Annotated in this window: 53 protein-coding genes and 2 tRNA genes (1 of these 55 only partly in view); 28 read left to right on the plus strand and 27 right to left on the minus strand. The window is 68.9% G+C overall.

Features of this window, described 5'->3' with window-relative positions; all coding sequences use genetic code 11:
* Positions 1–199: 199 nt before the first annotated feature.
* Positions 200–1,765, plus strand: a complete 1,566-nt coding sequence (locus ABS64_RS04140; RefSeq protein WP_292681132.1) for an MFS transporter — start codon at positions 200–202, stop codon at positions 1,763–1,765.
* A 25-nt stretch (positions 1,766–1,790) separates the two neighbouring features.
* Positions 1,791–2,960 (plus strand): hypothetical protein, encoded by a 1,170-nt coding sequence (locus ABS64_RS04145; protein WP_292681135.1) that lies wholly within the window; start codon positions 1,791–1,793, stop codon positions 2,958–2,960.
* A 251-nt stretch (positions 2,961–3,211) separates the two neighbouring features.
* Here ABS64_RS04145 and ABS64_RS04150 read toward each other — a convergent pair whose 3' ends face one another.
* The 5 genes from ABS64_RS04150 to ABS64_RS04170 form a co-directional block, all read right to left on the minus strand.
* On the minus strand, positions 3,212–4,873 hold the full coding sequence (locus tag ABS64_RS04150) for an ABC transporter ATP-binding protein (RefSeq protein ID WP_292681138.1): 1,662 nt from the start codon (positions 4,871–4,873) through the stop codon (positions 3,212–3,214).
* Positions 4,873–5,877, minus strand: a complete 1,005-nt coding sequence (locus tag ABS64_RS04155; protein ID WP_292681141.1) for an ABC transporter permease — start codon at positions 5,875–5,877, stop codon at positions 4,873–4,875. Before ABS64_RS04155 ends, ABS64_RS04150 begins: the two co-directional genes overlap by 1 nt.
* 14 nt (positions 5,878–5,891) lie before the next feature.
* Entirely contained in the window at positions 5,892–6,983 is a 1,092-nt protein-coding gene (locus ABS64_RS04160; RefSeq protein ID WP_292681143.1) for an ABC transporter permease, read from the minus strand.
* A 121-nt stretch (positions 6,984–7,104) separates the two neighbouring features.
* Positions 7,105–8,751 carry an ABC transporter substrate-binding protein gene (locus ABS64_RS04165; RefSeq protein WP_292681145.1) on the minus strand — a complete coding sequence of 549 codons (1,647 nt, stop codon included), beginning with the start codon at positions 8,749–8,751 and terminating at the stop codon, positions 7,105–7,107.
* A 177-nt stretch (positions 8,752–8,928) separates the two neighbouring features.
* On the minus strand, positions 8,929–9,339 hold the full coding sequence (locus ABS64_RS04170; RefSeq protein WP_204948098.1) for a response regulator transcription factor: 411 nt from the start codon (positions 9,337–9,339) through the stop codon (positions 8,929–8,931).
* A gap of 151 nt (positions 9,340–9,490) precedes the next feature.
* Between ABS64_RS04170 and ABS64_RS04175 the strand changes: the two genes are divergently transcribed.
* From ABS64_RS04175 to ABS64_RS04190, 4 genes are read left to right on the plus strand one after another with little or no spacing between them, the layout of a single operon-like run.
* A complete protein-coding gene (locus ABS64_RS04175) occupies positions 9,491–10,396 on the plus strand; it encodes an ABC transporter ATP-binding protein (RefSeq protein WP_292681149.1) in 906 nt (301 codons plus the stop codon).
* On the plus strand, positions 10,393–11,226 hold the full coding sequence (locus ABS64_RS04180) for an ABC transporter permease (protein WP_292681152.1): 834 nt from the start codon (positions 10,393–10,395) through the stop codon (positions 11,224–11,226). Before ABS64_RS04175 ends, ABS64_RS04180 begins: the two co-directional genes overlap by 4 nt.
* Positions 11,227–11,251: 25 nt before the next feature.
* On the plus strand, positions 11,252–12,415 hold the full coding sequence (locus ABS64_RS04185; RefSeq protein ID WP_292681155.1) for a sensor histidine kinase: 1,164 nt from the start codon (positions 11,252–11,254) through the stop codon (positions 12,413–12,415).
* Positions 12,412–13,017 carry a response regulator transcription factor gene (locus ABS64_RS04190; RefSeq protein ID WP_036288907.1) on the plus strand — a complete coding sequence of 202 codons (606 nt, stop codon included), beginning with the start codon at positions 12,412–12,414 and terminating at the stop codon, positions 13,015–13,017. The genes ABS64_RS04185 and ABS64_RS04190 overlap by 4 nt, the downstream gene beginning before the upstream one ends.
* Positions 13,018–13,154: 137 nt before the next feature.
* Here the strand turns inward: ABS64_RS04190 and ABS64_RS04195 are convergent, their stop codons facing one another.
* From ABS64_RS04195 to ABS64_RS04205, 3 genes are all read right to left on the minus strand, one after another.
* Positions 13,155–13,538: a DUF779 domain-containing protein gene (locus ABS64_RS04195; protein WP_036319524.1), complete on the minus strand. Its 384-nt coding sequence runs from the start codon at positions 13,536–13,538 to the stop codon at positions 13,155–13,157.
* A gap of 92 nt (positions 13,539–13,630) precedes the next feature.
* A complete protein-coding gene (locus ABS64_RS04200) occupies positions 13,631–15,178 on the minus strand; it encodes an aldehyde dehydrogenase family protein (protein WP_061683316.1) in 1,548 nt (515 codons plus the stop codon).
* A 237-nt stretch (positions 15,179–15,415) separates the two neighbouring features.
* The gene (locus ABS64_RS04205) at positions 15,416–15,571 is read right to left on the minus strand and encodes a hypothetical protein (protein WP_288118841.1); all 156 of its coding nucleotides are present in this window, start codon (positions 15,569–15,571) and stop codon (positions 15,416–15,418) included.
* 19 nt (positions 15,572–15,590) lie between these two features.
* Here ABS64_RS04205 and ABS64_RS04210 point away from each other — a divergent pair, with 19 nt between their 5' ends.
* A complete protein-coding gene (locus ABS64_RS04210) occupies positions 15,591–15,998 on the plus strand; it encodes a DMT family transporter (protein ID WP_288118839.1) in 408 nt (135 codons plus the stop codon).
* Here ABS64_RS04210 and malQ read toward each other — a convergent pair.
* The 4 genes from malQ to ABS64_RS04230 all read right to left on the minus strand — a co-directional run bounded on the left by malQ (position 15,970) and on the right by ABS64_RS04230 (position 22,753).
* Entirely contained in the window at positions 15,970–18,108 is a 2,139-nt protein-coding gene (malQ, locus tag ABS64_RS04215; protein ID WP_292681169.1) for a 4-alpha-glucanotransferase, read from the minus strand. The two genes, ABS64_RS04210 and malQ, sit on opposite strands and share 29 nt — an antisense overlap.
* Before the next feature lie 151 nt (positions 18,109–18,259).
* Positions 18,260–19,588 (minus strand): GAF domain-containing protein, encoded by a 1,329-nt coding sequence (locus tag ABS64_RS04220; RefSeq protein ID WP_036288893.1) that lies wholly within the window; start codon positions 19,586–19,588, stop codon positions 18,260–18,262.
* A gap of 138 nt (positions 19,589–19,726) precedes the next feature.
* Positions 19,727–21,166 (minus strand): CCA tRNA nucleotidyltransferase, encoded by a 1,440-nt coding sequence (locus ABS64_RS04225; protein WP_292681172.1) that lies wholly within the window; start codon positions 21,164–21,166, stop codon positions 19,727–19,729.
* Positions 21,167–21,205: 39 nt separating this feature from the next.
* Positions 21,206–22,753 (minus strand): methyltransferase, encoded by a 1,548-nt coding sequence (locus tag ABS64_RS04230; protein ID WP_292681175.1) that lies wholly within the window; start codon positions 22,751–22,753, stop codon positions 21,206–21,208.
* Positions 22,754–22,909: 156 nt separating this feature from the next.
* Between ABS64_RS04230 and ABS64_RS04235 the strand changes: the two genes are divergently transcribed.
* The 4 genes from ABS64_RS04235 to trxA all read left to right on the plus strand — a co-directional run bounded on the left by ABS64_RS04235 (position 22,910) and on the right by trxA (position 28,224).
* On the plus strand, positions 22,910–25,135 hold the full coding sequence (locus ABS64_RS04235; protein WP_292681178.1) for a DUF6049 family protein: 2,226 nt from the start codon (positions 22,910–22,912) through the stop codon (positions 25,133–25,135).
* The gene (locus tag ABS64_RS04240; protein WP_292681181.1) at positions 25,128–26,738 is read left to right on the plus strand and encodes a lipid II flippase MurJ; all 1,611 of its coding nucleotides are present in this window, start codon (positions 25,128–25,130) and stop codon (positions 26,736–26,738) included. The genes ABS64_RS04235 and ABS64_RS04240 overlap by 8 nt, the downstream gene beginning before the upstream one ends.
* An 83-nt stretch (positions 26,739–26,821) precedes the next feature.
* Positions 26,822–27,802 (plus strand): thioredoxin-disulfide reductase, encoded by a 981-nt coding sequence (gene trxB, locus ABS64_RS04245; RefSeq protein ID WP_288118819.1) that lies wholly within the window; start codon positions 26,822–26,824, stop codon positions 27,800–27,802.
* Positions 27,803–27,900: 98 nt separating this feature from the next.
* The gene (gene trxA / locus ABS64_RS04250) at positions 27,901–28,224 is read left to right on the plus strand and encodes a thioredoxin (protein ID WP_005054661.1); all 324 of its coding nucleotides are present in this window, start codon (positions 27,901–27,903) and stop codon (positions 28,222–28,224) included.
* A 58-nt stretch (positions 28,225–28,282) separates the two neighbouring features.
* On the opposite strand, the gene ABS64_RS04255 is transcribed toward trxA, so the two are convergent.
* The 9 genes from ABS64_RS04255 to rpmH all read right to left on the minus strand — a co-directional run bounded on the left by ABS64_RS04255 (position 28,283) and on the right by rpmH (position 34,799).
* Positions 28,283–28,624, minus strand: a complete 342-nt coding sequence (locus ABS64_RS04255; protein ID WP_036288880.1) for a hypothetical protein — start codon at positions 28,622–28,624, stop codon at positions 28,283–28,285.
* Positions 28,625–28,633: 9 nt separating this feature from the next.
* The gene (locus ABS64_RS04260; protein ID WP_288118812.1) at positions 28,634–29,665 is read right to left on the minus strand and encodes a ParB/RepB/Spo0J family partition protein; all 1,032 of its coding nucleotides are present in this window, start codon (positions 29,663–29,665) and stop codon (positions 28,634–28,636) included.
* Complete coding sequence (locus ABS64_RS04265) at positions 29,665–30,600, minus strand: ParA family protein (protein WP_016463839.1); 936 nt, start codon at positions 30,598–30,600, stop codon at positions 29,665–29,667. The genes ABS64_RS04260 and ABS64_RS04265 overlap by 1 nt, the downstream gene beginning before the upstream one ends.
* 1,004 nt (positions 30,601–31,604) lie before the next feature.
* Positions 31,605–32,258 (minus strand): 16S rRNA (guanine(527)-N(7))-methyltransferase RsmG, encoded by a 654-nt coding sequence (gene rsmG, locus ABS64_RS04270; protein WP_061683305.1) that lies wholly within the window; start codon positions 32,256–32,258, stop codon positions 31,605–31,607.
* Between the two features lie 5 nt (positions 32,259–32,263).
* Positions 32,264–32,770, minus strand: a complete 507-nt coding sequence (locus tag ABS64_RS04275) for a R3H domain-containing nucleic acid-binding protein (protein WP_036288871.1) — start codon at positions 32,768–32,770, stop codon at positions 32,264–32,266.
* A 28-nt stretch (positions 32,771–32,798) separates the two neighbouring features.
* On the minus strand, positions 32,799–33,926 hold the full coding sequence (gene yidC, locus ABS64_RS04280; RefSeq protein WP_288118806.1) for a membrane protein insertase YidC: 1,128 nt from the start codon (positions 33,924–33,926) through the stop codon (positions 32,799–32,801).
* 3 nt (positions 33,927–33,929) lie between these two features.
* Positions 33,930–34,316: a membrane protein insertion efficiency factor YidD gene (gene yidD / locus ABS64_RS04285; RefSeq protein ID WP_232212049.1), complete on the minus strand. Its 387-nt coding sequence runs from the start codon at positions 34,314–34,316 to the stop codon at positions 33,930–33,932.
* Positions 34,313–34,723, minus strand: a complete 411-nt coding sequence (gene rnpA, locus ABS64_RS04290) for a ribonuclease P protein component (RefSeq protein ID WP_363331265.1) — start codon at positions 34,721–34,723, stop codon at positions 34,313–34,315. The genes yidD and rnpA overlap by 4 nt, the downstream gene beginning before the upstream one ends.
* On the minus strand, positions 34,662–34,799 hold the full coding sequence (gene rpmH, locus ABS64_RS04295; RefSeq protein WP_005054680.1) for a 50S ribosomal protein L34: 138 nt from the start codon (positions 34,797–34,799) through the stop codon (positions 34,662–34,664). The genes rnpA and rpmH overlap by 62 nt, the downstream gene beginning before the upstream one ends.
* A gap of 327 nt (positions 34,800–35,126) precedes the next feature.
* On the opposite strand from rpmH, the gene dnaA reads away from it, so the two are divergent.
* The 10 genes from dnaA (at position 35,127) to ABS64_RS04345 (ending at position 45,752) form a co-directional block, all read left to right on the plus strand.
* Complete coding sequence (dnaA, locus tag ABS64_RS04300; protein ID WP_036288864.1) at positions 35,127–36,545, plus strand: chromosomal replication initiator protein DnaA; 1,419 nt, start codon at positions 35,127–35,129, stop codon at positions 36,543–36,545.
* A 466-nt stretch (positions 36,546–37,011) separates the two neighbouring features.
* Positions 37,012–38,154, plus strand: a complete 1,143-nt coding sequence (dnaN, locus tag ABS64_RS04305; RefSeq protein WP_005054684.1) for a DNA polymerase III subunit beta — start codon at positions 37,012–37,014, stop codon at positions 38,152–38,154.
* Between the two features lie 61 nt (positions 38,155–38,215).
* Positions 38,216–39,424, plus strand: coding sequence for a DNA replication/repair protein RecF (recF, locus tag ABS64_RS04310; protein ID WP_288118794.1), 1,209 nt, complete (start codon positions 38,216–38,218; stop codon positions 39,422–39,424).
* On the plus strand, positions 39,417–39,902 hold the full coding sequence (locus tag ABS64_RS04315) for a DciA family protein (RefSeq protein ID WP_005054691.1): 486 nt from the start codon (positions 39,417–39,419) through the stop codon (positions 39,900–39,902). The genes recF and ABS64_RS04315 overlap by 8 nt, the downstream gene beginning before the upstream one ends.
* A 123-nt stretch (positions 39,903–40,025) precedes the next feature.
* A complete protein-coding gene (gene gyrB / locus ABS64_RS04320; protein ID WP_005054695.1) occupies positions 40,026–42,065 on the plus strand; it encodes a DNA topoisomerase (ATP-hydrolyzing) subunit B in 2,040 nt (679 codons plus the stop codon).
* Between the two features lie 54 nt (positions 42,066–42,119).
* On the plus strand, positions 42,120–44,696 hold the full coding sequence (gene gyrA, locus ABS64_RS04325) for a DNA gyrase subunit A (RefSeq protein WP_204948117.1): 2,577 nt from the start codon (positions 42,120–42,122) through the stop codon (positions 44,694–44,696).
* Positions 44,693–45,094, plus strand: a complete 402-nt coding sequence (locus tag ABS64_RS04330; RefSeq protein ID WP_036288844.1) for a DUF3566 domain-containing protein — start codon at positions 44,693–44,695, stop codon at positions 45,092–45,094. Before gyrA ends, ABS64_RS04330 begins: the two co-directional genes overlap by 4 nt.
* Before the next feature lie 69 nt (positions 45,095–45,163).
* Positions 45,164–45,240: transfer RNA gene (locus ABS64_RS04335), tRNA-Ile, on the plus strand.
* An 11-nt stretch (positions 45,241–45,251) separates the two neighbouring features.
* Positions 45,252–45,324 (plus strand) — tRNA-Ala (locus ABS64_RS04340).
* Between the two features lie 137 nt (positions 45,325–45,461).
* On the plus strand, positions 45,462–45,752 hold the full coding sequence (locus ABS64_RS04345) for a YdeI/OmpD-associated family protein (protein WP_036288842.1): 291 nt from the start codon (positions 45,462–45,464) through the stop codon (positions 45,750–45,752).
* Positions 45,753–45,766: 14 nt separating this feature from the next.
* Here ABS64_RS04345 and ABS64_RS04350 read toward each other — a convergent pair whose 3' ends face one another.
* Entirely contained in the window at positions 45,767–46,612 is an 846-nt protein-coding gene (locus ABS64_RS04350; protein ID WP_288119159.1) for a helix-turn-helix transcriptional regulator, read from the minus strand.
* A 76-nt stretch (positions 46,613–46,688) separates the two neighbouring features.
* Between ABS64_RS04350 and ilvD the strand changes: the two genes are divergently transcribed.
* Positions 46,689–48,587: a dihydroxy-acid dehydratase gene (ilvD, locus tag ABS64_RS04355; protein WP_288119161.1), complete on the plus strand. Its 1,899-nt coding sequence runs from the start codon at positions 46,689–46,691 to the stop codon at positions 48,585–48,587.
* Between the two features lie 163 nt (positions 48,588–48,750).
* Positions 48,751–49,188: an NUDIX domain-containing protein gene (locus tag ABS64_RS04360; RefSeq protein ID WP_288119163.1), complete on the plus strand. Its 438-nt coding sequence runs from the start codon at positions 48,751–48,753 to the stop codon at positions 49,186–49,188.
* 18 nt (positions 49,189–49,206) lie between these two features.
* On the opposite strand, the gene ABS64_RS04365 is transcribed toward ABS64_RS04360, so the two are convergent.
* Positions 49,207–49,686, minus strand: coding sequence for a YbaK/EbsC family protein (locus ABS64_RS04365; protein WP_288119165.1), 480 nt, complete (start codon positions 49,684–49,686; stop codon positions 49,207–49,209).
* Positions 49,687–49,752: 66 nt separating this feature from the next.
* Entirely contained in the window at positions 49,753–50,322 is a 570-nt protein-coding gene (locus ABS64_RS04370) for a hypothetical protein (RefSeq protein WP_016463829.1), read from the minus strand.
* 91 nt (positions 50,323–50,413) lie between these two features.
* On the opposite strand from ABS64_RS04370, the gene ABS64_RS04375 reads away from it, so the two are divergent.
* A complete protein-coding gene (locus tag ABS64_RS04375) occupies positions 50,414–50,971 on the plus strand; it encodes a peptidylprolyl isomerase (RefSeq protein ID WP_036282703.1) in 558 nt (185 codons plus the stop codon).
* Positions 50,972–50,991: 20 nt separating this feature from the next.
* On the plus strand, positions 50,992–51,837 hold the full coding sequence (locus ABS64_RS04380; RefSeq protein WP_288119169.1) for a rhomboid family intramembrane serine protease: 846 nt from the start codon (positions 50,992–50,994) through the stop codon (positions 51,835–51,837).
* A gap of 106 nt (positions 51,838–51,943) precedes the next feature.
* On the opposite strand, the gene ABS64_RS04385 is transcribed toward ABS64_RS04380, so the two are convergent.
* Positions 51,944–52,183 (minus strand): cell division protein CrgA, encoded by a 240-nt coding sequence (locus ABS64_RS04385; RefSeq protein WP_005054721.1) that lies wholly within the window; start codon positions 52,181–52,183, stop codon positions 51,944–51,946.
* A 55-nt stretch (positions 52,184–52,238) separates the two neighbouring features.
* On the opposite strand from ABS64_RS04385, the gene ABS64_RS04390 reads away from it, so the two are divergent.
* The 3 genes from ABS64_RS04390 to ABS64_RS04400 are packed head-to-tail and all read left to right on the plus strand — an operon-like array spanning position 52,239 to position 54,011.
* On the plus strand, positions 52,239–53,162 hold the full coding sequence (locus ABS64_RS04390) for a class E sortase (protein WP_288119170.1): 924 nt from the start codon (positions 52,239–52,241) through the stop codon (positions 53,160–53,162).
* The gene (locus ABS64_RS04395) at positions 53,162–53,320 is read left to right on the plus strand and encodes a hypothetical protein (protein ID WP_005054725.1); all 159 of its coding nucleotides are present in this window, start codon (positions 53,162–53,164) and stop codon (positions 53,318–53,320) included. The genes ABS64_RS04390 and ABS64_RS04395 overlap by 1 nt, the downstream gene beginning before the upstream one ends.
* Positions 53,301–54,011 (plus strand): gamma-glutamyl-gamma-aminobutyrate hydrolase family protein, encoded by a 711-nt coding sequence (locus ABS64_RS04400; protein ID WP_288119172.1) that lies wholly within the window; start codon positions 53,301–53,303, stop codon positions 54,009–54,011. Before ABS64_RS04395 ends, ABS64_RS04400 begins: the two co-directional genes overlap by 20 nt.
* Here the strand turns inward: ABS64_RS04400 and pknB are convergent.
* Complete coding sequence (gene pknB, locus ABS64_RS04405) at positions 53,946–55,649, minus strand: Stk1 family PASTA domain-containing Ser/Thr kinase (protein ID WP_292681218.1); 1,704 nt, start codon at positions 55,647–55,649, stop codon at positions 53,946–53,948. The genes ABS64_RS04400 and pknB overlap by 66 nt on opposite strands.
* A gap of 104 nt (positions 55,650–55,753) precedes the next feature.
* Positions 55,754–57,087: the 3' portion of a protein kinase gene (locus ABS64_RS04410; protein ID WP_292681221.1), read on the minus strand. Its footprint extends 400 nt past the window's final position; 1,334 of the gene's 1,734 nt are visible here — the last part of the coding sequence; its start codon lies beyond the right edge, outside the window; the stop codon is at positions 55,754–55,756.

A 57,087-nucleotide genomic window follows, 5' to 3' on the forward strand; every position in this document is an offset into this window, starting at 1 on the left:
CCATGAGCTCGTACTGGTGTGAGTGCGTCACTAACCCACCTCCTTCGGACTAGAACGGATGCCGGGCATTTCCCGGCATCAGGAGGGTTGATGCACGTGCCCGAACTCTGTTCCGCGACGGAACGCAGACGGGCAACCACAACAGTCTACCCGACGACCACTACGCTCATGGACGACGGGGGCGACGGAAGGACGGTGGATGCCGGGCACGCACGTTCCCGCGCGCACGGGCGCGGTGCTGACCGCTCTGCTGATGGCGGCCGCGGTCTGCAATCTGACCACCGGCGGCGCCAGCGTCGCCCTGCCCGACATCGCCGGCACCTTCGACGCCCCGCAGACGACGCTCAACCTCGTCGCCCTCGGCACGGGCCTGGGGCTCGCGATGACCGTGCTGTACACCGGCGCCCTCGGCGACCGCTACGGCCGGGTGCGCCTGCTGTGCATCGGACTGATCGGTCTGCTGATCGCCGGCACCGCGGCGAGCCTCGCCCCGACGATCGAGTTCCTCATGGGCGCGCGCGTGCTCACGGGCATCGCTGCGGGCTGCGCCTTTCCGACGACGCTCGCCCTGATCACCGCCCTCTGGGCGGAGGGCCCGGCACGCGTGCGCGCAATCGCCCTGTGGACGGCCACCGGGGCGGTGGCGACGGTCGCCGGCTCGGTGATCTCGGGCGCACTCGTCGTCGCCTTCGGCTGGCGCATCGCCCTGCTGCTGCCCGTACCGGTCGCCGTCGTGGCGCTGCTCATCGCCGCACGGTCGATTCCGCGGGGCGTGGCGGAGTCCGACGAGCCGGTCGATCACCTCGGCGGCATCCTGTCGGTCGTCGCCGTGGCCGCACTGGTGCTCGGTCTCGGCGTCGTCTTCGCCCCGGGGGAGACGGGTGCGGGGGTGGGCCTGCTCGTCGCGGCGGCGGTGCTGATCGCCGCCTTCGCGGCGCGCCAGCTGCGGGTCGCCGCGCCCCTCTACGATCTGTCCATCGCGCGGCGGCGCCTGTTCTGGGTGCCGGCCGTCGCAGGCGCCCTCGCCTTCGGCGCGCTCGTGGGGGCGATGTTCGTCGGTCAGCAGTACCTGCAGAACATCCTCGGCTACGACGCGCTGCAGGCGGGCATCGCACTCATCCCGGCCGCGATCGCGCTGCTCGTGTGCGCCCCGCTGGCGGCGATCCTCGTCGAACGCGGCACGCGGATGGCGATGATCGTCGGCTACGTCGTGCTCATCGCCGCCTTCGGCACGATGCTCGCGTGGAACGAGACCACACCGCCGGTGATCGTCGCGCTCGCGTTCGCCCTGGTCGGCGGGGGTGCGTCGTTCGTGATGACCGCGGCATCCCGCTCCCTGACCAGCAGCACCCCGGTGCGCCGCGCGGGCATGGCCTCGGCGACCAGCGATCTGCAGACCGACCTCGGCGGCGCCGTGATGCAGGCACTGCTCGGTGCCGTGCTCGCCGGCGGGTTCTCGCACGTGTTCGCCGGGCTCATCGCCGCCTCTCCCGAAGCCGCATCGCTCTCCGACGACATCACCCGCGCCTTGCAGGCGTCGTACGCGTCGGCCGCCCACGTGGCCGCCAACAACCCCGCCTACGCGGCGCAGATCCTCGAGGCGGCGCGGTTGAGCTTCGTCGACGGCGCCTGGGCGGCGTACCTCGTCGGCGCCGTCGCGCTCGTGCTGGGACTGATCGTGGTGACCGTGGGCCTTCCGGGGGTCGCCGTCGAGAAAGAGTTGCGAGGCCGTTATCGCGACGAGGACGCCCTGACGGCGCCCTGAAAGCTCGCCCGGGTAGCGTGGCGATATGAGCACGCCCGCGGCATCCTCAGCCTTCGACGCGCGACCGCTCATCGAGCCCGCCGATCGGGCGACCGTGCGCGCCTACGTCCGCGACCTGCGCGCGAGCGGACGGGCACCGGCGCCGAACATCGCGTCGCGGGCCGTCTTCGCCGTGCTCGCCGTCGTGGCCGTGCTCTTCGTCTTCGGGTCGACGGTGATCGGTGTCGTGGGCGGCATGATGACGGCATCCGGGGGCGGGTTCTCGCCCTTCCTGATCGCGCCGATCCTCGTGGTCGTCGGTGTGGTCGCGGTGCTCGCGACCGCGCTGGTGCGCATGTTCGGCGCCCGCACGGGGGAGCGGTGGTGGCGCCTCGACCGCTTCGCGCGGGCCAACGCGATGACCTGGTACCCGTCGGTGTCGAACCCACCGCTGCCGGGAATGGTGTTCGGCATCGGACACGGGCGCATCGCGAGCGACGTGGTCCGCGGCGAGAGGCCGCGCTTCGTCGAGTTCGGCAACTATGTGTACCGCACGGGCTCGGGCAAGAACGAGTCGACGCATCGGTGGGGCTACGTCGCCGTCAAGCTGTCGACCCCGCTGCCCAACATCGTGCTGGATGCCGTCGGCAACAACAGACTGTTCGGCTCCAACCTGCCGGCCGCACTCGAGGGGTCCCAACGGCTGAGCCTGGAGGGCGACTTCGACCGTTTCTTCACCCTGTACTGCCCGTCCGGCTACGAGGCCGACGCGCTCTACCTCTTCACGCCCGACATCATGGCGCGATTCGTCGACCACGCTGCCGCCCTCGACGTCGAGATCGTCGATGACTGGCTCTTCCTCTACACGCCGCGCGAGGCGTCCACGCTCGACCCGGCCACCTGGGCCTGGCTGTTCTCCGTGGTGGCGGCGCTGCTCGACAAGCTCGCACAGTGGGAGCGCTGGCGCGACGAGCGCCTCGCCGCACCGGCGACCGGCGCGGCCGTCCCCGCGCGTGACGCGGCGGGATCGGCGGCACTGCCGTTCGCGGCGCCCGCGGCATCCCTGGGTCCACCTCCCGGCGTCGCACCCGAGGGCCGCCGGCTGCGACGTCGGGTGCCGTGGGCCGCGATCATCGTGATCGGCGCGGCGCTGCTGCTGATGCTGTTCGGCCCGCTCGGCGTGTTCGCGTCGATCATCGAGAACCTGTCGAACTGACACCCGCCGTTGCACGTGAAACGGTGTGCGGCGCCGGTCAGGCGACGGCGGGACGGCATACGCGGCATCCACCTCTTCCGGGATGTCCTGCACGAGCACGAGCGCGCTGCGGTGTCCGCCGGACGCCGGCAGTTCGGGAGGAGATTTCACGTCGGGAGGATGCCGTGGCCCGATCGATCCTCCCGGAGCGAAATCTCCTCCGGTGGCGCAGCCCGCAGCCCGCAGGCCGCAGGCCGCAGGCGCAGCTCAGCTCAGCCGCGGGCGGCGCGCCAGGCCTCGCGGCGCGCGGCCTGCTCCACCGGATCGGGCACCGGCAGCGACGCGATGAGCTTGCGGGTGTAGTCGTCCTGGGGGTCGCCGAGCACCCGCGCGGTAGGTCCGGTCTCGGCGATCGTGCCCGTGTGCAGCACCACGACCCGGTGGGCGAGCATGTCGACCACCGCGAGATCGTGCGTGATGAACAGGGTCGCGAACCCGAACCGCTCCTGCAGCTCACCGAACAGTTCCAGCACGCGAGCCTGCACCGACACGTCGAGCGCGCTCGTGGGCTCGTCGGCGATGAGCAGCTTCGGGTCGAGGGCGAGACCGCGGGCGAGCGATGCCCGCTGGCGCTGCCCGCCCGACAGCTCGTGCGGGAACCGGTCGCCGAACGCCTTCGGCAGCTGCACGGCCTCGAGCAGCTCATCGACGCGGTCGCGGGCATCCGCGGCATCCCGAGCGCCGCCGTGCACGACCAACGGCTCGGCGACGTTCTGCGCGATCGTCAGCAGCGGGTTGAAGCTCGTCGCCGGATCCTGGAACACGAACCCGAGGTCCTTGCGGTGGGGCCGGAACGTGCGCTCCTTGACCCCGTTCATCTCGACCCCGAGCACCCGCAGCGAGCCGCCGGTCACGGGTGTGAGCCCGGCGATCGCACGGCCGATCGTCGTCTTTCCCGATCCGCTCTCGCCGACCAGGCCCACGACCTCGCCCGGCGCGATCGAGAAGCTCACGTGGTCGACGGCACGGAAGCCGGCACGACGCAGACGCCCGGCGTACTCGATGACGAGATCCTCCGCCACCACGACCGGCACCGCCTCGGCGGCGCCCGCCGGCAGCTGCCGGTCGACGATCTCCAGGCGCGGCACGGCGGCCAGCAGCCGCTTCGTGTAGTCGTTCTGCGGGGCGGCGAACAGTTCCAGGGCGGGCGCCGTCTCGACGACCTCGCCATTCAGCATGACCGCGACGCGGTCGGCGAGGTCGGCCACGACGCCCATGTTGTGCGTGATCAGCACGATCGCGGTGCCGTCTTCGTCGCGCAGGCGCCGGAGCAGATCGAGGATCTCGGCCTGCACCGTGACATCGAGCGCCGTGGTCGGCTCGTCGGCGATGATCACGGTCGGATCGAGCGCCAGCGCCGTGGCGATGACGATGCGCTGCTTCTGCCCGCCGGAGAACTGGTGCGGGTAGTCGTCGACGCGCCGCTCGGGATCGGGGATGCCGACACGGCCGAGCATCTCGATCGCACGCTCGCGCGCCTGCTTCTTCGAGTACTTCCCGTGGGCACGCAGACCCTCGGCCAGCTGCCACCCCACGGTGAAGACAGGGTTCAGGGCGGTCGAGGGCTCCTGGAAGATCATCGCCGCCTTCGTGCCGCGCACCCGGCGCATCGCCTCGCGGTCGAGGCCGATGACATCGGTGCCGTCGAGCACGACGGCACCCTGCGTCAGCGCCGTCTCGGGCAGCAGGCCCAGGATGCTGCGGGCGGTGACAGTCTTGCCGCTGCCCGACTCGCCGACGATCGCGAGCACCTCGCCGGGGCGCACGTCCAGGCTCACACCGCGCACGGCGTGCACGTCGCCACCGTCGGTCGCGAAGGTGACGTCCAGGTCGCGGATGTCGACGGCGCGTGCGTCTGAAGAGGCCGCAGCCATCACTCCACCTCTCCCATCATCTCGCGGGACGCCGGCTGGCTCGCCGCGACGGCATCCGCCGGTGTCGGTGTCTTCTTCGCCGACCCTGCGCGGCGCCGCGCGCGCAGGCGCGGGTCGGCGAGGTCGTTGAGGCTCTCACCGATCAGCGTGATGCCCAGCACCGTCAGGACGATCGCGAGACCCGGGGGAACTGCGGTCCACCAGATGCCCGCGGCGACGTCGCTGATCGACTTGTTGAGGTCGTAACCCCACTCGGCCGCGACGGTCGGCTGGATGCCGAAGCCGAGGAAGCCGAGAGCGGCGAGGGTGGCGATGGCCTCCGACGCATTGAGGGTCACGATCAGCGGCAACGTGCGCGTGGAGTTGCGCAGCACGTGGCGGAACATGATGCGCGGCGTCGAGGCACCGATCACCTTCGCCGATTCGACGAAGGCCTCCGTCTTGACCCGCACCACCTCGGCGCGCACGACCCGGAAGTACTGCGGGATGAACACGACGGTGATGGAGGCCGCGGCCGCCATGATCCCGGGCCACAGCCCGGACTGTCCGTTGTTGATCGCGATGGCCACGACGATCGCGAGCAGCAGCGTCGGGAACGCGTAGATCGCGTCGGCGACGACCACCAGCGCGCGGTCGACCCAGCCGCCGAGGTAGCCGGAGACGAGGCCCAGCAGGATGCCGAGGAACACCGACATCGCGATCGCGACGATCACGACCATCAGCGCGGTCTGCGCGCCCCAGATGACGCGCGACAGCACGTCGTAGCCGCCGACGGTCGTACCGAGCAGGTGCGCCGCGCTCGGCGGCTGCTGGGCGCCGAAGTTGCCGTCGGGGCCACTCAACTGCGCGTAGCCGTACGGGGCGAGCAGCGGCGCGAAGACCGCACACACCACGAAGACACCGGTGAGCACGAGGCCCACGACGAGCATGCCGCGCTGCAGGCCGACGCTCTGGCGCAGTTGGTGGACGACCGGCATCCGGTCGATGAGGCGAGGCTTCGTCATGTCCGCATCCCTCCTCAGTACCGGACCCGCGGGTCGATGAACGCGGCGATGATGTCCACAGCGAAGTTGGTGACCGCGACGATGATGGCGATCATCGCGACGATTCCCTGCACGGCGACGAAGTCGCGCGAGCCGAGGTAGGCGGCCAGCTGGAAGCCGAGACCCTTCCACTCGAAGGTCGTCTCGGTGAGCACGGCACCGCCGAGCATGAGCGCGATCTGCAGGCCGATGACCGTGATGATCGGGATGAGCGCAGGCTTGTACGCGTGCGTGCGCACCAGGCGTCCCTCCCGCACACCGCGTGAGCGGGCCGCGTCGATGTAGGGCATGTTGAAGGTGCCGATGACGTTCGTGCGCACCAGTCGCAGGAAGATGCCGGCGGTGAGCAGACCCAGCGTGAGGGCGGGGAGCACCGCGTGCAGCAGCACGTCCTGCACGTAGGCGGGGTTGCCGGAGGCGATCGCGTCGATGAGATAGATGCCGGTGCCGCCGTTGCGGCCGATGGCGAGCTCGGTGCGGACGCTCGCGCGTCCGGAGATGGGCAGCCAACCGAGCCAGACGCCGAAGACGAGCTTGGCGACCAGGCCCGCGAAGAAGACGGGCGTCGCGTAGAAGAGGATGGCACTCACGCGCAGCAGCGCGTCGGACCAGCGGTCGCGCAGCGCCGCCGCGACCATGCCCAGCGGGATGCCGACGATGAACGCGATCACGAGCGAATAGAGCACGAGCTCGAGGGTCGCGGTGCCGTAGGTCGCGATGACCTGCACGACCGGCTGGTTGTCGGTGATGGTCGTGCCGAAGTCGAAGGTGAAGATGCGGCCGAGGTACTCGACGTACTGCACGAGGATCGGCCGGTCATAGCCGGCCTCGTGGATGCGCTCGGCCAGCTGATCGGCCGGCAGGCGTCCGCCGAGGGCGGCGGTGATCGGGTCGCCGGTGAGGCGGATGAGGAAGAAGACCAGCGTCACGAGGATCAGCACGGTCGGGAAGATCAGCAGGAACCGGATGAGGATGTACCGGCCCAGGGCTGAGCCGGATCCGGTCTTGTGGACCTCCAGCGCGGGAGGCGGCTCGGCGACGGAGGATGCCGTGGCGGTGCTGGTCATAGATGCCTACTCTACGGATGACGGGCGTTTCGACTCGCTGCGCTCGCTCAACGACCGGGGGTGTGATTCCCCCGGTCGTTGAGTGAGGAGCGCAGCGACGAGTCGAAACGCCCGGAACGCGTTACTTCGTGATCGGAGCGAAACGGAGCTTGAACGACGCGTCGAGCGTGACGCCCTTCACGTCGGCACCGGTCACCGCGACCTGAGCGCCCTGCAGCAGCGGGACGGTCGAGAGGTCCTTGGCCACGAGGTCCTGGATCTTCTCGATGTCGGACGTGCGCGTGGCGGCATCCGTTTCGACGGCCTGCTTGAGGATCAGGTCGTTGACCTCCTGGTTGACGTAGTGGTTGCCCAGGAAGTTCTTCTCCAGGAAGAACGGCGTCAGGTAGTTGTCGGCGTCGGAGTAGTCCGGGAACCAGCCGAGCTGGTAGGCCGGGTAGACGTCGGCGGTGCGGTCCTTGGAGTACTGCACCCACTCGGTCGACTGCAGGTTGACCGTGAAGAGGCCGTCCTTCTCGAGCTGCTGCTTGACCAGCGCGTACTCGTCACCCGACGACGGGCCGTAGTGGTCGGGGCTGTACTGCAGGCTCAGCGCGACGGGAGTCGTCACACCGGCCGCGGCCAGGACCGCCTTCGCCTTGTCGGCGCTGGGGCCTCCGTTGCCGTCGCCGTAGAGACCCTTCAGGGCGTCGGTCGCCCCGGCGAACCCGGCCGGGACGTACGAGTAGAGCGGGGTGTAGGTGCCCTTGTAGACCTGGTCGGAGATCGTCTTGCGGTCGATCAGATCGGCCACCGCCTGGCGGACGGCGAGCGCCTTGGCCGGGTCGGCCTCTGCGGTCGTCGCACCGTACGGCTGCGTGTTGAAGTTGAAGACGATGTAGCGGATCTCGCCACCCGGACCCTCGACGACCTTGACCTTGTCGTTGCCCGACAGGTCGGCCACGTCGGTCGACGACAGGCTGCGGTAGGCCACGTCGACGTCGCCCTGCTGGACGGCCAGCTTCAGGTTGGACGACTCGGCGAAGTAGCTGAGGATGGCGCCCGAGTTGCTCGGCGCGGCGAGCAGACCCTTGTAGTTCTTGTTGGGCGTGAACTCGACCGTCTTGTTGAAGTCCCACTTCGTGATCGAGTAGGGGCCGCCGAAGGCGTCGGCCTTCACGATGTCCTGGTCGGGCGTGACGGCATCGGCCGAGAACACCTCTTCGTCGACGATCGCGCCGGGGAAGGACGTGAGGATGAAGGGGAAGACCTGGTCGTTGTCGGTCTTGAGCTTGAAGACGACGGTCGTGGCATCCGGCGTCGAGACGCTGTCAAGGTTGTAGAGCAGGCTCGACGCGCCGTTGGGGTCGGCGATCTTCAGGTTGCGGTCGAACGAGAACTTCACGTCCGACGAGGTCAGGTCGTGGCCGTTGGCCCACTTCAGACCCGCGGGCAGCTTCACCGTGTACTCGTTGGGTGAGGTGAACTCGGCGGACTCGGCGAGGTCGGGGACGACCTTGTTGGAGTTGTAGTCGGTGTTCACCAGGTAGGGGAAGACCTGGGTCTGCACGGCGAGCGAGCCGTTGTCGTACGAGCCGGCCGGGTCGAGCGTGGTGACCTTGTCGGTCGTGCCGATGATGATGGGCCCGGATGCCGCGCCATCGGTCGACCCGCCCGTGGACCCTCCGCCGGCGCAGCCGGCCAGGAGCAGCGCGGAGACGGCGAGCGCGCCCGCTGCCAGAGCGGTGCGGGCGCGGGCGGAGCCCGGCGAACTGAAGTGCAGTGCCATATGTGAGTACCTCTGCTGTATGTCGGTCGGCCCCGCCGGACAGGCGAAGCTCAGGTCGCTATCCTTTCGTGCACATCGCCGGCCTGCCTCGTGATCGCGCTTTTTGTAACAGGAATGAAACCGGAGACCACCGCGCCTGAGGCGGGTCTCTCGCGCAGGAGCGTCCATCGCGCCGCGTCAGTGATCGCGTGCGCTCGCGTGTTCCGGCGGGAGCAGGCCGTCGTCGCGCGCGGCCTGCGCGAGCTCCGAGTTGGTGTGGATGACGAGCCGGGCCTCCTGCGCGCTCAGAGCGGGGCGCACGGCGAGCGCGTCGAGCTTCGCGCGCGCATGGGGCGACCGGGCGCGCGCACCCCGGCGGACCGCATCGACGACCGCCAGCACGATACCCTCGGACTCCCGCGAGGACACGATGCCCTCCACCCCGGCATCCATCAACGTCCGGACGACGTGGTCGGGGGCGTCGGCGGTGAGGGCGACCACGCGCATGCCCAGCCGGCCCGCCAACAGCTCGCGCGCGTGCGCCCTGCGGGCACGCGGTGGGTCGACGATCGTCACGCGCCGCAGTGCCGCGCCTCCCGAAGCAGTCATGTCTCCTCCTTGCGCTCCACCGGTAGAGAGTGCGAAACCGACCATTCGTCACGCGAGTACGCCGACGAGTTTTCGGCCGTGACGAATGTCATGGCGCAGTCGTGACGGCCGTGTGCGGTGCACGGGCCGGCGCGCGGGCAGAGTCGGAGACATGGATGAGAACCAGGGACTGCTCGCGGTGGATGCCGCGGGCCTGCGCAAGAGCTTCGGCAGTGTCCGAGCGGTGGAGAGCGTCGATCTGCGGGTGCGCCCGGGCGAGATCGTCGCCTTCCTGGGCCCGAACGGCGCCGGCAAGACGACGACCATCGACATGCTGCTGGGCCTGTCGGACCCCGACGGGGGCGCGGTGCGCGTGTTCGGCGAGAGCCCGCGCGCGGCCATCTCGCACGGCCTCGTCTCGGCGGTGTTGCAGACCGGCGGCCTGCTGAAGGACATCACGGTGCGCGAGACGCTCGCGCTCACGGCGAGCCTGTTCGCCGACACGCGTCCGATCGAGGAGGTCATGCAGCGCGCGGGCATCAGCGACCTGAGGAGCCGCCGGGTCGGCCTGTGCTCGGGCGGCCAGCAGCAGCGACTGCGCTTCGCGATGGCGCTGCTCAGCGACCCCGGACTGCTGATCCTCGACGAGCCCACGACCGGCATGGACGTCGAGGGGCGCCGCGCCTTCTGGAGCGCGATCCGCGCCGATGCCGCCCGCGGGCGCACGGTGCTGTTCGCGACGCATTACCTCGACGAGGCCGATGAGTACGCCGACCGCATCGTGCTGATGAGCCGCGGGCGCATCGTCGCCGACGGCTCCACCGCCGAGATCAAGAACCTCGTCTCCGGTCGCATCGTCCGCGCCACCCTGCCCGGCGCCGACCCGGCGCGGCTCGCCGGCCTTCCCGGCGTCGACGACGTCGAGTTCGCCGGCGACCGCATCAGCATCCACACGAAGGACTCGGATGCCGTCGCGCGCCACCTCCTCACCGAAACGGCGGCCCGCGACATCGAGATCACCTCACAGAACCTCGAGAGCGTCTTCCTCGCCCTCACCTCCGAAGGAGCCTCCGCATGAGCACCGCATCCTCCGCGCCGTCGGCGCTGTCCGCCGATCGCGTCACCCTCGACCGGCGGGTGCCCCCGCTCGGCGGGTTCAACCTGACCTACCTGGGCATCGAGCTGAAGCGCCGCCTGCGCAACCGCCGGACGCTCTTCTTCACGATCGCGTTCCCCGTCGTGATGTACGTGATCATCGGTCTGCCGCTGCGCGGTGAGCAGCTCACGGCGACGCCCGTCGCCGACGGCGGCGTGTCGGTCGCGGCGTACATCATGGTGTCGATGGCGATGTACGGCGCCATGATGTCGGCCACGCAGACCGGCGCTGCCGTCGCCCTGGAACGCACGCAGGGCTGGAGCCGGCAGCTGCGCCTGACGCCCCTGAACCCCCTCGTCAACATCATCATCAAGATGATCGCGGGCATGGTGCTGGGCCTTCTCGCGGTCGTCGCCACATATGCGGCCGGCGCGATCAGCGGCATCCAGCTCAGCGTCGGTCAGTGGATCGGCACGGGGCTCGTCGGCTGGGTGCTCGCGAGCGCCGTGTTCACGACGCTCGGACTGTTCGTCGGCTACCTCATGCCGAGTGAGAACGCCGCGCAGGTGACGAGCCTCGTCGTCGTGTTCCTGTCGTTCCTCGGGGGCCTGTTCTACCCTCTCAGCAGCATGCCCGACTTCATGCAGACCATCGCGAAGTTCACCCCGGTCTACGGCATCGGCGAGCTCGCCCGCTCACCGCTGACCGGCGAGAGCTTCGACGCGATGTGGCTGGTCAACGCGCTCGTCTGGCTCGTGCTGTTCGTCGCCGGCACGACGTGGGCGTTCCGGCGCGACACCAAGCGCGTCTGAGTCTGCGCGCCCTACAGTGAAGTCCGTGAGCGCGACACGAGACGATCTCGACGGGACCGGGTGGGACATCCCCCCGGTCCCCGCCTCGTCGACGACACCCACGGCGCGCGAGCTGCTGACCGCCCGCGCCGCCCGAGGCTGGTACGTCGGCGGCTCGATCTCGCTCATCTGGCTGTTCATCGTGGCCACCGAGGCCGTCGCCGCGGCGGACACCGCGGTCTCCAACGCCGTCGTGATCGCCCTGCTGGTGCTCTTCGCGGCATCCTTCCTCATCGCCATCCCCGTCTCTCGCCTTCTACCCCTGCGCCTGCGACTGCTTCCGGCAGCCTGGCTGTTCCTCCTCTCCTTCACCCTCTTCCCGTGGATCGGGTGGGATGTCCGCGGCGTCTGGAGCTACGTGGGCGTCGCGATCGGCATGGCCGTGGTCCGACTGCGCACGACCTGGCTGCTGCTGATCGCCCTGGGAGCGGCCGCCCTCGTCACGGGGGTGCTCTCGGACGGGTGGACCGAAAGCGTGCTGTTCCTTCCCGCGATCATCATCTCGATCTCCGCGATGATGGCGGCGTTCGGACGCAACATCGCGGCCATGAACGCCCTGCGCGCGACGCGGGATCAGATGGCGCAGATGGCCGTCGAGCGCGAGCGCAGTCGGGTCGCCCGTGACCTGCACGACATCCTCGGCCACTCGCTGACGGTCATCACCGTGAAGTCGGAGCTGGCCGGACGGCTGATCGACGTCGATCCCGAGCGCGCCCGTACGGAAGTCGCCGAGGTCGAGGCCCTCGCGAGGGGCGCATTGGCCGATGTGCGCGCGACGGTCGCCGGCTACCGCGGCATCACGGTGGCGGGCGAGCTGGCCGCCGCCCGGCAGGCGCTGGATGCCGCCGGCATCGCCGCCGAACTGCCCACCGCCACCGAGAACGTGCCCGCAGAGCGGCGTGAGCTGGCGGGCTGGATCGTCCGCGAGGGCGTGACCAACGTGATCCGCCACGCGCACGCGTCGCGCTGCCGCGTGCGCCTCAGCGGCCGCAGCGTGAGCATCGAGGACGACGGGGTGGGGCCGGCATCCGGCGCGGGGACGGCGGGCAGCGGACTGATCGGGTTGCGCGAACGAGTGGAGGCGGCCGACGGGCGTCTGATGCTCGGCCGCAGCGAGTGGGGCGGGTTCCTCCTGAAGGCGACGCTGTGATCCGCCTGCTCATCGCCGACGATCAGGCACTCGTGCGCGGCGCCCTGTCGGCCCTGCTCGGTCTCGAACCCGACATCGAGGTGGTCGCCGAGGTGGGTCGCGGTGACGAGGTCGTGGATGCCGCCGTGCGATCGGCTGCGGACGTCGCCCTGCTCGACATCGAGATGCCGGGGATGGACGGGATCGCGGCGGCATCCGCGCTGCGCAGCGCCCTGCCGACCTGCCGGACGCTCATCGTGACCACCTTCGGGCGGCCGGGGTATCTGACGCGTGCGATGCGGGCGGGAGCGTCCGGCTTCGTCGTGAAGGACACGCCCGCGGCACAGCTCGCCGACGCCGTCCGACGGGTGGCGCAGGGGCTGCGGGTCGTCGATCCCGCCCTCGCCGCCGACTCGCTCGCGCAGGGCGAGTCGCCCCTGACGGCCCGCGAGACCGATGTGCTCGCGGTGGCCCGGACAGGCGGCTCGATCGCCGACATCGCGCAGATGCTGCACCTGAGCGAGGGCACGGTGCGCAACCATCTCTCCATGGCGATCGGCAAGACGGGTGCCCGCAACCGCGCCGACGCCGTGCGGGTCGCCGACGAGAACGGCTGGCTCTAGCCGCGGCATCCGGCGCCTCCCCCCTCACCGCGAGACACGCGCTGCGCACCCAGACACGCGCTGTGCACCGGTGTCTCGGTGCACGCGTGGTGTCTCGCGGTTCGCGGGGCGGTTCGCGGCGCGGCGGCGGGCCGCCGTCAGCGCAGGCCGAAGTGGTCGAGCTCGGCGTCGTCCAGCATCCGCGAGCGGATGAGGAAGCGCATGCCGGTCGGCCCCTCGACGCTGAAGCCCGCGCCGCGGCCCGGAACGACGTCGATCGTGAGGTGCGTGTACTTCCAGTACTCGAACTGCGATGCGGAGATGAAGACCTCGATGGGGTCGTCCAGCCCCACGTCGAGGTCGCCGAGTTTCACGTCCGACGGCCCGGTGAGGAACATCCCGACGGGGTAGCACATGGGTGCGCTGCCGTCGCAGCATCCGCCGGACTGGTGGAACATGAGCTTCCCGTGCTGCGCCGTGAGCTGACGCAGGAGGGATGCCGCGGCATCCGTCACCGCGACCCTGCTGAGTGTGGTGGTCATGACCGTCCCCTTTCTCTGCCGAGACACGACCTGCCGCCCGAAACGCACGGGCGTCTGGGGCGGCAGGTCGTGTCTCGCCGTCGCGTGTCGGCTCAGAAGAAGCCCATCGGGCCTTCGGCGTAGGACACGAGCAGGTTCTTGGTCTGCTGGTAGTGGTCGAGCATCTTGAGGTGGTTCTCGCGGCCGATGCCCGACTGCTTGTACCCGCCGAACGCGGCGTGCGCCGGGTACTGGTGATAGGTGTTCGTCCACACGCGACCGGCCTCGATGCTGCGACCGGCGCGGTACATCGTGTCGGCCGACCGGCTCCACACGCCCGCACCCAGGCCGTAGAGGGTGTCGTTGGCGGTGTGGATGGCGTCGTCGAAGCCGTCGAAGCTGGTCACCGAGACGACGGGACCGAAGATCTCCTCCTGGAAGATGCGCATCGAGTTCTGTCCCTCGAACACCGTCGGTGCCACGTAGTAGCCACCGCTGAGCTCGCCGCCGAGGTCCACCCGCTCCCCGCCGGCGAGCAGCTTCGCGCCCTCGGCCTTGCCGATCTCGATGTAGCTGAGGATCTTCTCGAGCTGGTCGTTCGAGGCCTGGGCACCGATCATGGTGGCGGGGTCGAGCGGGTTTCCCTGGATGATCTTGCCGACGCGCTCGAGGCCGTCGCCGAGGAACTGGTCGTAGATCGAGCGCTGGATGAGCGCCCGCGACGGGCAGGTGCAGACCTCGCCCTGGTTCAGCGCGAAGAAGGTGAAACCCTCCAGGGCCTTGTCGTAGTAGGCGTCCTTCTGACGGGCGACGTCCTCGAAGAAGATGTTCGCGCTCTTGCCGCCGAGCTCCAGCGTCACCGGGATGAGGTTCTGCGACGCGTACTGCATGATCAGCCGCCCGGTCGTGGTCTCGCCCGTGAACGCGACCTTGCGGATGCGCTTGTGCTGGGCGAGCGGCGCGCCCGCCTCGATACCGAACCCGTTGACGATGTTCACGACACCGGCCGGCAGCAGGTCGCCGATGATGTCGAAGAGGAACAGGATGGATGCCGGGGTCTGCTCAGCCGGCTTCAGCACGACGCAGTTGCCGGCGGCGAGCGCGGGCGCGAGCTTCCACGTGGCCATCAGCAGCGGGAAGTTCCACGGGATGATCTGGCCGACGACGCCCAGCGGTTCGTGGAAGTGATACGCGACGGTGTCTTCGTCGATCTGGCTGAGCGTGCCCTCCTGGGCGCGCAGCACACCGGCGAAGTAGCGGAAGTGGTCGATCGCCAGCGGGATGTCGGCGGCGAGCGTCTCACGGACCGGCTTGCCGTTCTCCCACGTCTCGGCGACGGCGATCTTCTCGAGGTTCGCCTCGATGCGGTCAGCGATCTTGTTGAGGATGTTCGCACGGTCGGCCGGGGTGGTCTTCTTCCACGACTCGAACGCCTTCCAGGCGACGTCAACGGCGCGGTCGATGTCTTCCGCGGTACCGCGGCCGACCTCGGTGAACGGCTTGCCCGTGACCGGGGTGATGTTCTCGAAGTACTGCCCCTTGATCGGTTCGACGAACTCGCCGCCGATGTAGTGGCCGTACCGCGGACGGTACTCGGCGATGGCCCCGCGCTGGCCGGGAGCAGCGTAAACGCTCGAGACGCCCTCTTCGACGATGGTCATGATGTCTCCTTCGACAGTGCATGGTCCGCGGCATCCCTCGCCGCGTTCGGATGCGCTGACGCTACGCACCGCAACGTTGCATCGCGTTGCGTGGGCGGCTGGCGCCGCGGCATCCGCGTGGCTTGCGCCCCGGCATCCGCCGCGAGAAACACGTTGCGTGCCGAGAAACCCCTGCGTGGGGTGTTTCTCGGCGCGAGAGTGGTTTCTCGCGGTGGGGGCGGGGCGGGATGCCGGGGGTCAGTCATGGGCGAGGGCCGCGAGCCAGCGGCGGGAGGCGTCGCGCAGGGCGTCGGCGTCGCCCGCGGGCAGGAGCGGGAGAAGGCGGTGCTCGTTGGCGAGGTGCGCCGTGAACGCGCGGTCGATGAGCTCCACGCCCTCGGGGGTGAGGCGCACGAGGCGGTGGGGAGCCGACGTGCCACCCCTGACGATGACGGCATGGCAGCTCATCGCGGGGTCGCTCGTCGTGATGCCCGTCGCGATCATCGTGGAAGGAGCACCGCCGGCGCTCGACGGACCGGCGCTGCTCGGTTTCGCGTACATCATCCTCGTGGCGACAGCGGTGGCCTACGCCGCCTGGTTCACCGGGCTCGCTCGCCTGCCCGGCGCCGTGGTCGGCGTGATCGGGCTGCTCAATCCCGTGACCGGTGTGCTCCTGGGCGTCGTCGTCGCGCACGAGCCGTTCGGTCCCGCGCAACTGCTCGGACTCGTGCTCGTGGTCGTCGGCGTTCTCGCCCGCATCCGCCCCGCCGGCCCCGACGGACCGGCGCCTGCGCCCGCGGCGCCGCTGCTCGTCAGAGGTGAGCGTCGACGGCGCGCGTGAGCGCGTCGAAGCGGTCGTTGTGCACCAGGTCGTCCAGCAGCACGGCGCGACCGTCGGGTCCGGCCAGCGGGATCTGCCAGTTCGGGTACTCGCGGTCGGTCCCGGGTTGGTTCTGCGCCCGGCGCTCCCCGACGGCATCCACGAGGGCGACGCCGATCAGCTGCGCGGGGGATGCCGTGATCAGCACGTTCAGCGCCTCGATGACCTCCGCCTCGCCGGGCTCGTCGCCGATCAGTCCGCGTTCGCGCAAGAGTGCCAGCATGCTCGCGCGCTCGGCATCCGCATCGGCGAGCTCCTCCTCGACCGGGCGGGTGAGCAGACCGAGGCGGGCGCGGAGGGCGACGTGCTCGTCGGCCAGGTACCCCGCGGTCGGCGGCAGGTCGTGCGTGTTCACGGTCGCCAGCAGCGATCGGCGGTACTGCTCCGGCGGACGGAAGCCGTCGCCCTCGCGCTCGAACCACAGCACCGAGGTGCCCAGCACGCCGCGCGCCGACAGGTACTCGCGCACCCACGGCTCGACGTTGCCGAGGTCCTCGCCGATGAGCACCGCACCCGCGCGGTGGGCTTCGAGCAGCAGCACGCCGATCATCGCCTCGTGGTCGTAGCGCACGTAGGTGCCGGCGGCGGGGCTGAGCCCCTCGGGGATCCACCACAGGCGGAACAGCCCGATCACGTGATCGATGCGCAGCGCGCCGGCGTGGCGCAACAGCGTGCGGATCATGTCGCGCAGCGGCGCGTACCCGGCCTCGGCGAGCGCGCGCGGCAGCCACGGCGGCTGATTCCAGGTCTGGCCCTGCTGGTTGTACATGTCGGGCGGCGCGCCGACCGCCATGCCGGTCGCGTACATCTCCCGTAGCGACCACGCGTCCGACCCCTGCGGGTGCACCCCGACGGCCAGGTCGTGCATGACACCGATCGCCATGCCCGCCGCCCTGGCTGCGGCCTGCGCGTCGGCGACCTGCTGGTCGGCGATCCACTGCAGCCACACGTGGAACGCGACGCGATCGGCCAGGCGCGTGCGCAGCTCGGCGACCAGCGGGGAGCGGATGTCGTCGACCTCGGCGGGCCTCTCGCGACCGAGGTAGTGCTCCTCGAGCGCGCACCACAGGGCGAAGTCCTGCAGCGGCTGCCCCTCGCGCGCGGCGAACGCATCGAGCTCGGCGCGGCGCGACGGCGTCAGCGGCACCGCGAAGATCGCGTCGAGGCCGAGTCTCTTCGCGGCCCAGACCGCGTCGCGATCGATGCGGTCCGCGTCGTCGTCCATCGCCGCGACGGGACCGCGGGCGGCCTCGACGACGGCGCGCTCGGTGGGCGTCAGGTAAGCGACCTCACGGACGTCTTCGGGGCGCACGTACAGCGGCGCCAGGAAGCGGCGGGTCGCGGGGCGGTACGGCGACGGTTCGATCGGACTGGTCACCTCGGCAGCGTGCACGGGGTTGATCAGCAGGAAGTCGGCGCCGCGCTCGCCCGCGATCGCCGCGAGATCGGCGAGGTCGGCGAAGTCGCCGAGGCCCCACGATGCCCGTGAGCGGACGGAGTACAGCTGCGCCATGAGGCCCCAGCCGCGCGTGCGCCCGGGACGGGCGGGCGGGTCGCCGAGGCGATCGGGCGTGATCACGAACGGGGCGGATGCCGTGCGGTCGGCTTCGGCGCCGCCGCCGAACGGGCGCTGCTCCGCGCGCACGGTGTGCCACCCCAGCGGCAGGTCGTCGGGCACCGGAATCTCGACCCGCCACCGCAGGATGCCGTCCACCAGCCGCGCGGCCGGGCGCTGCTCGGGGATCGTGAGCGCGCGCTCCGACCCGTCCTCGAGAGCCACCGTCACGGTCACGTCGTGCCCGTCGAAGACGTGCACCCACAGCACGCCGACGCCGGCGCGCGTCACGAACGAGGCGGGGAGCAGTTCGCGCCACACCCGCTCCTCCTCCGCGACGAGGGCCGCGCTGATCGCGGCATCCGTCGACGCGTCGATGCCCATCGCCGCCAGCACCGCCCGCAGGGTGGATGCCGGGACCTGCACCCGGTCGCCGAAGAACGACCAGTACTCCGTCGCGATGCCGTAGGCGCTCGCGAGTCGCACCAGGTCGGGTGTGGGCGCGTCGTCGGTCATGTCTATCCTCCCTCGGCGCCGGTGACGGCGTCTGCGCCCATCCTGGCATCCTCGCCCGACCCTGTCGCGCCGGGGTCGGGTCGGACGCCGCCGCGCGCGCAACTCCGCCTCAACCAACCGCTCCGCGCCCCCAGCCCACCACCACCCGCGCTCAGCGCTCGAGCTTCTCCAACCGCGCGACGAGACCGGCTCGTCGCGGCGAGCGCGCCGGCAGCATCTCGAGCGCCAGACGCAGGACCTCGGCGTCGTCGGCGCCGTCGTCGGTGTCGGCGTACGCGAGCAGCACGTCGACGGAGGCCTCCGTGAGCAGGGCCTCGCGCAGGGCGAGGCGCACCGACTCGCGGAACTCCTCCACGCCGGGGGCGACCGAGTTGGGCAGCACGCGCCCGCGGTAGGCCGCGAGCGCGACGCGGTGCGCACCGCGTCCGAGCAGCGCGACCACCTGATGGGCGTCGGTGTGCAGCTCTGTCGTGAGGCGGTAGGGGCGGGATGCCGGCACCAGCTGCGGCGCCACCCGCTCCAGCACCTTGCGCAGGCGCACCAGCTCGGGTCGCAGCGTTCCCTCCGCGTCGTCCTCGCCGTAGACGAGCTGTCCGAGCCGCTCGGCCGACAGTCCCTCGCGATGCACGGCCAGCATGAGAAGGATCTCGGCGTGCCGAGCCGACAGCTCGGTCACCGTGGCACTGTCGGGCCCGGCGACATCGAGGAGCGCCCGGTCGCGTCCGAGCACGCGCAGCATCGTCGTTGCGGTCGCCGCGGTCGCCGCGGGCCGCCGCGTCCGCCGCGGCGCGGGAGGCTCGGCGCGGGCGCGGAGCCTGCCGACGAGCAGCTCGGCTTCGACGGCGCGCGCCGTCGCGTCGACGAGCAGCTGCGCCTGCGGGGTGGCGGCGTCGCTGTCGCCCGTGACATCGATGACGCCGAGGACCTGGCGCGTCTCCGGGTCGTAGACGGGCGCCGCTGTGCACGACCAGGGCTGCACGAGGCGGTTGTAGTGCTCGGCGCCGTGGATCTGCACCGAGCGCCCGAGGGCCAGCGCGGTGCCGGGCGCCGCGGTGCCCACCGCCTCCTCCGACCAGTTCGCGCCCGCGACGAAGCCCATGTCTCCCGTGAGGCTGCGCACCCGGCGGTCGCCCTCCACCCACAACAGGCGGCCGACGGCATCCCCCACGGCGACCACGACTCCCGAGTCGCTCTCCCCACCCGGCAGCAGCAGGGCGCGGATCATGTCCATCGCCGCCGAGAGAGGATGTGCCCGCCGATACGCCTCGAGTTCGTCGTCACCCAGGTCGAGCGGCGGCAGCCCCTCGGCGCCGACGAGGTGCGCGAGCGAGCGTCGCCAGGAGTCCTGCACGAGCGGGCGGATCTGACCGAGCCGCGGATCGCCGACGTTGCCCCCGACCAGCTCTTCGTGCGCGCGCTCGATCAGCAGACGCGACGTCTCTGGCGAGACCTCGCGGCGCGATGACCACGGCGAGGGCACGGCGACTCCGTTCGACGGTGAGGAGGTGCCGTCAGTCTAGATCGCGAGCCACCAAGATTGCCCCGAGCCGCCAAGATTCAACGCGCCAGAGCATGGCGACTCGGCACGAACGTGGCGGCTCGCGGAGGGGAAGAGGGGTCAGCGGGCGTCCCACCAGGCACGCAGGCGCTGCTCGGCGGCGTCCGCGCCGATCGGGCCCTCGTCCAGGCGCACCTCCAGCAGGAAGCGGTACGCCTCGCCGACCTCGCGGCCGGGCGGGATGCCGAGGATCTCCTGGATCCGGTTGCCGTCGAGCTCGGGGCGGATGGCGGCGAGCTCCTCCTGCGAGGCGAGCTCGTCGATGCGCCACTCGATGTCGTCGTACGCGCGGCGCAGCCGCGTGGCCTTCTTCGCGTTGCGGGTGGTCACGTCGGCGCGGGTGAGGATGTGGAGCCGCTCGAGCTGATCACCGGCATCCCGCACGTAGCGCCGCACCGCCGAGTCGGTCCAGGCGCCCTCGGCGTACCCGAAGAAGCGCAGGTGCTGCTCGATGAGCTGCGTGACCGCCGAGATCGTGTCGCCGTCGAAGCGCAGCGCCTGCAGGCGCTTGCGCGCCAGGCGCGCACCCTTGACGTCGTGGTGGTGGAAGCTGACACCGCCGCCCGGCTCGAGCTTGCGCGTCGCTGGCTTGCCGATGTCGTGCAGCAGCGCGGCCAGGCGCAGCGTCGTATCGGGCGCCGCCCCCGGATGCCGGGCGTGCTCCAGCTCGATGGCCTGGCGCAGGACCGTGAGCGAGTGCTCGTAGACGTCCTTGTGGTGATGGTGCTCGTCGACTTCGAGGCGCAGTGCGGGCACCTCGGGGAGGATCTCGCCCATCAGCCCCGTCTCGACGAGGATGCGGATGCCGCGCACCGGATCGTCGGTGGCGAGGAGCTTCACGAGCTCGGCCTGCACCCGCTCGGGGCTCACGATCGCGATCGTCGCGCGCAGGCGCTCCATGGCCTCGAGGGTCGCCGGCGCGACATCGAACTCGAGCTGACTGGCGAACCGGGCGGCGCGCAGCATGCGGAGGGGATCGTCGCCGAAGCTGACGTCGGGGTCGCCCGGGGTGTGCAGGACGCCCGCGATGAGATCCTCGACGCCGCCGGTCGGGTCGACGAGGGCGGGCACGGGCAGACGCAGCGCCATGGCGCCGACGGTGAAGTCGCGACGGGCGAGGTCGTCGTCGAGGCTGTCACCGAACGCGACGGTGGGCTTGCGTGTGAGCCCGTCGTAGCTGTCGGCGCGGTAGGTGGTGATCTCGACCTGCTCGGAGGTGCCGGAGGGGCCCGGCATCTTCGCGCCGATCGTGCCGAACGCCCGACCGATGTCCCACGTCGCGGTCGCGAGGGGCTTGACGATCCGCAGGATGTCGTCGGGGCGGGCGTTGGTGGTGAGGTCGAGGTCGTGGGTCGGGCGACCCAGCAGCGCGTCGCGCACCGGACCGCCGACGATCGCCAGTTCGAACCCGGCCTGGGCGAACGCGGCGCCGAGGGTCGCCATGATCGGCGAGGTCGCGAGCGACCCGAGCCGGTCGAGGCCTTCGGCCATGTTGAGCATGGTTTCCAGCCTACCGGCGCACCCTCGCCGCCCCCGGGGTCACGCCAGCCGCAGCATCCCGATGAAGACGAGCTCGCGCACCCGCGGCAGCAGATCGGCACGCAGGGCCGCGGCATCCACTTCGAGCAGCTCCGCGATCGCATCGGAGAGCTGGCCCACGGTGAGCTCACCGTCGGAGGCCCCGACGAGAGCGGCGAGGGCGGGGTCGACCTCGAGGGTGCGCCCGAGACCGCCGCCCTGGCGCAGTTCGATGACGCTCGGGGCTTCGGCGCCGGGCAGATGATGACGCGCCTCGGTGACGTCGTCGGCGACGATGGTGCGGGCGGCGGCGAGGGCCGCGTCGTCGACCTGCTCGAGGGTGTCGAAGGCGGCGAGCGCGGCGCCCAGGTGCGCACCGAGGGCGCCGTCCTCGGGCAACGGGTGCGTGATGCGCTCGTAGCGGGCCAGCGCGGGAATCGCGGATGCCGGGCGCCGCAGCAGCAGGTAGCCGAACCCGACCGCATCGACCTCGCGGGCGGCGAAGTCGGCGAGCCACGCGTCGACGAGCGCGCCGTAGCCCGCCGTCCCCGGCGCGGTGCCGCCGTCGCGTACCCAGAGTTCGGCGTAGGCGAGGGGGTCGAGGCGCTCCCGCTCGATCACCCAGGCCTCCAGCGGTACCGGTGAGGCGGCGACCCACTCGCGCACGCGCTGCAGACCGTCCTGGCCGGCGCGGTACTCCCAGTTGCCCAGCAGCTGCGCGGTGCCGCCGGGCCCGAGCACCGCGCCGACCCCCGACACGAACGCCGCGACGAGGTCGTCGCCGGCGTATCCGGCGTCGCGGTACTCGTATTCCGGCACGCCCGCGACGCGCGGCGTGATGACGAACGGCGGGTTCGACACGACACGGTCGAACTGCTCACCCGCGACGGGTTCGAAGAGGCTGCCGAGGCGGGTCTCGATCCCCTCCACCTCGTTGAGCAGCGCATTGATGCGGGTGAACTCCAGGGCGCGCGGCGAGACGTCCGTGGCGACGATCGTCGGCGGGGCGGGCTGAGTGCGCAGGGCGAGGTGGGCGCGCAGGGCCTGGATGCCGCAGCCCGTGCCGACGTCGAGAACCCGCCCGGCGGGCGTGGTCAGCTGCAGACCGGCGAGTGCGAGGGAGGCACCCCCCACGCCGAGGACGTGGCCCGTGGGCAGCGGTCCCCCGAGCGCGGCCTCGTCGAGGTCGCTGGCGATCCACCATTCGGCGTCGTCGGGAGCGCCCGCGACGTCCTGGGGACGCACGAGAACCGTCGGCGCGACGGCATCCCCGTCGATCCGCGCGAAGCCGAGGTCGACCAGCCCGTGCGCCCCGAGCGTCGGCAGCGCGCGTGCGACGGCGTCACGGTCGGTCCTCACCCCGAGGAACAACAGGCGCGCGAGAGTGGCGAGCGCATCGGTGCGCGGGGCCAGGGCCGCCAGGGCGGGTCCGTGCAAGCCGTGGCCGACGGCGGTGTCGGCGACCGAGCCCCAGACCGAGCGCACGGCGTCGGCGCGGTAGCCGGCAGCGCTCAAGTCGCTGCGCAACGCGGCGATGAGGGCAGGGTCGGGGTTCAGGGTGGGCTCCACAGCAACCCATCCTCACGCACGCCGGCACGGTTCGCGGCAATCGGCGACGCGACGGATCGCGGCGATCGCGGCCGGTCACGGGATGCCCACAGCGCGAGGACCCTAGAATCACAGCTGATCGTGCGGTCAGGCATCGCACAGGAGCCGATTCCCGCTATGACTGTGTCTTCCCCCGCCGCCGCGCACCGACCTCCCGACGGAGTGCGCGGCCGTCGTCGTCGCACGATCATCGGCGCGGCGCGGCGAGGGCTGCGAGCCGCCGTGCTGCTCGCAGCGTCGGCCGGGATGGCGCTCGCGATCGTCGCCGCCCCCGCGCCGGCCCCTGCGGATGCCGCGACCGGTGCCCCGCAGCCCTCCGCAACTCCGAGCGCCACCGACGCCGCGGATGCCGCAAACCTGTCGGTCGTCGTCGCCCCGGCCGGCAACGGCGTGGTCAGCACGACGGTCGTCTCCGTCGCGGTCGCCGTCTCCAACACCGGCGACGCCACGGCGGCGAGCGGAACGATGACCATCGCGCTGAGCCGATCGCCGCTGGCCACCAGCGCCGAGGTGACGAGCTGGCTCGACGCCCAGACGGTCGCCGACACGACCGTCGCCTCCGTACCGGTCACCGCCGTCGTCGCGCGCGGGACCGCGACGGCGACAGCGGCGGTCGATCTCGGCGCGCTGGGCGCGCTCGCCCCCGGGGTCTACCCGCTGAGCGCCGCGTACTCCTCCCCGACCACCGGCACACAGCCGCTCGTCGCGCACAGCGTGCTGACCGTGCCCGATGCCGCGTCCGCCGCGAGCGGTGTCGGCGTCGTCGTGCCGATCACCGCTCCGCCGACCACCACCGGCCTGCTCAGCGCGGACGACCTGAAAGCGCTCACCGCCGACGACGGAGCCCTGCGCACGCAACTGAACGCCGTGACCGGTACGCCGGCGATCCTCGCCGTCGACCCTGCGATCCCCGCGGCCATCCGCGTCCTGGGCTCGTCCGCACCGGCATCGGCGCGGCAATGGCTCGCCGACCTGCTGGCTCTGCCCAACTCCCGCTTCGCTCTGCAGTTCGGTGATGCCGACCTCGCCACGCAGATGGCCGCCGGCCTTCCCGCGCCTCTGCGCGTCTCCACCCTCGATCCCTTCATGTCGGCGCGGAACTTCACCTCCACCGCCGTGGCCGCCGGCGCAAGCCCCACAGCGACCCCCGCGCCCGACGGGCGCACGCTGCCCACCCTCGACCAGCTGCTCGACATCGGCACGGCGCGCGCCAATGTCTTCTGGCCCGCGACGGGCTGGGCCACCGCGGGTGTCGTCGCCGCACTGCAGAACGCGCCGGGCGCCTCCGGCTCGACCGAGCCCGCTGCGATCACGCTCGTGGGCACGAGTGCTCTCAGCGGTGCCGTCGGGGCACGAGCGGATGCCGCGGGCGCCGGCATCCTCGCCTACGACGACGGCGCCTCGAGTGCGCTGCGCACCGCCTCGCTCGCCTCCGACCCCGTGCACCAGGGTGCCGGTCTCGCGGCCGCCTCCGCCTACGCGAGCGTCGCCACACGGGGTGCCGCCGCCTCCGCGCCGCTGCTCGTCGTCGTCGACCGTGCGACCGGACGGTCCGCGACGGGCCTGCGGGCGGCGATCACGGCGGCATCCTCACTGGCCGGGCGCACGCCGTGGGATCTGGATGCACTGCTGGCGGCCCCGGCGGCGTCCGTCTCCGTCACCGGCGGCACGGCGGATGATCCGACACGTGTCGACGCGCTCCGCGATCTGCTCGACCAGGAGAACCGCGTCGCCGCGTTCGCCACCGTGCTCGCCGATCCGACGCTTCTCACCGCGCCCGATCGGGCGGAGATCCTCCAATTGATGGGGAACGTGTGGCGGGCGGCTCCCGACCAGTTCGCCAGCGCACTGTCGGATCATCGCGATGCGACGAGCACGACCCTGGGGTCCGTGGCGATCGTGCCCCCGAGCGACATCACACTGCTGGCCTCGTCGGCGCCGCTCACCTTCTCGGTGCGCAACGACCTGCCGTGGCCGGTCACACTGACCCTGACCGCCGCCCCCAACGACCCGCGCCTGATCGTGCAGAAGACGGCGGACGTATCCGTGGGCGCGGCCCAGAGCACCCGCGTGCTGGTTCCGGTGCAGGCGCGGGTGGGAAGCGGCGAGTCGACGCTCGACCTGCAGCTGCGCAGTTCGGCCGGCGTGGAGATCGGCCCCCGAGTGCGCGTCGCCATCTCGGTGCGCGCCGAGTGGGAGTCGGTCGGCATCGTCGTCATGTCGGTGCTCATCGGCGCGATGCTCGTGCTCGGCATCGTCCGCACGGCGCGCAAGATGCGCCGCCGCCGCATCGCCGCCGCCACCGCGGCGCACAACCCCCAGACAGAGGACGTCGATGGCTAATCTCGGTCGCGCGAGCGCCATCATCGGAGCGGGAACGCTGTTCTCGCGCGCCGCCGGACTGGTGCGCTCTCTCGTGCTCGTCGCCGTGATCGGCTCGTACGGCAGTAAGGCCGCCGACGCCTTCAGCATCGCGGCGCAGCTGCCGACGAACGTGTACGAGCTCCTCGCCGCCGGTGTGATCACCGGCATCCTCGTCCCGCAGATCGTGAAGGCCGCCGCGCACAGCGACGGCGGCTCGCGGTACGTGTCGAAGCTGCTGACCCTCGGTAGCGTCGTGCTGGTCGCGGCAACGGCCCTCATGATGGCGCTGGCGCCCGCGCTGATCTGGCTCTATACGGACGGATGGAACGGCACCCAGAAGGGTCTCGCCGTCGCCTTCGCCTCCTGGCTGCTTCCGCAGCTGCTGTTCTACGGGCTGTTCGCGCTCCTGGGCGAAGTTCTCAACGCTCGCAAGGTCTTCGGCCCCTACAGCTGGGCTCCGACCGTGAACAACCTGGTCTCGATCGCCGGGTTCGGGGTGTTCCTCCTGGTCTTCGGGGGTCCCTTCACCGCCGTCGCGGACTGGGATGCCGGAATGATCGCGCTCCTCGGCGGAACCGCCACGCTGGGCATCGCGATGCAGACGTTCGTGCTCCTGCTGTTCTGGAAGCGCACGCGACTGCACATCCGACCCGACTTCGGATGGCGTGGCATCGGCCTCCGACACGTCGGCACGCTCGCATGGTGGACGTTCCTCGCCGTGGTCGTCGGCCAGCTCGCGGGAATCGTGCAATCCCGCGTCGTCACACAGGCGTCCGGCGAGGCGAGCGTCACCGTCTTGGTCTACGCGTGGCTCATCTTCATGCTCCCGCACTCGATCGTCGCGATGTCGATCTCGACCACGTACTTCACGCGGCTCGCCGAGGAGGTCGCCGCAGGGCGGCTCGATCGCGTCGCTCCCAACCTCGACGAGTCCATCCGCGCCATCGCGCTGTTCGGGTTCGGATTCACGGCCGCGATCGGCGCGGCATCCGTCCCACTCTCCCGCGTGTTCACGACCGACTCCGACGGTGCGGTCCCGATGGCGTGGGTGCTCTGCGGCTACCTCATCGCGCTGGTGCCGTTCGGTGTGCTGCTGATCATCCGCCGGGCGTTCTTCGCCTTCCAGGACACCCGCACGCCGTTCGTCTTCTCTTTCGTGCAGGCCGCCCTCGCCGCCCTCGGCGCCGCAGTCGCGGCGGTCGCGGTCGCAGCGGGACTGCTGCCGTTGGCCTTCCTCGCCGCCACCGTCGCCTTCACGCAGTCGCTCTCGACGTACGTGCAGCTGCCGGTCGCGCTGCGCCTGCTGCGCCGACACACCGACACGACCGCTCTGCGCACGACGTGGAGGGCGCTCGGCCGCTTCGCCGTCGCCGCCGTCCCCGCGTTCGGCGCGGGATGGGCCGTGTTCCTGCTGGTGGGTGGACCTGCGGGCTGGACCGTGTCCGACCGCCTGCTCGGTGCGATCGGCGGCGGCCTCGTGGGCGCGGCGTCGCTGGTCGTCTACATCGCCGCTCTGGCGCTGCTGCGCACCCCTGAGCTCGCGATCGCGGGCCGACTCGTGCGACGCCTCACCGGCCGCTGACCGACGGCGCGGAATGCCGCGCGGTTAGCATGGGTTGCACGCACTGGAGCCCGACAGGGGCTCGTGCGGAAAGGGAAGAGCACGTGCGACAGGTCATCATCATCGGTTCCGGCCCGGCCGGATTCACCGCCGCCATCTACGCGGCGCGGGCGAACCTCTCCCCCCTGCTCATCGCGAGCTCGGTCGAGGCCGGCGGCGAGCTCATGAACACCACCGAGGTGGAGAATTTTCCCGGATTCCCCGAGGGCATCATGGGTCCCGACCTCATGGCGAAGATGCAGGAGCAGGCGGAGAAGTTCGGCACCGAGGTCGTCTACGACGATGTCGTGAAGCTCGAGCTCACCGGCGACGTCAAGAAGATCGTGCTCGGCAGCGGTGCCGAGCACGAGGCCGAGAGCGTCATCTTCGCGACGGGTTCCGCCCCGCGAAAGATCGGTATCGAGGGCGAGTCGCGACTGTCCGGTCACGGAGTGTCGTATTGCGCGACGTGCGACGGCTTCTTCTTCCGCGAGCAGGCCATCGCTGTCGTCGGCGGCGGCGACTCCGCGATGGAGGAAGCGACCTTCCTCACGAAATTCGCCTCGAAGGTGTACGTCATCCACCGTCGCTCGGAGCTGCGCGCCTCCAAGATCATGCAGGAGCGAGCCTTCGCGAACGAGAAGATCGAGTTCGTGTGGAACAGCGAGGTCGTCGACGTCCTCGGTGGCGATGCGGTCTCGGGACTGCTGCTGCGCGACACGGTCGACGGCACTGAGCGCGAACTGGCTGTGACCGGAGTCTTCGTCGCGATCGGCAACGACCCGCGCACCCATCTCGTGCACGATTCGCTGCGACTGACCGAGCACGGCACCATCTGGGTGGACGGCCGCTCCTCGCGCACCTCGGTGCCCGGGGTCTTCGCCGCCGGTGATGTGGTCGACCCGATCTATCGCCAGGCGGTCACGGCTGCCGGCAGTGGTACCGCCGCCGCCCTCGACGTCGAGCACTACCTCGCCGCCCGCGGCGATGCCGGAGCTCCTGAGAAGGATGCCGCCGAGATCGACGGCCTCGAAGACGCCGCCTGACCGAGCCCGTGCGTGCGGAGTCGGGAACATCCCGGCATCCCCCCGCGTTTCACACACCGGAGCCGAAAGAACCGCGGCTCACAACGAAGGAGACAGACATGACCGCCAAGGCCACGAGCGAGAGCACCTGGCAGCAGGACGTCATCGACGCTGAGGGACCCGTCCTCGTCGACTTCTGGGCCGCCTGGTGCGGTCCGTGTCGCATGGTCGGACCCATCCTCGACGAGATCCAGTCGGAGAACGGCGAGAAGATCACGGTCCTCAAGCTCAACGTCGACGAGAACCCCAACCTCGCCATGGAGTACCAGATCACCTCCATCCCGGCGATGAAGGTGTTCAACAAGGGCCAGGTCGAGAAGACGATCATCGGCGCCAAGCCGAAGTTCGCCCTCGAGCAGGACCTCGCCGCCTACCTCGGCTGAGCACTCCTCAGCCCGCGGCCGCCCCGCGCGGCACCCAAGCACTGACCCGCACCGGCGTTCAGGATGCTTCGGCTCGCACCGACGCGTCCCAACGCCGGTGCGGTTCGCTTCCCAGCAGGCGCCACACCGCCCGCGTCAGCGGCGGGTACTGCAACGCGATCTGTCGCAGCACCCGGTAGTTACGCGACGCCGTCGGCTTGTTGCCGCCGTCGGAGGCGATGTTCTCCGCCCGCAGGGTGAGCACGACGAGCTCGTCGACCGACGGCAGATCTTCCATGAAGTCCCACGGGTCCTCGCCGTCGCGGATGCGCTCCTCGACGAGCACAGCCAGCTCGTCCGCCGCTTCGGCGCGCAACAGCTCCAGGCTGGCGCGACGCGGGAGCGAGGGGTCGTCTTTCACCCCTCCAGCCTACGCGCCGCTTGCGGCGCCGTACCCGTCCTCACCGAGCTCACCGAGGATGCGGTTGAGATCCTGAACGGTGGCGAAATCAATGTTGATCTGGCCTTTTCTTGCCGTCAACGTGATCTTCACCTTCGTGTTGAGACGGTCACCGAGGCGCTCGGCGACGTCGTCGAGGTGCGCGCGACGTGCCCCCGCCTTGGGCGCGATCCGACGTGAGCCCGCGTCCGCGATGCCCTTCGCGACGGCTTCCGCGGCACGCACGGAGAGATCCTCGTTGATGATCTTGTCGGACAGTCGCTGCATCGCGTCGGCGTCATCCAGCGAGAGGATCGCGCGTGCGTGACCTGCGCTGATGACGCCCGCCGCGACGCGCTGCTGCACCGGCATGGGCAACTTCAAGAGTCGGATCGTGTTGCTGATCTGCGGCCGCGACCGACCGATGCGCGTCGCCAGCTGCTCCTGCGTGATGCCGAAGTCCTCGAGCAACTGGAGGTACGCCGACGCTTCTTCGAGCGGGTTCAGCTGCGAGCGATGCAGGTTCTCCAGCAGCGCGTCGCGCAGCAGGTCCTCGTCGGCGGTCTCCCGGACGATCGCAGGGATCGACGTCAACCCGGCCTCACGAGAGGCACGCGTGCGACGCTCCCCCATGATGAGCTCGTATTTGCCCTCGTCGTTGAGACGGACGACGACCGGCTGCAGCACTCCGAACTCGCGGACGCTGTGCACCAGCTCCGCGAGATCGTCGGGATCGAAGTTCGTGCGCGGCTGGCGGGGGTTGGGAACGATGTCGTTCGGGTCGATCGTGATCAGTCGCGCCCCCGGCACCGCCACGAGCTCGGCTTCGTCACCCACGGCGGATGCCGCGGCATCCGAGTCTGCGACACCGGAGACCTGTGCATCGCGCGACTCGACGGTCGCGGCCTCAGCCGCGGCAGATGACGCACCGGGGAAGAAGACGTCGACGGGACGCGCCTCTGCACTGTCACCGGTGGGGATGAGTGCGCCGATTCCGCGGCCGAGACCGGTACGTTTCGCCATCAGGAGTTCTCCTCGTTCGCGGGGGCGCGCTGAGCGCGTTGGACCAGTTCTACCGCCGCTTCGCGATACGACACGGCACCGGCCGACTGGCCGTCGTACGCGATGACCGTCTGTCCGAAGCTCGGCGCCTCCGAGACGCGCACCGAGCGGGGAATGACTGTCCGCAGCACCTCCTGCGGAAAGTGCTGGCGCACCTCATCGGCGACCTGCTGAGCAAGGCGCGTGCGGCCGTCGTACATCGTCAGAAGGATCGTCGAAAGGTGCAGGCGGGGGTTCAGGTGCTTCTGGATCATGCGGACACTCCCCAGAAGCTGGCTCAGACCCTCGAGCGCGTAGTACTCGCACTGAATGGGGATCAGCAGCTCGCTCGCGGCGGTGAAGGCATTGATGGTGAGCAGTCCCAGCGAGGGGGGGCAGTCGATGAGGACGATGTCGATGCGTTCCGACGTGGTGGCGAGGAAATCGTCGAGCGCCGTGCGCAGGCGGTGCTCGCGCGCCACCTGCGACACGAGTTCGATCTCTGCTCCGGCGAGGTGGATCGTGCTGGGAGCGCACAGCAGATTCGGCGACTCCGGGCTGACCTGGATGATGTCAGCGAGGGGGAACTCGTCGATGAGCACGTCGTAGACGCTGGGGATGTCGGCGGAGTGTGGCACACCCAGCGCCGTGGACGCGTTTCCCTGCGGGTCGAGATCAATCACCAGAACACGCGCTCCGAGCGATGCCAGCGCGGCCGCGAGGTTCACGGTAGTCGTCGTCTTTCCGACGCCGCCCTTCTGGTTCGATACCGTGAAGACGCGCGTGGCGCCCGTGAACTCGACGTCGACGGCATCCAACGCCTTCCGGCGCGACGTGAGGTCGGCGAGTTCGCGAGCGATCGGGCTGTCGTCGATGGAGAAGGGTGCGGGTGCGGTCGCGTTCTCCGATTCCGGCACCATCAACTCCTGTCTTTTCGGGACTCCTCTACTGTAGTCGAGGCGTCCGACGCGGCGGTCCCCGGGGGCCTCATCCGAGCATGTTTCACGTGAAACGAAGGGCTGCGCGTGACGTGGGTGCTGTTCGACGCACAGTGGGCGCTCCACTGACACCGCGCCGTCTCGTTGTGTTTCACGTGAAACAGTGGCGTCTACTCACGGCCCACCGGAACTCGGGCATGCGCGCGTCTCGGTCACCGCGCCCGCAGCTTCTGAGACGAGACGCGAGCGCGGCCCGTTCGACGCGGACAGTCTGCACGTCCACCTGCGCAGCGGTCCTCAGGTGACCACGCTCATGTTTCACGTGAAACCGACGTGAGACAACGTGCGGCGGGTCCGATGCGCCGACGAGTCCGGAACAGTGGGCACGCGTTACACCATCAGGCCCTGGGTGTCAGCCCCGTTCGATCGCCCGACCTGCTCTCACTCCGTAACGTCGACGCCATCGAGATGCCGGGCTCAATGACGCGCAGGGGGATGCCGCGCTCCGTACCCCTGGGGCCGACGTCGGGCCTTGGCGCCGGGGCAGGAATCTCTGGCCGCAGCTCTCACCCGGTCGGCTCGTCATGAGCCGTGCGACGACAGAGCTCGTCGAACCCCAGCAGGCCTCCCGACGAAGTCGCCCGGGTATCGCCCCCATGATGACGCCGACGGTGACCATCGCCACCACCCAACGGTGATCGGCATGCCGATCACCGTCCCGATTGCGCCTCACCCCGGGGATCCCTCGCGTACACCTCGGCGTGGGAGCCTCATCGTGCGCGCGAACCCGTATGCACGCGAAACCGGCGTGTGCAGGATGTATCGCATCGGCGACGCGAGCACCCGTCGTCGTCCAGGCGGCACCGTCCAAAGAGACCAGCTCAGTGCGTCGATGCTTCACGTGAAACGATCACCACGCCGTCACGGGCAGATCCCGCGCGGGTGTTTCACGTGAAACAGTAGCGCCGAACAGTGTGCAATGCTCACGCAGCCCGTGTCGCGCGAAGGACGCGGGTGGGCTCAGCGATGATCCCCTCGCCGACCGTCTCAACGCGCACATCGGTCAGCTTGTAGCGACGAATCACCTTCTCCGCGGCCGCGATCTCATTCTCCGCATTGGCGCCCTTGAGCAGCACGAGTTCGCCCCCCGAGCGCAACAGGGGAGCGGTCAGCGGGATCAGTGTGCGCAGCGCGCTCACCGCACGCGCCGTCACGGCGTCGAGAACGGGGCCACCGGTCCACTCCTCGCCACGCGCGCGCACTACCTCGACATTGTCCAGACGGAGCTGCGCTGTCTGTTCCTCGAGCCACGCCACCCGTCGCTCCATAGGCTCAACAAGCACCCACTGCACATCCGGGCGCGCAATAGCGAGCACCAGACCCGGAAGGCCGGCCCCCGACCCCACATCCGCCACGCGTCCACCGGTCGGGAAGAGCGGCGCTGCAATCGCGGAATTGAGGATGTGGCGGTTCCACAGCCGAGGAGGTTCGAGCGGACCGATCAGCCCGCGCTCTTCGCCATGTGCCGCAAGGGCGGCCGCGAATTGGCGGGCGAGGGGGAGTCGGTCGCCGAACACGACGAGAGCAGACGCTGGTTCTGTCTCGACCCCGGTTGTTTCACGTGAAACGTCGTCCATGGGTGTCAGGCGCGACGGATCACCGTGTGACGGTCGGCGCCGTCGCCGTACGACTCGGACACCAAGCCCCGGTCAGCGACGATGTCATGCACGAGCTTTCGTTCGTAGCTCGTCATCGCCGGAAGCGATGCCTGGGACGCACCCTCGTCCAGTCGCGCGATGGCACGATCGACGAGCTTTTCCAGTTGGCGCTGGCGTGCGTCACGAGAACCGCCGACGTCGAGAATCAGCCGCGAGAAGCGACCGGTCTTCGTCTGCACCGCGATGCGCACGAGCTCCTGCAGCGCCTGCACCGTGTCAGGCTCCGAGAGCAACCGCAGCGCGTCGGCATCATCGTTCTCGACCGACACATACGCACGGCCGGCACGCACATCGAGTGCCAGGTCACCATCGATGTCAGCGATGTCGAGAAGTGCCTCCAGGTAGTCGGCCGCGATGTCGCCTTCCTGCTCGAGTTGCTCGGTGGTCGCGGCGGGACGCTCGGCGGCGTCACTCTCGGAAGTAGTGCTCATGAGGGTCCTCGGAGGATTGACGATTCGATCAAGAATCGGTGGTGGGCTTGTTCTTCGGCTGCTGCGACTGCTTCTTCGCTCGCTGCTTGCTCACCGGCTGCTGCCGCTTGGGAGCTTCAGCCTTCGCCTTCTGCGCCTCTTCGTAGAGGCGCAGCTGTTCGGCCTGGTACTTCTCCAGCGGCACGATCTTTCCCTGTGCGTCGATGGCCTTGCCCTTGCGCGCAAGGCGCTCTTCGCGAGCCTTGGCCGCCTCGGAGCCGGGCGTGGGGAGGTTTCGAATCACGAGGAACTGCTGCACCATTGTCCAGATGTTCGAGGTGAACCAGTAGAGCACCACCCCCAGGGGGAAGAAGATGCCCGAGAAGATGAAGGCGAGCGGCAGGATGTAGAGCATGATGCGCTGCATCTGGTAGGCCTGGCCGGTCTTGGCCTCGGGGGAGAGGTTCTTCGAGATGATCTGCAGCTGGGTGATGAACTGCGACGCGATCATCAGCACCACGAGGACGATCAGGATCGCGACCGTTGCTTCCCAGCCGGACGGCTTCTGATTGATGGCCTCGACCAGGCTGGTGTGCAGCGGCGCGACACCGAAGAGTTTCGCCTCATAGAACTGCCACGTGAGGTCCTTGCTCAGAAGCCCCACGCCTCCCACGCCCCATTCGGCGTGCTTCTTCACATCGCTGAGCGTGTAGAACATGCCGAGAAGGATGGGCATCTGCACCAGCAACGGCAGACAGCTCGACACGGGCGTCGTGCCGTGCTTCTTGTACAACGCCATCGTCTCGCGGCTCATCGCCTCACGCGAGAGCTGATCTTTCTTGCCGCGGTACTTCTCCTGAACTTTTCGCAGTTCAGGAGCGATTTCCATCATCTTGCGCTGACTCTTGATCTGACGCACGAAGAGAGGAATGAGGGCGCTGCGAACGACGATCACGAGCCCCATGATCGACAGCACCCAGGTGAGTCCGGCGTCGGCCTCGAGACCGATGGACGTGAAGATCCAGTGCCAGAACACGAGGATCGCTTCGACGATCCACTTGAACGGCCACATGATGGTGCTGAAGAAGTCGAGGCTCGACGACGGCGCGGGTGTGGTCGGCGTCGGCACGACGGGGGTCGGCGTCGCCGCAGCGGCGGCGTAGAGAAGATCCAGCACGGATCAGTCCTTTCTCGGCGACGCGTCGGATGACGCCTCGTCTGTGGGTGGCACGACGAAGCCGAAGCGGGTCAGCTCGTGTCGGAAGTTCGCGTGCAGGGGCACATCATCGATTCCACCATGAGCCCACGGGTGACAGCGTGCGAGGCGGGCGGCCGTGAGGGCCGAGCCCTTGACGAGACCATGCTGCTGCACCGCTCCGACCGCATAGGCAGAGCAGGAAGGGTAATACTTGCAGACGTCGCCGTACAGGTGGGAGATCGTCGCGCGATAGCCGTGCAGAAGAACGAGGCCTGCATTGCGCGGCAACAGGGGGATGGACGCCAGTACACCGGATGCCGTGAGGTGTCCGGTGCCGAGGGAGTACGAGGGCAGCGTCGTCGTACTCACGCGGCGGCCCGTCGTGCCAGGCATCGGGTGACCTCGTCGCGCAGCTGCGCGAAATCCGCGGTCGCGGCACTCGGAAGCGCGCGGATGACGACGTCCGCACCGGGGCGGACATCGTCCATCGCCTGTGCACACACGGCCTTCAGGCGTCGACGAACGGTGTTGCGGACGACAGCGCCGCCCACCTGCTTGCTCACGATGAAGCCGAAGCGCGGCGGGCGGTCCTCCGTCGACGTCGTCACATACGTCACGGTGTGCGGCGCGGCACAGCGGACACCCCTGCGGACGACGGTCTTGTACTCCGCCCCGCGGGTGATGCGGTTCCCGCGCGCCAGCACTTTTGTCGGATCAGGCGGAAAGCTCGGTGCGACCCTTGGCGCGGCGCGCCGACAGGATCGAACGACCGGCACGCGTACGCATGCGGGCGCGGAAGCCGTGCTTCTTGGCGCGGCGGCGGTTGTTGGGCTGGAACGTGCGCTTGCTCATGAGGATCACTCCGGATCGGCGGTCACCCGAACGCTCTAGACCGGGGACACGGGGTACAGGGACTGTCCAAGAGCGTCCGAGGGCGCCCCAGGGCATAAGTCAACCGACTAAGGCTACGTCGAGAACCACAAGAACTCAAACCGAGCGACCCGGACGGATCATTATCCGCCGACTGTGGATAGCGTGTGGTGAAGACACGCGGGCCGGATCTACAGTGGATTTTGCTCCTCGCGGGGTCGCTGACTACCGTGACTGCGATAGTTATCCACAGGTTCGATCATCGTCGATGTCGCCCTGTCCCGCACCGATCGCACCCCCGGAGGGGACATGTCACAGCACGAGATTCCAGATGTCCCTGTCTGGGCCGCCGTGCTGGAAGAGCTCTCCGGAGACGAGCGCGTCACTCCACAGCTGCAGGGCTTCATCAATCTCGCCGTCGCCCAGGGCGTCATGAGCGGCACCCTCTATCTGGACGTTCCCAACGACCTCACCGCGGCTCAGCTCAACAAGCGTCTGCGGGCTCCCATCATGGAGGCTCTGGCTCGCGTGGACGCGGAGCCGGCGGCATCCTCGTTCCGCGTCGTGGTCAACCCCGAGCTCGCCGATGCGCACCTCACGGTGCCGGTGCCTGTTCAATCCGCCTCCGCGCCGGTGCCCATCGCCCGACCCGCTGCCGAAGACTACGCCGAGACGGCGGCCTCGCCCTCGCGCAATGACACGCGCCTGAATCCGAAGTACAGCTTCGACAACTTCGTCATCGGTCAGTCCAACCGCTTCGCGCACGCGGCGGCCGTCGCCGTCGCGGAGGCGCCGGCGAAGGCGTACAACCCGCTCTTCATCTACGGCGACTCCGGGCTGGGAAAGACCCACCTTCTGCACGCGATCGGCGACTACGCCCTCAGCCTGTACACCGGCATCCGTGTGCGATACGTGTCCAGCGAAGAGTTCACCAACGACTTCATCAACTCGATCGCCAACAACCGCGGCTCCGCTTTCCAGGCGCGCTACCGCGATGTCGACATCCTCCTGATCGACGACATCCAGTTCCTCCAGGGAAAGGCCGAGACGCAGGAGGCCTTCTTCCACACCTTCAACACGCTCCACGACCACGACAAGCAGGTCGTCATCACGAGCGATGTGCCGCCGCGCCACCTCACCGGCTTCGAAGACCGCATGCGCAGCCGCTTCGAGTGGGGCCTCATCACCGATGTGCAGGCGCCCGACCTCGAAACCCGCATCGCCATCCTGCGCAAGAAGGCCCAGTCCGAACGCCTTCTGGTGCCCGACGAGGTCCTCGAATACATCGCCACGAAGGTCTCGAGCAACATCCGTGAGCTGGAAGGCGCGCTGATCCGGGTGTCTGCGTTCGCGAGCCTGAACCGCTCGACGCTCGACATCTCACTCGCCCAGACCGTCTTGCGCGACATCGTCGACACCGACGACGCCAACGTCATCTCGCCGACCGACATCATCACGGCGACAGCGCAGTACTTCCGGCTGTCGGTGGACGATCTCTACGGTTCCAGTCGATCGCAGTCGATCGCAACGGCACGGCAGATCGCCATGTATCTGTGCCGCGAGCGCACGAGCCTCTCCCTCCCCAAGATCGGCCAGCTCTTCGGCAATCGCGATCACACCACAGTGATGTACGCGTACAAGAAGATCAGCGAGTTGATGAAGGAGCGGCGCTCCATCTACAACCAGGTGTCGGAGATCACGACGCAGCTCGGCCGCGTCGGCCGCTGAGCGCTCGCTGCGCTGGCCTCCGAGAAGACCCCCGGTGTCGTCACCGGGGGTCTTCTCGCGCAGATCGTCCTTGACAGGCTCACACAGGCGGCGCCAATATACGCGTTCTGCACAATGTGGACAGGCTGTGGATAACTCGGCATCCCGGTGGACTCTTGTGAGTCGATGACGCTGTCCTGTGGATGACGTGAGGGCCACAACGGCGACGGAGCTCATGTCGCTCACCGACTCTCCGCAGGCCGCCCACAAGTTACACGCGTGTGGTTTCCCTGTCGCGACTGGGATCGGTCGAGTTCTCCACAGTTTCCACAGCCGTTAACACCATGACAAAGAACTTCATCTAGGAATCCGATTCGATCACCTCGTCGGTGCCGACCGTGCGGACTCGGCACGAGGATGCCGGGTCAATCCGGTCGGATCGTGGCACTAGCATGGGAGAGCCCTACTCGACGTCAAGGGAGCGCCAGTGAAGTTCCACGTGAATCGCGATGTTTTCAGCGAGGCCGTGTCGTTCGTTGTCAAGCTCCTGCCGCAGCGCAACCCGCAGCCGATCCTGGCCGGTGTGCTGATCGAAGCATCCGAAGATGGCCTGTCGCTCGCGGCTTTCGACTACGAAGCGTCGGCGCGTACGACCATCGAAGCGACGGTCGATGAGCCCGGCACGATCCTCGTGCATGGACGACTGCTGTCGGAGATCGCCAGCCGTCTGCCCAACGCGCCGATCCAGATCGAGGTCGGCGAGGACGACGGCATCGTGCTCACGTGCGGATCCGCACGATTCACGCTCGCGTCGATGCCCGTGCAGGAGTACCCGGCGATTCCCGAGGTCTCCGGTGAGTCGGGACTCGTCCCGGCGGAGGACTTCGCCACCGCGATCGCCCAGGTGGCCTTCGCCGCGTCCCGTGACGACGTCACCCCGGTTCTCACCGGTGTCCAGCTCGAGGTGGCCGGCAACGAGCTCAGCCTCGTGGCGACCGACCGCTATCGCGTCGCACTGCGCGACGTGAAGTTCGACGGCGGCGGTGTCGCGAGCGAGGAATCGACGACAGCACTGGTTCCCGCGCGCACTCTCACCGAAGTCGGAAAGACGTTCGCGCACTCCGGTGACATTCAGATCGCCTTCTCGGGATCCGGAGATCGCGAGATCATCGCTTTCACCGCGGGCAACAAGACCGTGACCTCGCTGCTGATCAAGGGCAACTTCCCGCCGGTGCGCCGCCTGTTCCCCGAGCAGACGGACCACTACGCGGTCGTCAACACCGCTGAGCTGGCCGAAGCCGTGCGTCGCGTCGCCCTCGTCCTGGATCGCTCGGCCCCGCTGCGTTTCACGTTCACCGAAGACGGCGTCTCGATGGACGCGTCGGGCACCGAGCAGGCGCGCGCGACCGAGTCGGTCGATGCGACCCTCACCGGCGAGGACGTGACGCTGGGACTGAACCCGCAGTACCTCCTCGAAGCCCTCGGCGCGGTCAAGAGCGAGTTCGCGCGCATCACCTTCACCTCCAGCGACAACGCCAACAAGCTCAGCCCGGTGCTGATCACCCCGCAGACGTCGGGCACGCCGGAGAGCTTCAAGTACCTGCTGCAGCCGAACCTGCTGCTGCGCTGATCGGCTTCCGCCGGCTCGAGCGGGGCCCCGAAGCGTCGGCACCGCCGAATAGGCTGGGTCGGTGATCGTGGAGCAGCTCAGCCTCGTCGACTTCCGCAACTATGCGGCCGCCGACGTCTCGCTGGATGCCGGCGCCAATGTCTTCGTCGGCCGCAACGGTCAGGGCAAGACAAACCTCGCCGAAGCGATCGGGTTCTTCGCCACACTGGGATCGCATCGGGTGTCGCAGGATGCTCCCATGGTGCGCGACGGAGCGGACGCGGCGATCGTGCGCATGCGGCTCGCGTATGGCGAGCGGCGAGTGATGCTCGAGGCGCAGGTGAACAGAACCGGCAGCAACAAGGCGCGCGTCAACGGCTCGTCGGTGAAGACGTCGGAGCTTCCGCGATACGCCCAGGTCGTCCTCTTCGCACCCGAGGATCTTCAGATCGTCCGATCCGACCCGTCTGCGCGGCGTCGTTTCGCCGATCAGCTGCTCATTCAGCGCGCACCGCGCATGGCGGGAGTGCTGTCGGACTACGATCGGGTGCTCAAGCAGCGGACGGCGCTGCTGAAGTCCGCGCGTGCGCGCGGCATCCGCGGGCAGGGCCTGTCGACCCTGGAGGTCTGGGACGACAAGCTCGTCCAGCTCGGCACCGACGTGATCCGCGCACGACTCGCCCTCGTCGACGACCTGGCCGGCCCCGTCTCGCGGGCGTACACGGCGATCGCCGGAGCCGACCATCGCCCGGAGATGGAATGGATGCTCTCGATCGGCGGAACCGACCCCGACGACGACGGTGTCGAGGCCGTCGACGGTGCGCCATCGTCCCTGCGCGGACTCGGCGCCGAGGACATCCAGCGTATCTTCCGCGAGCAGCTCGTCGTGATGCGGGCATCCGAGCGGGAACGTGGGCTGACGCTGGTGGGCCCGCATCGCGATGACCTGCTGCTGCGTGTGCGCGGTCTGCCGGTCAAGGGCTACGCGTCGCACGGCGAATCGTGGTCGGTCGCCCTCGCACTGCGTCTCGCCTCGGCCGAACTGCTCCGCGCGCAGTCCCAGCTGGGCGATCCGGTGCTGATCCTCGACGACGTGTTCGCCGAACTCGACGCCGACCGCCGTTCGCGCTTGGCAGGCCTCGTCGAAGGCTACGAGCAGGTGGTCGTCACGGCCGCCGTCGAGGAGGATGTGCCCGCCGCGCTGCGCGCGCGGACGGTGTGCGTCGTCGCCGGCACGATCGTGGCCGCCGACGCCGACGGCGACGGTGATGCGGAGGTCGACGATGAGTGACGACGTTCCGGAGACGATCGGCACCTACCTGCGCTTGCGTGGCCTGGAGCCGTCCCCCCGTACGGCGCGTCGCCGCAAGAAGCGCGCGCTCGATGACGACGACAAGCAGCCCTTCGCTCCCGGTCGCGATCCCAAGGGCGTCGCGGACGTGCTGTCCGATCTCACCCGTCAGTCCGGATGGGACGCGCAGCTGGCGCGGGAGGATCTCGTCCTGCAGTGGACGGATGTCGCCGGCGAGGAGACCGCCCGCCACGCGCATCCGGTCGCCCTCGCCGATGGGCTTCTGACCGTGCAGTGCGACTCGACGGCCTGGGCGAAGAACCTCCAGTTGATGCGCGCGGAGATCGTGACGCAGCTGATGAGGCGGTTCCCGGATGCCGGGGTGCAGAATGTCCGATTCGTGGGGCCGGACGTCCCCTCATGGAAATGGGGCCCCAGAGCCGTTCCAGGGCGGGGTCCTCGCGATACCTACGGTTGAAGAGGGTCCGGGGGCATCCGGAACGATTTCAGGGCGCCACAGGGGCCTTCTCCGGACTTTCGGCAGCCGTGTGGGGGTAGAATGAGACGTCTCTGATCGACCATCCAGGAGCGCTCGAAACCTATGACGTCCGATACCCCCGACAGCGTTCCTCAGGAACTTCCTCCGAAGCAGTCACAGAAGGTCGAGAACGAGTACGGGGCCGACGCCATCCAGGTGCTCGAAGGCCTCGAGGCGGTGCGCAAGCGTCCCGGCATGTACATCGGTTCCACCGGTGAGCGCGGCCTCCACCACCTCGTCTACGAGATCGTCGACAACTCCGTCGATGAGGCCCTCGCCGGCTATTGCGACACCATCACGGTCACGATCCTCGAAGACGGCGCGATCCGCGTGGTCGACAACGGCCGCGGCATCCCCGTCGACATCCACAAGGCCGAGGGCAAGTCGACCGTCGAGGTCGTGCTGACGGTGCTGCACGCCGGCGGCAAGTTCGGCGGTGGCGGCTACGCGGTCTCGGGCGGTCTGCACGGTGTGGGCTCCTCCGTCGTCAACGCACTGTCGACGCGGCTGGATGTCGAGGTGCGCCGGCAGGGACACGTGTGGCGTCAGTCGTTCCGCGACGGCGGTGTGCCGCAGGCGCCGCTGAGCCAGGACGAAGCCACGGAGGAGACCGGCACGACCATCACGTTCTGGCCGGACGACGGGATCTTCGAAACGATCGACTTCGATTACGACACCCTGCGCACGCGCTTCCAGCAGACCGCGTTCCTGAACAAGGGGCTGCGCATCACGCTGAGCGATCTGCGACCTTCCTCGGCGTACGTCGTCGACGGCGAAGACGGGCAGGCCGTCGAGAAGCAGCCGTTCGACGACTTCCACTACGAGCGCGGCCTCGTCGACTACGTCGAGTACCTCAACAAGATTCGCAAGGCTGAGGTCGTCAACGACGAGATCATCGAGGTCGAATCCGAAGACACCGAACGGCACATCTCGCTCGAGCTCGCGATGCAGTGGACGACGAGCTACACGGAGAACGTCTTCACCTTCGCGAACACGATCAACACCCACGAGGGCGGCACCCACGAAGAGGGCTTCCGCGCCGCGATGACGACGTACATCAACAAGTACGCGCGGGAGAAGGGCCTGCTCAAGGAGAAGGACGACAACCTCACGGGTGAAGACATCCGTGAAGGGCTCACCGCGGTCATCTCCGTGAAGCTGTCCGAGCCGCAGTTCGAGGGGCAGACCAAGACGAAGCTCGGCAACACCGAGGCGAAAGCGTTCGTGCAGAAGGTCGTCGGCGATCAGCTGACCGACTGGCTCGACCGCAACCCCGCCCAGGCCAAGCGCGTCATCATGAAGGCGATCGATGCCGCGACCGCGCGACTGGCCGCCCGCAAGGCGCGCGAGACCGCGCGACGCAAGAGCGTTTTCGAGTCGGCATCCATGCCCGACAAGCTCAAGGACTGCACGAGCAAGGACCCGTCGATCAGTGAGATCTTCCTCGTCGAGGGCGACTCGGCCGGCGGTTCGGCTGTCCGCGGTCGCGACCCCGAGACGCAGGCGATCCTGTCGCTGCGCGGCAAGGTGCTCAACGTCGAGAAGGCGCGGCTGGACCGCGCCCTCGGCAACAACGAGATCCAGGCGATCATCTCCGCGTTCGGCTGCGGGATCGGCGAGGACTTCGACGTCGCGAAGGCGCGCTATCACAAGATCGTGCTGATGGCCGATGCCGACGTCGACGGGCAGCACATCACGACGCTGCTGCTGACGCTGCTGTTCCGTTACATGCGCGGACTCATCGAGGCTGGGTTCGTCTATCTCGCCATGCCGCCGCTGTTCCGGCTGAAGTGGTCCAACGCCGAGCACGAGTACGTGTTCAGCGATCGGGAGCGCGATGCGCTCCTGGCTGACGGTCTGGCCAACGGAAAGCGGATGCCGAAGGACTCCGGCATCCAGCGCTATAAGGGTCTCGGCGAGATGAACCCGAAGGAGCTGTGGGAGACGACCATGGATCACAGCACCCGCACCCTCCGGCAGGTGACGATCGACGACGCGGCCGCCGCGGATGAGATCTTCTCGGTGCTGATGGGTGAGGACGTGGAGTCGCGCCGGAGCTTCATCCAGCGCAACGCCAAGGACGTCCGCTTCCTCGACATCTGATCCATTCCATTCACCTGCAGCGGTAGCACGGCAGCCCCGTGAGAACGAGAAGACATGACTGACGAAGAACGCCCCGACCCGACCGCCGGCCACAACCACGGCAACATCGACCAGGTCGATCTCCAGGTCGAGATGCAGCGCAGCTACCTCGACTACGCGATGAGCGTCATCGTCGGCCGCGCGCTGCCGCGCGTCGAAGACGGTCTGAAGCCGGTGCACCGGCGCGTCATCTATGGGATGTATGACGGCGGGTACCGTCCCGACAAGAGCTTCAACAAGTGCGCCCGCGTCGTCGGCGAGGTCATGGGCCAGTACCACCCGCACGGTGACAGCGCGATCTACGACGCGCTCGTGCGCCTCGTGCAGCCGTGGTCGCTGCGCTACCCGCTGGCCGACGGTCAGGGAAACTTCGGATCCCCGGGCAACCAGGGTGCGGCCGCGCCGCGGTACACCGAAACGAAGATGGCCGCGCTGGCGATGGAGATGGTCCGCGACATCGACGAGGACACCGTCGACTTCGAGGACAACTACGACGGCAAGACCCAGGAGCCCGTCGTCCTGCCCTCGCGCTTCCCGAACCTGCTGGTCAACGGCTCGGTCGGCATCGCGGTCGGCATGGCCACCAACATCCCGCCTCACAACCTGCGGGAGGTCGCCGACGGAGCGCTGTGGGCGCTGGAGAACCCGGATGCCACCCGCGAGGAGCTGCTCGAGGCGCTCATGGGCCGCATCCACGGTCCCGACTTCCCGACGGGCGCCCAGATCCTGGGCACGAAGGGCATCCGCGAGGCTCAGCGCACCGGCCGCGGCTCGATCACGATGCGTGCCGTCGTGAACGTCGAGGAGATCCAGGGCCGCACGTGCCTGGTGATCACTGAGCTCCCCTACCAGGTGAACCCCGACAACGTCGCGCTGAAGATCCGCGACCTCGCCCGCGACGGTCGCATCACCGGCATCGCCGACATCCGCGACGAGACGAGCGACCGCACGGGCCAGCGCCTCGTCATCGTCCTGAAGCGGGATGCCGTCGCCAAGGTCGTCCTGAACAACCTGTACAAGCACACGCAGCTGCAGGAGAACTTCGGCGCCAACATGCTGGCGATCGTGGACGGTGTGCCACGCACCCTGGCCCTCGACGGCTTCATCTCCTACTGGATCGACCATCAGGTCGAGGTCATCGTGCGGCGCACGCGCTTCCGTCTGCGCAAGGCCGAAGAGCGCATGCACATCCTGCGCGCGTACCTCAAGGCGCTCGATGCGCTGGACGAGGTCATCGCACTCATCCGCCGCTCGCCCACGGTCGACGAGGCGCGCGAGGGTCTGAAGTCGCTGCTCGCGATCGACGATGTGCAGGCCGATGCGATCCTCGCGATGCAGCTGCGCCGCCTGGCGGCGCTCGAGCGTCAGAAGATCATCGACGAGGCCACCGAGCTGGAGGCGCAGATCGCCGATCTGAACGACATCCTCGTCACGCCGGGTCGTCAGCGCACGATCATCGCCGCAGAGCTCACGGGCATCGTGGACAAGTTCGGCGACGAGCGGCGCACGACGATCCTGCACGGCTTCGATGGCGACATGTCGATGGAAGACCTCATCCCCGAAGAGGAGATGGTCATCACCGTCACCCGCGATGGGTACATCAAGCGCACACGCAGTGACAACTACCGTTCGCAGCACCGCGGCGGCAAGGGTGTCAAGGGCGCCCAGCTGCGGGCGGACGATGTGGTCGAGCATTTCTTCGTGACGACCACGCACCACTGGCTGCTGTTCTTCACCACGAAGGGTCGCGTCTACCGGTCCAAGGCGTACGAGGTGCCCGAGGCCGGCCGCGATGCGAAGGGTCAGCACGTCGCGAACCTGCTGGCGCTGCAGCCGGGTGAGGAGATCGCGCAGATCCTGGACATCCGCGACTACAAGGTCGCGCAGTACCTGGTGCTGGCCACCCGCGACGGCAAGATCAAGAAGACCTTCCTCAGCGAGTACGACACCAACCGTCAGGGCGGGATCATCGCGATCCGCCTGCGCGGGCAGGACGAGGAGGACGGCGACGAGGTCGTCAGCGCGCTGCTCGTGGACGACACCGACGACATCCTGCTCATCTCGCGCCAGGGCATGTCGCTGCGGTTCACCGCGACCGACGAGTCGCTGCGCCCCATGGGACGCTCGACGGAGGGTGTGAAGGGGATGTCGTTCCGTGAGGGCGATACGCTCCTGTCGGCATCCGTCGCGAAGGACGATGCCTACGTATTCGTCGTGACCGAAGGCGGGTACGCCAAGCGCACCGCTGTCGACCAGTACCGCCTCCAGGGACGTGGCGGACTGGGCATCAAGGTCGCCAAGCTGAACGAGGATCGGGGCGACCTGGCGGGCGGTCTGATCGTCGGTGAGGACGACGAGGTCTTGGTGGTTCTTGCCAGCGGCAAGGTGGTACGCTCTGCCGTGGCCGAGGTGCCTGCGAAGGGTCGCGACACCATGGGAGTGGTCTTCGCCCGTCCCGACGACGACGATCGCATCCTCGCGATTGCACGGAACTCGGAGCGAGCGCTCCGAGCGGAGCAGGACCCGGCCGAGACCACCGACGCCGAAGACTCCCCCGCTTCGCGCCCCGAAGGAAGTGACACCGACGCATGAGCACGGTAGCCGACAAGCTCGCCAAGAAGTCATCCAGTAAGACCAGCGCCAAGCAGGTGCGTCTGCGCCTCGTGTACGTGGACTTCTGGTCCGCCGTGAAGCTGTCCTTCCTCGCCGCGGTCGCCATCGCGATCGTCACCGTGGTGGCCAGCTTCCTGATCTACACGGTGCTCAGCACGACGGGACTGATCGGCAAGCTCGACGACCTTTTCAAGGCGTTCGACGACAACTTCAAGTTGAGCGATGTGATCAACCTCGCACAGGTCATGGCGTTCTCCTCGGTGGTCGCCATCCTGAACCTGATCGTGATCACGGTGCTGGGTGCCGTCGTCGCCGGGATCTACAACCTGATGGTCAAGGTGACCGGCGGACTGCTCGTCGGCTTCACATCCAACTGACCGATTTTTTGTTTGCCCGCTCGTCGGGTAAAGTCTTGGAGGTTGACGGCGGCAACGCCGCCTCCGGACGGGGCTATAGCTCAGGCGGTTAGAGCGCTTCACTGATAATGAAGAGGTCCCAGGTTCAAGTCCTGGTAGCCCCACCAAACACCCGTCCGGGGCCTTAGCTCAGTTGGTAGAGCGCCTGCTTTGCAAGCAGGATGTCAGGAGTTCGAATCTCCTAGGCTCCACAGTTTTTCTCGCGACACCATCGCTTCACCGATGGACCTGCTGGGCATGCTCACCTCTCTGCACGGCGTCGCGACCGGCCCGTCGTCCGCCGCGGGGTCGTGGGCGGTCTTCCGCGTGGAGGGGGCATACTCGCAGCATGCGGTTCGAAACGACGCACTTCCAGCAGGGAAACAACACCGGCATCATGGTTCCCCCCGGCCTCGCCGGCGGTGACGCGATCGAGGTCACCCTCGAGCTCGACACGGCACCGCGGACGGTCGAGGTCCCGGACGATCTCGCCGTCGCCTTGGACGATGCGGGGATCCGCGCGCGCTTCGACGCGCTCGCTCCCAGCGCGCGCAAGGCGCACGTCACGAACGTCGTCTCGGCCAAGTCAGATGAGACCCGCACGCGACGCATCGCCGCGATCGTCGCGATGCTCGCCTGAGCGGCGGCGCAGCCTCAGTCCTTCGTGCGCGCGAAGCGCCGTCGGGTCTCGGCATCCGCGACGTAGACGACGAGCTGCAGATCGAGGTGGTCGGAAGGCCGCAGCTGGTGGTGCTCGAACACGAGCCGGCCGAGCTCGGGATGACGGAACACGCGCTCGCGTGAGACGAAACCGCCGACGCCGTGCTCGTTCCAGCGGGTGTCGAAGTCGACGCTCGCCGCGCGGAGCCGAGAGATGAGGTCGAGGTAGCGGGGATCACTCAGGCGCGGTCCGGCCTCCGCCCGGAACTCGGCGAGGAAGCGCCGGCTCGTGTCGTCCCAATCGTCCAGCAGCGAGCGCACGGACGGGTCGGTGAAGACGAGCCACAGCAGGTTGCGGTTCTCCCCCGCGGTCGTGGCGACCCCGGGGTACAGCCGCTCGTACGCCTTGTTCCATCCGGCGATCCCCCAATCCGGGGCGAGCGCGTAGGCGGGATGCTCGTCGAGCGCATCGAGGAAGCGCTGTACCTGAGCGGGGGCGATGTCCACGGCATCCGCCCGCGTGGCCGGCCGCGGTGCGAGACCGACGAGACTCAGCACATAGTCGTGCTCTGCGTCGGTCAGCCGCAGCGTCGTCGCGACCGCATCCAAGACCTGCCGCGAGGGGTTGATGTCGCGCCCCTGCTCGAGCCAGGTGTACCAGGTGACGCTCACACCCGACAGGTACGAGACTTCCTCGCGCCGCAGGCCCACGGCACGACCGCGGCCGGCCGGCGGCAGTCCGTAGGCGGTGCGGTCGAGGCGCTCGCGCTGTCTACGCAGAAACGAACCGAGCTCCTGCCGCTGCTGACGGCCGTCGTCGCGCGCACCATCCTCACTCACCCCATAAACCTAGTACTGCCACTACTAGGAGCAACGCAGACTTCCGGAGGTGCGCCACGGCATCCAGAGTGGAATCATGCCCACCCCTCTGCGCTCCCGCACCGTCACGCACGGCCGCAACGCCGCCGGTGCCCGTGCCCTGTTCCGCGCCGCCGGCGTCAATGCGGCCGACTTCGGCAAGCCGATGATCGCCGTCGCCAACAGCTTCACCGAGTTCGTGCCCGGCCACACGCACCTGCAGCCGGTGGGTCGCATCGTCTCCGACGCCATCACCGCGGCCGGCGGCATCCCGCGCGAGTTCAACACGATCGCCGTCGACGACGGCATCGCCATGGGCCACGGCGGCATGCTGTACTCGCTGCCCTCACGCGACCTGATCGCCGACTCCGTCGAATACATGGTCAACGCGCACCAGGCCGACGCGCTCGTGTGCATCTCCAACTGCGACAAGATCACCCCCGGCATGCTGATGGCGGCGCTGCGCCTGAACATCCCGACCGTCTTCGTCTCGGGCGGCCCGATGGAGTCGGGACGGGCGACCCTCGTCGACGGCACGGTGCGCACCCTCGATCTCGTCGACGCGATCTCCGAGGCGGCGAACGACACGGTCTCGGATGCCGACATCCAGCGCATCGAGGAGAACGCCTGCCCCACCTGCGGGTCATGCTCGGGCATGTTCACGGCCAACTCGATGAACTGCCTGGTCGAGGCCCTCGGCCTGGCCCTCCCCGGCAACGGATCGGTGCTCGCGACGCACACGGCCCGTCGCGCCCTCTACGAGAAGGCCGGCGAGGTCGCGGTGCAGATCACGCGCGCGTTCTACGACGAGGACGACGCCTCGGTACTCCCGCGTGCGGTCGCGAGCCCCGCCGCCTTCGCCAACGCGATGGCCCTCGACATCGCCATGGGCGGATCGACCAACACGATCCTCCACCTGCTGGCCGCGGCTCACGAGGCCGGCATTGACTTCGGCCTCGATGAGATCGACGCCATCTCGCGTCGCGTGCCCTGCCTTGCGAAGATCGCGCCCAACCCGGCCTACGGCCGCATGTACTACATGGAGGACGTCCACCGCGCCGGCGGCATCCCCACGATCCTCGGCGAGCTGCACCGCGCGGGGCTGCTCAACTCCGACGTGTCGTCGATCCACTCGCCCTCGCTCGAGGCGTGGCTTGCCGAGTGGGACGTGCGCGGCGGTACGGCGTCTGAGACCGCCCACGACCTGTGGCATGCGGCGCCCGGCGGGGTGCGCTCCTCGAGTGCGTTCTCACAGTCCGAGCGCTGGGCGAGCCTGGATGAGGATGCCGAGAACGGCTGCATCCGCTCCGCCGCACACGCCTACTCCGCCGACGGCGGCCTCGCGGTGCTGCGGGGCAACCTCGCCATCGACGGCGCCGTCGTCAAGACCGCCGGTGTCGACCCGTCGATCCTCGTCTTCTCGGGCCCGGCCGTCGTGTGCGAGTCGCAGGAGGAGGCGGTGGCGAAGATCCTCGGCAAGAAGGTGCAACCCGGCGATGTCGTCGTCATCCGCTACGAGGGTCCCAAGGGCGGACCCGGCATGCAGGAGATGCTGCACCCCACCTCGTTCCTCAAGGGCCGCGGCCTGGGCAAGGTGTGCGCGCTGGTCACCGATGGCCGCTTCTCGGGCGGCACGTCGGGCCTGTCGATCGGTCACGTCTCGCCGGAGGCGGCGAGCGGCGGCATCATCGCCCTCGTCGAGGACGGCGACATCGTCGACATCGACATCCCCTCACGCTCGATGAGCCTGCGGGTCGACGATGACGAGTTGGAGCGCCGTCGCGCCCGGCTGCTCGACGCGGGCGGCTACGCACCGAAGGATCGGCAGCGTCCCGTGTCGCTGGCGCTGCGGGCCTACGCGGCGATGGCGACCTCGGCCGACCGCGGAGCGGTCCGCGATGTCGAATCCGTCGAACGCGCGCTGCGCGAACGCGAGCTGCGCACCGCCGCCGTCTGAGCCTCGGACGCGACGTTCCGTATTCAGTCTCCGCCATCCAGCCGCCGCAGAGCTCGCCGGTCCTTCCGGTATGCCCGGCCGGTGCTCATCGCACCGGGACTGAGTACGGAACGGAGGGAAGAGGACTCCCGTGCGATGCAGCCTCGACCGCTAGGCTCACGGAATGGACTTGCGGGTTGCCGCCTACGCCGTCGTCGTCGACGAGTCCGACCGCGTGCTGCTCGCTCACTGGCACCAGGGGCGCCGGGGAGCCTGGACGATGCCCGGAGGCGGCTTGGAAGACGGCGAGGATCCGGTGGATGCCGCGCGCCGCGAGGTCCGGGAGGAGACGGGGTTCCGCGTGCGTATCGGGGCGCTTCTCGGCATCCACTCTCGTGTGATCCCCGCGAACCGCCGCATCTTCGCGGACGACCCCGAACCGCTGCACACGCTGCGCATCGTCTACCGGGCGGAGGTGACCGGCGGGCAGCTGCGTTACGAGCGGAACGGATCGACCGATCGTGCGGAGTGGTTCGCCCTCACCGCGCTCCCGGCGCAACGGGTGAAGCTCGTCGACATCGCACTCGAGATGGCCGGCCTGCCCGTCGCCAGGGCGAGCTGACCCGGCTGAGCGCCGCGCTCAGCCAGCCGACGCCGGTTGGGAGATGTCGGCGACCGTCGCGTCGTACGCACGGATGAGGTCGTCGGCGTAGACGAACAGGCTGTAGCCGTGTGCCCCGGCACCCATCGCGATACGCCGCCCCACGATCGACGCGTCCGCGTACACCGGCCAGTCGTTGGCGCTGCCGATCGGCACGATCGTCCCGCGCTCGTAGCCGGTCGCGGCCAGAGCGAGCTCCGGCTCGGGGAGCCTCAGCTTGTTCACCCCGACGAGGGCCCGCAACTTCGGCCAGGAGATCGCGAGATCTCCGGGGATCAGCGCGAACAGGTACGTGTCGTCCGACTTCTTGACCACGAGGGTCTTGACGATGTCGGCAGGCTGCAGGCCGAGCAGGCTCGCCGCCTCCGCGAGGCTGGATGCCGCGGGCCGCTCACGCAACTCGATGTCGAGACCGCGAGCCGCGGCGGCGGTGCGCACGCGTTCGAGCGGATCGGTCATGGCGTTTCGACTCGCTGCGCTCGCTCGACGACCGGGGGCTGCGGGAGCTCGACGACCGGGGGCTGATCAGGCATCCGGGGCGCGCAGCGGGTCGTCCGCCACCCACAGCTCGTCGTCGGCGCGCAGTGTCTGCCACGCGGCGTAGACCACACCGGCCGCGGCGGCGATGCCGAGGAGAATCGCGATGACGCCGCCGGCGCCCAGGCTCTTCTTCGGAGCGGGGACGCTCAGCTGCTTCGTCGCCTTCTTGCCGTACTTGTCGGCCTTCTTCTGGATGGCGGCGAGGTCGATCGAGCCGAAGCCACGACCCGCGGCCAGATCATGACGCTTCTCGGTCGCGGCATCCCACACCGACAGCGCGGAACCGATCAGCGCACCCGCCGTCGGCACGACCTTGTCGTTGTAGACCTTCTTGGAGGTCGCGACGCCCTGCTCGACATACGGCGCCGCGTACTTCTCGTACGTGTGCTGCACGGTCGGCACGACCTGCTCGCGGTTGTAGTTGCCGAGCTGACGACCGGCCTCGCGGGCGACCTCGCCCGCCTGTCCGATCAGGACCTGCTGCGACTCCCACAGCGTGTTCGCCTGGTGCTGGAGCTTGCGGAGTTCCTTCTTGCGCTTGCGGCTGAGGCTCACGGTGCCCTCCCTGGGTTCCGGCTGGGTTTCATCCCATCTTGCCAGACCTGCCGGGCCTCGCGAGGGGTTGACAGGTGAGAGAATGCTAGGCATGCCGATCCACACCGCCGTCGCGACCATCCACACCAACCACGGCGACATCGTCGTCAACCTCTTCGGAGACCACGCACCGCGCACCGTGCAGAACTTCACCGGTCTCGCCGACGGCTCGCAGGCCTGGACGCACCCGGCGACCGGCAAGCCGGGCGAAGGCCCGCTCTACAAGGACGTCATCTTCCACCGCATCATCCCGAACTTCATGATCCAGGGCGGCGACCCGCTCGGTCAGGGCGTCGGGGGACCCGGCTACAACTTCAACGACGAGATCCACCCCGAGCTCACCTTCGGTGCCCCCTACCTGCTGGCGATGGCCAACGCGGGCCTGCGCCGCAACGCCATCACGGGCAAGGCCGAGGGCACCAACGGCTCGCAGTTCTTCATCACGACCGATCCGACGCCGTGGCTCAACGGCAAGCACACGATCTTCGGCGAGGTCGCCGACGATGCTTCGCGTGCCGTCGTCGACGCGATCTCGGCCGTTCCGACCGCCGCGGGCGACCGCCCGATCGAGCCCGTCGTGATCAGCTCGATCGACGTCGTCCCCGCCTGAGCAGAGCGGAACCGGCCCGCGTGACCGACTCCGACATCCGCACCAATCCGGACAACTTCTGCTACCGGCATCCGGATCGGCAGAGCTTCGTGCTCTGTCAGCGGTGTCTGCGCACGATCTGCGGAGAGTGCCAGACACCGCTTCCGGTGGGAGTCATCTGCCCGGAGTGCCTCGCCGAACAGCGCAAGGCGGCGTCGGCGAGTGTCACGCGGATGCCGCGTCGACGCCCGTCCGGTATCGACGGAAAGCCCGTCGTGACGTACACGTTGGTCATCGTCACCAGCGTGTTCTACCTGATCGGACTGATCCCCGGCATCGGTCTCTATGTGCAGAGCCTGCTCGCCTTCCACGCGCAGCTGGCGTACGTGCAGCCGTGGCGACTGCTGACGGTGACACTCGTTCACGCGAGCATCTTCCACATCGCCTTCAACATGCTCGCGTTGTGGGCGCTCGGACGCAGTCTCGAGCCGCTGCTCGGAAGGTGGCGCTTCCTCGCGCTCTACCTGCTGAGCGCTCTCGGGGGCTCGGTCCTGACGGCGCTGCTCGCCCCGAACACCTGGGTCGTCGGCGCTTCCGGTGCGGTCTGGGGATTGCTCGGCGCGATGTTCGTCATCGGCCGTCACCTCGGCGCCAACGTCACGGCGATCGCCGTGCTGCTCGGGATCAACCTGGTGATCACGTTCCTGCCGGGATCGAACATCGCCTGGCAGGCGCACATCGGTGGCGGTCTGGTCGGCGCCTTGATCGGCGTCATCTTCGCGCGCACGCGCAAGATCCGCCAGCGCGCGCTGCAGATCTGGCTGCTGGTCGCCGTGGGCGTCGGCCTGCTGGGTGCGCTGGCTGTTCCGCTCTACCTGTACGCCTAAACCGTCAGCCGCGAGTTATCCACAGGTTCATCCACAGATGGGGATGAATCACACCCGTGTAATTCACAGGCCATGACACCTGTGGAAAGACCGCGGATGCCGGTGATCAGCGCCAGCGCGTCGTCATCAGGAACCCGATGAAGGCGATCCCGAAGCCGATGACGAGGTTCCACCCGGCGATGCCGGGGATCGGCAGCGCCTGGTTGCTCAGGTAGAACACGATCACCCACAGCAGACCCAGGATCATGAGCCCGAGCATGATGGGCTTGAACCACACCGGGTTGGGTGCGGATTCCCCCTCGCCGTATTCCGCGACCTGCTCGTCGTGCTTTCCTGAACGCGCCATGGCCACGATTCTACCTGGCAGGTCTCCCTCAGCCACGCTGTGCGACAATCACAGCGTGAAGGACGGCACCGGCGACAACGCAGCTGAGGGTATCGGCTCGCTCGAGCACACGTCTCGGCGTGCCCGCCGTCTTGCCGCGCAGTCGGAGGAATCGGGGCCGACCACTCCGGCAGAGCCGAGCACCCAGGAGCCGGAGGGCGCGTCCGCGCCAATGCGCGCGGCGAAGCCGCGACGGCGGGCCTCGTTCCTCGGCGTCCTCGGTGAGCTGCTCATCACGGCGGGCGTCATCGCACTGCTCTACGTCGCGTGGCAGATGTGGATCGGTGACTGGATCATCGGATCGCAGAAGCACACGGAGGCCAGCGCCCTCTCGCAGAGCTGGCTGCAGCAGGCATCGCAGAGCCCGACGGCATCCGACACCCCCACGCCGTCGCCGAGTGCGAGTTCCTCGCCCGCGGCTGCCGCACCGGTCGTCCCGGTGATGGCGCAGAAGGACTACGGTCAGCAGTTCGGGGTGATGTTCGTGCCCCGCTTCGGACCGAACTGGCAGTTCACGGTGGCCGCGGGAACGGGTCGCCACGACATCCTCGACGCCGGTAAGATCGGTCACTACACCGACACCGCCATGCCCGGAGCCGTCGGCAACACCGTGTACGCCGCACACCGGTGGACCTCGGGCGCACCGTTCGACCCGATCGACAAGCTCGTGATCGGCGACGCGATCGTCATCCAGACCCCGGACGGCTGGTACACCTACCGCTTCCGCACCCTCGAGTACGTGCAGGCGACGCAGGTGGAGGTCCTGCTGCCCGTTCCGCAGCAGGTGGGCATGGCAGCCAACGGCCGCTATCTCACACTGACCAGCTGCGCCCCGAAGCTCAACATGCTCGAGCGCATCATCGCGTACGCCGTGTTCGAGAGCTTCACTCCGACCTCGGCGGGACCGCCCGCCTCGCTCACCCAGGGAGTGTCCGCCTGATGTATGCCGCCCTCTGGCGTGTTCTTCCCGGCCCGGCCTGGGTGCGCATCCTCATTCTGCTGGTTCTGCTCGCCGCCGTGCTCTACGGGCTGTTCTGGTACGTGTTCCCGTGGGTCGGTCAGTTCGTCAATCCGCAGGATGCCACGGTCGGCGGCTGACGGGGGACGAATCCTCGTCGTCGACAACCGCGACAGCTTCGTCCACACGCTCGTCGGCTACCTGCACGAGCTGGGCGCGACGACCGACATGGCCGAAGCAGATGCCGTCGAGGACCCCGTGGCCTTGGTAGCCCCGTATGCGGGAGTGCTGATCTCGCCCGGACCCGGCTCGCCGGAGGATGCCGGGGCATCGATCGGGATCGTGCATGCGGTCGCGGCCGCGGGCATCCCCCTGCTGGGGGTGTGCCTGGGCCACCAGGTGCTCGGGGCGGCGTTCGGCGCGGCGGTCGCCGAGGCCCCGCAGCTGCGCCACGGCACGACATCGCGGGTCTGGCATGACGGCGCGTTCCCCTTCGCCGGACTGCCGTCGCCCTTCTCGGCGACGCGCTACCACTCTCTCGCGGTCGTTCCGCACTCGCTGCCCGCCGAGCTCGAGGTGACCGCGCATACGTCGTCCGGAGTCATCATGGGCCTCGCCCACCGTGAGCTGCCGCTCTGGGGTGTGCAGTTCCATCCCGAGTCGGTGCTCACCGAGGGCGGGCACCAGTTGTTGGGCTCATGGTTGGAGCGCGTCGGGATCGCCGGCGCTGCAGCGCGCGGCCGCGGGCTGCAGCCGCTGCGGGGATCACTTACCGGTGCAGACGCGGAGCTCGACCGTCGAGTGGATCGGCACATCGCCCGGGGGCAGTGACTGTCCGGCGACGATCGGCGTCGAGCCCACGGCGGGACACGACGGGTCCTCGACGACGCTCGCGGTGAGTTTGAGGTCGGCGGACGTGAGGTCCCTGGTCGCCGCATCGACGGTATAGCCGACGAGGTTCACCAGAGCGACCTTGCCGCTGGCGACCGTGAGGTTGACGCGCGTTCCGACCGGGATCTGCGTGCCCACGGTCTGGTCGGCCGAGATGACGATGCCCTGGGCGAGGTCGGGAGCGCTGCGTGTCGTCACGGCGCCCAGCTGCAATCCGACGGCCTTCAGGGCGGCTTCTGCGTCTGTCGACGACTTTCCGGTGATGTTGGGCATGGCGCTGGTCTGCTGCCCCGTCGAGACGTAGACCGTGATCGTCTGGCCGGGGGCCACGATGGTGCCCGCGGCGGGATCGGTGCGGATGACGTTGCCCGAGACGATCGCGTTGTCGCTCTGGTCGACGCGCTTCGCCTGCAGATCCTGACCCACCAACTTCTCGCTCGCGCGGTCCCACGACATGTCGACGACGTCCTCGACGACGCGCGAGTTCTGCGGTACCGCGGCGCCGGGACGAATCGTGATGACCCAGATCAGCACCGAGATCAGCACGACGGCGAGCAGTGCCACCCCGGCCCAGATCCACGCGGCCGGGGGTCCTGCCTGCGTCCGTCGCATGGTCGTGTCGGCGGTCAGCTGGCGCAGCGACCGGGCCGTCTCTGCGGCCTGCCGCGGGTTCGCGCCGTAGAGCTCGCTGGCCAGCGCGCCGACCTGCTTCTTCGTCGGGGTGTGACCGTCGACCGTGGCGTCGAGCGCCTGGCGGAACGATGCCGCGTCCTGGTAGCGCTGGAACGGGTCCTTGGCCAGAGCGCGCAGCGCGACGGCGTCGATCGAGCGGGGGATCGCGTCGACCAGTTCGGAGGGGGGAAGAGGCGTCTCGCTGACGTGCTGATAGGCGACCGCAACCGGAGACTCGCCGCGGAAAGGCTGGCGACCGGTGAGCAGCTCGTACAGCACGATGCCGGCCGAGTAGAGGTCGGCGCGCGCATCGACCGGCTCACCCTTCGCCTGCTCCGGCGACAGGTAGGCCGCGGTGCCGATGATGGCTGTGGTCTCGGCGACGGTCGAGGAGGAGTCGGACACGGCGCGGGCGATGCCGAAGTCCATCACCTTCACCTGGCCGCCGGCGGTGATCATGACGTTGCCGGGCTTGATGTCGCGATGGACGACGCCGGCGCGATGCGAATACTCGAGCGCTTCGAGGATGCCGTCGACGTAGCGGATGGCCTCACCGACCGGAACGCCGCCGTCGCTGACGACATCCTTCAGGAGGGTGCCCTCCACGAGTTCCATCACGATGTACGGAACGGGGTGCGTCGAGCCGTCGGGGTCGGTCTCGGCATCCTCACCGGCGTCGTAGACGCGGACGATCGCGGGGTGCGACATTCGCGAGGCCGACTGCGCCTCGAGCCGGAATCGGGTGCGGAACGCGCTGTCTTCGGCGAGCTCCCGCTTGAGGATCTTGATGGCCACCTGACGCCCGAGGGTCAGGTCCTGCCCGCGGTACACGGTGGCCATGCCTCCGCGGCCGATGAGTTCATCGACGCGGTACCGCTCGGACAGCACACGCGGATCTGCAGACACTTCTCTCCCCTGGGCTGACTCATAGCCAGCCTAATAGAACCCTCCTGTGCGACCCCTGGACCCTTACGCCCGCGACCCCCACCCCGAGGACGCGGGCCGCGCTCTCAGGGAGCGACCGGCGTGCCCGTGGGCGTGCTCGTCGTCGGGATCGGCGCCTGACCCTCCTGGGAATCCGGGCTCGTGCGGTCGCCGCACTGCGCGCTGTACTTCACGAGGATCAACGATCCCGGCTGCACGTTCTTGTCGGCCGTCACCTGAAGGCTCCGCGGCGCGGTGGGCGACTGATACGTCGTGCTGTTGTTCGCGTTGAAGGTGCCGTTGATGACGGTGAAGTTGTACGCGGTCACCGACGATCCGGCCGGGCATCCACTGAACGCCTCCCAGGTCACGGTGAAGGTCTGCGACCCCTTCGGGTCGTTCGTCACCGTCGGCGGGTTCGGCGTGCCGATCGGGCTCATCTCGTCGTAGAAGGTGACCGTGATGATGGTGCCGAGTGGAACATCGCCGCGCGTGGGGTTGGTCTGGTAGATCTTTCCGACCTGGTCCTGGCTCGGCGCGGCCGAGCCGCGCTCGCATGTCACGTCTACCTTGGCAGCCTTGGCGGCGGTCTGCGCCTCGTCACACGTCTTGCCGATGAGCTGGAGGCTGTCGATGGCCACTGTCGTGGGACTCGCCGAGGGTGACGGGGGCGTCGCGGAGCGGCTGGGCGTCGAGGATGTCGAGGAACTCGTCGTCGGCGCGGGCTGCGCGCCCTGATTCGCGAAGAGGGCGAACAGGGTGCCGCCGAGCACGATGAGCAGCAGCGCGATGAGCGCGACCAGCGGCCACGTCCACGGGCTGCGCTTCTTCTTCTGTGGCTCGTCCGCGGCGTCGGCGGCCGCGACGGCGCCCACCGCGCCCGCCGTCGGCAGCAGACGTGTGGCCTCCTGGGTCGCGACGCCCGGCGTGAGGAGCTTGGTCGCCTCGTCCATGGCCATGCCGCCGGCGATCGCCGGGACGATGGCCGCCGCGCCGGCGACATCGCCGCGACGAAGTGCGGTCGCCGCGCGGGCGACCGCCGAGGCGGTCGCGGGACGGTCCTCGGGCTTCTTCGCGATCATGCTCATCACGAAGTTGCGCACCGGTTCGGCGATGGTGGCGGCCAGCGGCGGCGGGGTGTCGTTGATCTGCGCCATCGCGATCGCCACCTGCGACTCCCCGGTGAAGGGACGCTTGCCGGCGAGGCACTCGTACGCGACGATCCCCAGCGAGTAGATGTCGGTCGCAGGGGATGCCGGGTGGCCGGACGCCTGCTCGGGCGACAGGTACTGCACGGTGCCCATCACCTGGCCGGTCGCCGTCAGCGGCACCTGATCGGCGATGCGGGCGATGCCGAAGTCGGTGATCTTCACGCGGCCGTCGGGGGTGATCAGGAGGTTGCCGGGCTTGATGTCACGGT

It is taken from the genome of Microbacterium sp. SCN 69-37, from assembly GCF_001724435.1.
Classification (GTDB): Bacteria; Actinomycetota; Actinomycetes; order Actinomycetales; family Microbacteriaceae; genus Microbacterium; species Microbacterium laevaniformans.

Coding starts and splice junctions, on each gene's coding strand:
- ABS64_RS04175 (WP_292681149.1), top strand. CDS start 9,491: ATGGATGAGAACCAGGGACTGCTCGCGGTGGATGCCGCGGGCCTGCGC.
- ABS64_RS04375 (WP_036282703.1), top strand. CDS start 50,414: ATGCCGATCCACACCGCCGTCGCGACCATCCACACCAACCACGGCGAC.
- ABS64_RS04150 (WP_292681138.1), bottom strand. CDS start 4,873: ATGGCTGCGGCCTCTTCAGACGCACGCGCCGTCGACATCCGCGACCTG.
- ABS64_RS04330 (WP_036288844.1), top strand. CDS start 44,693: ATGAGCACGGTAGCCGACAAGCTCGCCAAGAAGTCATCCAGTAAGACC.
- ABS64_RS04235 (WP_292681178.1), top strand. CDS start 22,910: ATGACTGTGTCTTCCCCCGCCGCCGCGCACCGACCTCCCGACGGAGTG.
- ABS64_RS04395 (WP_005054725.1), top strand. CDS start 53,162: ATGTATGCCGCCCTCTGGCGTGTTCTTCCCGGCCCGGCCTGGGTGCGC.
- ABS64_RS04165 (WP_292681145.1), bottom strand. CDS start 8,751: ATGGCACTGCACTTCAGTTCGCCGGGCTCCGCCCGCGCCCGCACCGCT.
- ABS64_RS04315 (WP_005054691.1), top strand. CDS start 39,417: ATGAGTGACGACGTTCCGGAGACGATCGGCACCTACCTGCGCTTGCGT.
- rsmG (WP_061683305.1), bottom strand. CDS start 32,258: ATGGACGACGTTTCACGTGAAACAACCGGGGTCGAGACAGAACCAGCG.
- ABS64_RS04400 (WP_288119172.1), top strand. CDS start 53,301: ATGCCACGGTCGGCGGCTGACGGGGGACGAATCCTCGTCGTCGACAAC.
- gyrB (WP_005054695.1), top strand. CDS start 40,026: ATGACGTCCGATACCCCCGACAGCGTTCCTCAGGAACTTCCTCCGAAG.
- ABS64_RS04275 (WP_036288871.1), bottom strand. CDS start 32,770: ATGAGCACTACTTCCGAGAGTGACGCCGCCGAGCGTCCCGCCGCGACC.
- ABS64_RS04260 (WP_288118812.1), bottom strand. CDS start 29,665: ATGGCGAAACGTACCGGTCTCGGCCGCGGAATCGGCGCACTCATCCCC.
- ABS64_RS04385 (WP_005054721.1), bottom strand. CDS start 52,183: ATGGCGCGTTCAGGAAAGCACGACGAGCAGGTCGCGGAATACGGCGAG.
- ABS64_RS04365 (WP_288119165.1), bottom strand. CDS start 49,686: ATGACCGATCCGCTCGAACGCGTGCGCACCGCCGCCGCGGCTCGCGGT.
- ABS64_RS04170 (WP_204948098.1), bottom strand. CDS start 9,339: ATGACTGCTTCGGGAGGCGCGGCACTGCGGCGCGTGACGATCGTCGAC.
- ABS64_RS04200 (WP_061683316.1), bottom strand. CDS start 15,178: ATGACCATCGTCGAAGAGGGCGTCTCGAGCGTTTACGCTGCTCCCGGC.
- ABS64_RS04155 (WP_292681141.1), bottom strand. CDS start 5,877: ATGACGAAGCCTCGCCTCATCGACCGGATGCCGGTCGTCCACCAACTG.
- dnaA (WP_036288864.1), top strand. CDS start 35,127: ATGTCACAGCACGAGATTCCAGATGTCCCTGTCTGGGCCGCCGTGCTG.
- ABS64_RS04160 (WP_292681143.1), bottom strand. CDS start 6,983: ATGACCAGCACCGCCACGGCATCCTCCGTCGCCGAGCCGCCTCCCGCG.
- ABS64_RS04145 (WP_292681135.1), top strand. CDS start 1,791: ATGAGCACGCCCGCGGCATCCTCAGCCTTCGACGCGCGACCGCTCATC.
- ABS64_RS04140 (WP_292681132.1), top strand. CDS start 200: ATGCCGGGCACGCACGTTCCCGCGCGCACGGGCGCGGTGCTGACCGCT.
- malQ (WP_292681169.1), bottom strand. CDS start 18,108: ATGACCGACGACGCGCCCACACCCGACCTGGTGCGACTCGCGAGCGCC.
- ABS64_RS04195 (WP_036319524.1), bottom strand. CDS start 13,538: ATGACCACCACACTCAGCAGGGTCGCGGTGACGGATGCCGCGGCATCC.
- ABS64_RS04180 (WP_292681152.1), top strand. CDS start 10,393: ATGAGCACCGCATCCTCCGCGCCGTCGGCGCTGTCCGCCGATCGCGTC.
- trxA (WP_005054661.1), top strand. CDS start 27,901: ATGACCGCCAAGGCCACGAGCGAGAGCACCTGGCAGCAGGACGTCATC.
- rpmH (WP_005054680.1), bottom strand. CDS start 34,799: ATGAGCAAGCGCACGTTCCAGCCCAACAACCGCCGCCGCGCCAAGAAG.
- ABS64_RS04225 (WP_292681172.1), bottom strand. CDS start 21,166: ATGCTCAACATGGCCGAAGGCCTCGACCGGCTCGGGTCGCTCGCGACC.
- ABS64_RS04345 (WP_036288842.1), top strand. CDS start 45,462: ATGCGGTTCGAAACGACGCACTTCCAGCAGGGAAACAACACCGGCATC.
- ABS64_RS04360 (WP_288119163.1), top strand. CDS start 48,751: ATGGACTTGCGGGTTGCCGCCTACGCCGTCGTCGTCGACGAGTCCGAC.
- ABS64_RS04240 (WP_292681181.1), top strand. CDS start 25,128: ATGGCTAATCTCGGTCGCGCGAGCGCCATCATCGGAGCGGGAACGCTG.
- ilvD (WP_288119161.1), top strand. CDS start 46,689: ATGCCCACCCCTCTGCGCTCCCGCACCGTCACGCACGGCCGCAACGCC.
- gyrA (WP_204948117.1), top strand. CDS start 42,120: ATGACTGACGAAGAACGCCCCGACCCGACCGCCGGCCACAACCACGGC.